58 protein-coding genes, 1 tRNA gene, 2 pseudogenes and 2 other annotated features (1 of these 63 running past the window's edge) are annotated in these 57671 nt (G+C 42.8%); of the genes and pseudogenes, 49 read left to right on the forward strand and 12 right to left on the reverse strand.

The window, feature by feature from the left end; all coding sequences use genetic code 11:
• Positions 1-68 precede the first annotated feature (68 nt).
• The gene (asnA, locus tag PGR14_RS00005; protein ID WP_008374783.1) at positions 69-1079 is read right to left on the reverse strand and encodes an aspartate--ammonia ligase; all 1011 of its coding nucleotides are present in this window, start codon (positions 1077-1079) and stop codon (positions 69-71) included.
• Positions 1080-1361: 282 nt separating this feature from the next.
• On the opposite strand from asnA, the gene PGR14_RS00010 reads away from it, so the two are divergent.
• Complete coding sequence (locus PGR14_RS00010) at positions 1362-1520, forward strand: hypothetical protein (protein ID WP_008374787.1); 159 nt, start codon at positions 1362-1364, stop codon at positions 1518-1520.
• A 4-nt stretch (positions 1521-1524) separates the two neighbouring features.
• Here PGR14_RS00010 and PGR14_RS00015 read toward each other — a convergent pair whose 3' ends face one another.
• Entirely contained in the window at positions 1525-1746 is a 222-nt protein-coding gene (locus PGR14_RS00015) for a hypothetical protein (protein WP_055260855.1), read from the reverse strand.
• A gap of 136 nt (positions 1747-1882) precedes the next feature.
• Here PGR14_RS00015 and PGR14_RS00020 point away from each other — a divergent pair, with 136 nt between their 5' ends.
• The 8 genes from PGR14_RS00020 (at position 1883) to PGR14_RS00055 (ending at position 10219) form a co-directional block, all read left to right on the forward strand.
• Positions 1883-2392, forward strand: coding sequence for an SEC-C metal-binding domain-containing protein (locus tag PGR14_RS00020; protein WP_022220547.1), 510 nt, complete (start codon positions 1883-1885; stop codon positions 2390-2392).
• A 70-nt stretch (positions 2393-2462) separates the two neighbouring features.
• Positions 2463-2672, forward strand: a binding site (T-box leader).
• 199 nt (positions 2673-2871) lie between these two features.
• A complete protein-coding gene (locus tag PGR14_RS00025) occupies positions 2872-3735 on the forward strand; it encodes an aldo/keto reductase (protein ID WP_270222811.1) in 864 nt (287 codons plus the stop codon).
• A 37-nt stretch (positions 3736-3772) separates the two neighbouring features.
• Complete coding sequence (thrS, locus tag PGR14_RS00030; RefSeq protein ID WP_055157604.1) at positions 3773-5704, forward strand: threonine--tRNA ligase; 1932 nt, start codon at positions 3773-3775, stop codon at positions 5702-5704.
• Positions 5705-5780: 76 nt separating this feature from the next.
• Positions 5781-6101 carry a DUF1540 domain-containing protein gene (locus PGR14_RS00035; protein ID WP_022220546.1) on the forward strand — a complete coding sequence of 107 codons (321 nt, stop codon included), beginning with the start codon at positions 5781-5783 and terminating at the stop codon, positions 6099-6101.
• 159 nt (positions 6102-6260) lie between these two features.
• Positions 6261-7643 (forward strand): AI-2E family transporter, encoded by a 1383-nt coding sequence (locus PGR14_RS00040; RefSeq protein ID WP_173689877.1) that lies wholly within the window; start codon positions 6261-6263, stop codon positions 7641-7643.
• A 6-nt stretch (positions 7644-7649) separates the two neighbouring features.
• Positions 7650-8576, forward strand: a complete 927-nt coding sequence (gene metA, locus PGR14_RS00045; RefSeq protein WP_008374805.1) for a homoserine O-acetyltransferase MetA — start codon at positions 7650-7652, stop codon at positions 8574-8576.
• Positions 8577-8691: 115 nt separating this feature from the next.
• Positions 8692-9321: a cyclodeaminase/cyclohydrolase family protein gene (locus PGR14_RS00050; protein WP_055260861.1), complete on the forward strand. Its 630-nt coding sequence runs from the start codon at positions 8692-8694 to the stop codon at positions 9319-9321.
• 25 nt (positions 9322-9346) lie between these two features.
• Positions 9347-10219 carry a bifunctional 5,10-methylenetetrahydrofolate dehydrogenase/5,10-methenyltetrahydrofolate cyclohydrolase gene (locus PGR14_RS00055; RefSeq protein WP_270222812.1) on the forward strand — a complete coding sequence of 291 codons (873 nt, stop codon included), beginning with the start codon at positions 9347-9349 and terminating at the stop codon, positions 10217-10219.
• A gap of 149 nt (positions 10220-10368) precedes the next feature.
• Here PGR14_RS00055 and PGR14_RS00060 read toward each other — a convergent pair whose 3' ends face one another.
• Positions 10369-10716, reverse strand: a complete 348-nt coding sequence (locus PGR14_RS00060) for a helix-turn-helix domain-containing protein (protein WP_022220545.1) — start codon at positions 10714-10716, stop codon at positions 10369-10371.
• Positions 10717-10838: 122 nt separating this feature from the next.
• On the opposite strand from PGR14_RS00060, the gene PGR14_RS00065 reads away from it, so the two are divergent.
• The 7 genes from PGR14_RS00065 to PGR14_RS00095 all read left to right on the forward strand — a co-directional run bounded on the left by PGR14_RS00065 (position 10839) and on the right by PGR14_RS00095 (position 17796).
• On the forward strand, positions 10839-11132 hold the full coding sequence (locus tag PGR14_RS00065; RefSeq protein WP_270222813.1) for a hypothetical protein: 294 nt from the start codon (positions 10839-10841) through the stop codon (positions 11130-11132).
• A 71-nt stretch (positions 11133-11203) separates the two neighbouring features.
• Positions 11204-11454 (forward strand) — a binding site (T-box leader).
• Between the two features lie 174 nt (positions 11455-11628).
• Complete coding sequence (locus tag PGR14_RS00070; RefSeq protein ID WP_270222815.1) at positions 11629-12648, forward strand: ABC transporter substrate-binding protein; 1020 nt, start codon at positions 11629-11631, stop codon at positions 12646-12648.
• Positions 12649-12678: 30 nt separating this feature from the next.
• Positions 12679-13566 (forward strand): ABC transporter permease, encoded by an 888-nt coding sequence (locus PGR14_RS00075; RefSeq protein WP_055158458.1) that lies wholly within the window; start codon positions 12679-12681, stop codon positions 13564-13566.
• Positions 13553-14326 (forward strand): ABC transporter ATP-binding protein, encoded by a 774-nt coding sequence (locus PGR14_RS00080; protein WP_008374812.1) that lies wholly within the window; start codon positions 13553-13555, stop codon positions 14324-14326. The genes PGR14_RS00075 and PGR14_RS00080 overlap by 14 nt, the downstream gene beginning before the upstream one ends.
• A gap of 340 nt (positions 14327-14666) precedes the next feature.
• Positions 14667-16799, forward strand: coding sequence for an anaerobic ribonucleoside-triphosphate reductase (gene nrdD, locus PGR14_RS00085; protein WP_195368174.1), 2133 nt, complete (start codon positions 14667-14669; stop codon positions 16797-16799).
• Positions 16800-17297, forward strand: a complete 498-nt coding sequence (gene nrdG / locus PGR14_RS00090; protein ID WP_008374816.1) for an anaerobic ribonucleoside-triphosphate reductase activating protein — start codon at positions 16800-16802, stop codon at positions 17295-17297.
• Positions 17281-17796 carry a deoxyuridine 5'-triphosphate nucleotidohydrolase gene (locus PGR14_RS00095; protein ID WP_270222816.1) on the forward strand — a complete coding sequence of 172 codons (516 nt, stop codon included), beginning with the start codon at positions 17281-17283 and terminating at the stop codon, positions 17794-17796. The genes nrdG and PGR14_RS00095 overlap by 17 nt, the downstream gene beginning before the upstream one ends.
• A gap of 345 nt (positions 17797-18141) precedes the next feature.
• Here the strand turns inward: PGR14_RS00095 and PGR14_RS00100 are convergent, their stop codons facing one another.
• Positions 18142-19500 carry a spore germination protein gene (locus tag PGR14_RS00100; RefSeq protein WP_270222817.1) on the reverse strand — a complete coding sequence of 453 codons (1359 nt, stop codon included), beginning with the start codon at positions 19498-19500 and terminating at the stop codon, positions 18142-18144.
• A 255-nt stretch (positions 19501-19755) separates the two neighbouring features.
• On the opposite strand from PGR14_RS00100, the gene PGR14_RS00105 reads away from it, so the two are divergent.
• Positions 19756-20622 (forward strand): DegV family protein, encoded by an 867-nt coding sequence (locus tag PGR14_RS00105; RefSeq protein WP_055246955.1) that lies wholly within the window; start codon positions 19756-19758, stop codon positions 20620-20622.
• 251 nt (positions 20623-20873) lie between these two features.
• On the opposite strand, the gene PGR14_RS00110 is transcribed toward PGR14_RS00105, so the two are convergent.
• Positions 20874-23042, reverse strand: coding sequence for a TaqI-like C-terminal specificity domain-containing protein (locus tag PGR14_RS00110; protein ID WP_055246953.1), 2169 nt, complete (start codon positions 23040-23042; stop codon positions 20874-20876).
• A 574-nt stretch (positions 23043-23616) separates the two neighbouring features.
• Here PGR14_RS00110 and PGR14_RS00120 point away from each other — a divergent pair.
• The 13 genes and pseudogenes from PGR14_RS00120 (at position 23617) to PGR14_RS00180 (ending at position 33080) form a co-directional block, all read left to right on the forward strand.
• The gene (locus PGR14_RS00120; RefSeq protein ID WP_008374833.1) at positions 23617-23955 is read left to right on the forward strand and encodes a winged helix-turn-helix transcriptional regulator; all 339 of its coding nucleotides are present in this window, start codon (positions 23617-23619) and stop codon (positions 23953-23955) included.
• Positions 23956-23993: 38 nt separating this feature from the next.
• On the forward strand, positions 23994-24407 hold the full coding sequence (locus PGR14_RS00125) for an EamA family transporter (protein ID WP_055158446.1): 414 nt from the start codon (positions 23994-23996) through the stop codon (positions 24405-24407).
• 69 nt (positions 24408-24476) lie between these two features.
• A pseudogene (locus tag PGR14_RS16180) lies at positions 24477-24590 on the forward strand (flavodoxin family protein); the annotation flags it as partial.
• Between the two features lie 154 nt (positions 24591-24744).
• Positions 24745-26349 (forward strand): AAA family ATPase, encoded by a 1605-nt coding sequence (locus PGR14_RS00135; RefSeq protein WP_055297085.1) that lies wholly within the window; start codon positions 24745-24747, stop codon positions 26347-26349.
• 230 nt (positions 26350-26579) lie between these two features.
• Entirely contained in the window at positions 26580-27056 is a 477-nt protein-coding gene (locus PGR14_RS00140) for an AAA family ATPase (protein WP_008374839.1), read from the forward strand.
• An 11-nt stretch (positions 27057-27067) separates the two neighbouring features.
• A pseudogene (locus tag PGR14_RS16185) lies at positions 27068-27265 on the forward strand (DUF1848 family protein).
• A 129-nt stretch (positions 27266-27394) separates the two neighbouring features.
• Positions 27395-27547, forward strand: a complete 153-nt coding sequence (locus PGR14_RS00150; RefSeq protein WP_156333115.1) for a hypothetical protein — start codon at positions 27395-27397, stop codon at positions 27545-27547.
• A gap of 249 nt (positions 27548-27796) precedes the next feature.
• Positions 27797-28105 carry a metal-sensing transcriptional repressor gene (locus PGR14_RS00155; protein ID WP_022220535.1) on the forward strand — a complete coding sequence of 103 codons (309 nt, stop codon included), beginning with the start codon at positions 27797-27799 and terminating at the stop codon, positions 28103-28105.
• Between the two features lie 90 nt (positions 28106-28195).
• Positions 28196-30718 (forward strand): heavy metal translocating P-type ATPase, encoded by a 2523-nt coding sequence (locus PGR14_RS00160; protein ID WP_270222819.1) that lies wholly within the window; start codon positions 28196-28198, stop codon positions 30716-30718.
• A 288-nt stretch (positions 30719-31006) separates the two neighbouring features.
• On the forward strand, positions 31007-31501 hold the full coding sequence (infC, locus tag PGR14_RS00165) for a translation initiation factor IF-3 (protein ID WP_008374852.1): 495 nt from the start codon (positions 31007-31009) through the stop codon (positions 31499-31501).
• Positions 31502-31534: 33 nt separating this feature from the next.
• Positions 31535-31732 (forward strand): 50S ribosomal protein L35, encoded by a 198-nt coding sequence (gene rpmI / locus PGR14_RS00170; protein WP_022220532.1) that lies wholly within the window; start codon positions 31535-31537, stop codon positions 31730-31732.
• Between the two features lie 34 nt (positions 31733-31766).
• The gene (gene rplT, locus PGR14_RS00175) at positions 31767-32123 is read left to right on the forward strand and encodes a 50S ribosomal protein L20 (protein WP_008374854.1); all 357 of its coding nucleotides are present in this window, start codon (positions 31767-31769) and stop codon (positions 32121-32123) included.
• A gap of 180 nt (positions 32124-32303) precedes the next feature.
• Positions 32304-33080, forward strand: a complete 777-nt coding sequence (locus PGR14_RS00180; RefSeq protein ID WP_270222820.1) for an ATP-binding protein — start codon at positions 32304-32306, stop codon at positions 33078-33080.
• Between the two features lie 129 nt (positions 33081-33209).
• Here the strand turns inward: PGR14_RS00180 and PGR14_RS00185 are convergent, their stop codons facing one another.
• The gene (locus tag PGR14_RS00185) at positions 33210-33575 is read right to left on the reverse strand and encodes a metal-dependent transcriptional regulator (protein ID WP_008374860.1); all 366 of its coding nucleotides are present in this window, start codon (positions 33573-33575) and stop codon (positions 33210-33212) included.
• Positions 33576-33873: 298 nt separating this feature from the next.
• Between PGR14_RS00185 and PGR14_RS00190 the strand changes: the two genes are divergently transcribed.
• The 10 genes from PGR14_RS00190 (at position 33874) to PGR14_RS00235 (ending at position 41590) form a co-directional block, all read left to right on the forward strand.
• Positions 33874-34083 (forward strand): FeoA family protein, encoded by a 210-nt coding sequence (locus PGR14_RS00190; protein ID WP_022220531.1) that lies wholly within the window; start codon positions 33874-33876, stop codon positions 34081-34083.
• Between the two features lie 72 nt (positions 34084-34155).
• The gene (locus PGR14_RS00195; protein ID WP_055260881.1) at positions 34156-34374 is read left to right on the forward strand and encodes a FeoA family protein; all 219 of its coding nucleotides are present in this window, start codon (positions 34156-34158) and stop codon (positions 34372-34374) included.
• Positions 34375-34423: 49 nt separating this feature from the next.
• On the forward strand, positions 34424-36601 hold the full coding sequence (feoB, locus tag PGR14_RS00200; protein ID WP_175305297.1) for a ferrous iron transport protein B: 2178 nt from the start codon (positions 34424-34426) through the stop codon (positions 36599-36601).
• A gap of 83 nt (positions 36602-36684) precedes the next feature.
• Positions 36685-36858, forward strand: coding sequence for a FeoB-associated Cys-rich membrane protein (locus tag PGR14_RS00205; RefSeq protein WP_022220530.1), 174 nt, complete (start codon positions 36685-36687; stop codon positions 36856-36858).
• A gap of 14 nt (positions 36859-36872) precedes the next feature.
• A complete protein-coding gene (locus PGR14_RS00210; RefSeq protein ID WP_008374867.1) occupies positions 36873-37004 on the forward strand; it encodes a hypothetical protein in 132 nt (43 codons plus the stop codon).
• Position 37005: 1 nt separating this feature from the next.
• The gene (locus PGR14_RS00215) at positions 37006-37374 is read left to right on the forward strand and encodes a heavy-metal-associated domain-containing protein (RefSeq protein ID WP_055260883.1); all 369 of its coding nucleotides are present in this window, start codon (positions 37006-37008) and stop codon (positions 37372-37374) included.
• Positions 37375-37401: 27 nt separating this feature from the next.
• On the forward strand, positions 37402-37794 hold the full coding sequence (locus tag PGR14_RS00220) for a Fur family transcriptional regulator (RefSeq protein WP_055155676.1): 393 nt from the start codon (positions 37402-37404) through the stop codon (positions 37792-37794).
• A 305-nt stretch (positions 37795-38099) separates the two neighbouring features.
• Positions 38100-38420: a DUF6110 family protein gene (locus tag PGR14_RS00225; protein WP_008374872.1), complete on the forward strand. Its 321-nt coding sequence runs from the start codon at positions 38100-38102 to the stop codon at positions 38418-38420.
• Between the two features lie 13 nt (positions 38421-38433).
• Entirely contained in the window at positions 38434-40506 is a 2073-nt protein-coding gene (locus tag PGR14_RS00230; RefSeq protein WP_330663406.1) for a heavy metal translocating P-type ATPase, read from the forward strand.
• 325 nt (positions 40507-40831) lie between these two features.
• A complete protein-coding gene (locus PGR14_RS00235; RefSeq protein WP_055297075.1) occupies positions 40832-41590 on the forward strand; it encodes a prolipoprotein diacylglyceryl transferase in 759 nt (252 codons plus the stop codon).
• Between the two features lie 146 nt (positions 41591-41736).
• Here the strand turns inward: PGR14_RS00235 and PGR14_RS00240 are convergent.
• Positions 41737-41821, reverse strand: a tRNA-Leu gene (locus PGR14_RS00240).
• Positions 41822-42098: 277 nt separating this feature from the next.
• Between PGR14_RS00240 and pap the strand changes: the two genes are divergently transcribed.
• The 7 genes from pap (at position 42099) to PGR14_RS00275 (ending at position 50858) form a co-directional block, all read left to right on the forward strand.
• Entirely contained in the window at positions 42099-43562 is a 1464-nt protein-coding gene (gene pap, locus PGR14_RS00245; protein WP_055155674.1) for a polyphosphate:AMP phosphotransferase, read from the forward strand.
• Between the two features lie 3 nt (positions 43563-43565).
• Complete coding sequence (locus PGR14_RS00250; protein ID WP_055155673.1) at positions 43566-44570, forward strand: deoxyguanosinetriphosphate triphosphohydrolase; 1005 nt, start codon at positions 43566-43568, stop codon at positions 44568-44570.
• A gap of 84 nt (positions 44571-44654) precedes the next feature.
• A complete protein-coding gene (dnaG, locus tag PGR14_RS00255; protein WP_022220526.1) occupies positions 44655-46430 on the forward strand; it encodes a DNA primase in 1776 nt (591 codons plus the stop codon).
• Positions 46431-46469: 39 nt separating this feature from the next.
• The gene (gene rpoD / locus PGR14_RS00260) at positions 46470-47585 is read left to right on the forward strand and encodes an RNA polymerase sigma factor RpoD (protein ID WP_008374891.1); all 1116 of its coding nucleotides are present in this window, start codon (positions 46470-46472) and stop codon (positions 47583-47585) included.
• Between the two features lie 4 nt (positions 47586-47589).
• The gene (locus PGR14_RS00265) at positions 47590-48306 is read left to right on the forward strand and encodes a tRNA (adenine(22)-N(1))-methyltransferase (RefSeq protein ID WP_055297074.1); all 717 of its coding nucleotides are present in this window, start codon (positions 47590-47592) and stop codon (positions 48304-48306) included.
• Positions 48307-48316: 10 nt separating this feature from the next.
• Positions 48317-49114: a Nif3-like dinuclear metal center hexameric protein gene (locus PGR14_RS00270; protein ID WP_044999230.1), complete on the forward strand. Its 798-nt coding sequence runs from the start codon at positions 48317-48319 to the stop codon at positions 49112-49114.
• 70 nt (positions 49115-49184) lie between these two features.
• Entirely contained in the window at positions 49185-50858 is a 1674-nt protein-coding gene (locus PGR14_RS00275) for a nucleoside kinase (protein WP_270222822.1), read from the forward strand.
• 248 nt (positions 50859-51106) lie between these two features.
• Here PGR14_RS00275 and PGR14_RS00280 read toward each other — a convergent pair whose 3' ends face one another.
• From PGR14_RS00280 to PGR14_RS00300, 5 genes are read right to left on the reverse strand one after another with little or no spacing between them, the layout of a single operon-like run.
• Positions 51107-51991: an RluA family pseudouridine synthase gene (locus PGR14_RS00280; RefSeq protein WP_270222823.1), complete on the reverse strand. Its 885-nt coding sequence runs from the start codon at positions 51989-51991 to the stop codon at positions 51107-51109.
• On the reverse strand, positions 51991-53874 hold the full coding sequence (locus tag PGR14_RS00285) for an extracellular solute-binding protein (protein WP_270222825.1): 1884 nt from the start codon (positions 53872-53874) through the stop codon (positions 51991-51993). The genes PGR14_RS00280 and PGR14_RS00285 overlap by 1 nt, the downstream gene beginning before the upstream one ends.
• Positions 53874-54710: an ABC transporter permease gene (locus PGR14_RS00290; protein WP_195479783.1), complete on the reverse strand. Its 837-nt coding sequence runs from the start codon at positions 54708-54710 to the stop codon at positions 53874-53876. The genes PGR14_RS00285 and PGR14_RS00290 overlap by 1 nt, the downstream gene beginning before the upstream one ends.
• A complete protein-coding gene (locus PGR14_RS00295) occupies positions 54682-55755 on the reverse strand; it encodes an ABC transporter ATP-binding protein (protein WP_022220521.1) in 1074 nt (357 codons plus the stop codon). Before PGR14_RS00295 ends, PGR14_RS00290 begins: the two co-directional genes overlap by 29 nt.
• A 21-nt stretch (positions 55756-55776) precedes the next feature.
• A complete protein-coding gene (locus PGR14_RS00300) occupies positions 55777-56316 on the reverse strand; it encodes a helix-turn-helix domain-containing protein (RefSeq protein ID WP_008374904.1) in 540 nt (179 codons plus the stop codon).
• Positions 56317-56817: 501 nt separating this feature from the next.
• Here PGR14_RS00300 and PGR14_RS00305 point away from each other — a divergent pair.
• Together PGR14_RS00305 and PGR14_RS00310 are read left to right on the forward strand one after the other, a co-directional pair.
• Positions 56818-57453 carry a hypothetical protein gene (locus tag PGR14_RS00305; protein WP_055155664.1) on the forward strand — a complete coding sequence of 212 codons (636 nt, stop codon included), beginning with the start codon at positions 56818-56820 and terminating at the stop codon, positions 57451-57453.
• Between the two features lie 36 nt (positions 57454-57489).
• Positions 57490-57671: the 5' end (the start) of a GIY-YIG nuclease family protein gene (locus tag PGR14_RS00310; RefSeq protein ID WP_270222826.1), read on the forward strand. It continues 697 nt past the right edge of the window; only the first 182 of its 879 coding nucleotides appear in the window; the start codon lies at positions 57490-57492; the stop codon falls past the right edge of the window.

Genomic DNA, 57671 nt, shown 5'->3' on the forward strand with positions numbered 1-57671 from the left:
GACTATGCTTTTTTCACAGCCCCATTTTTATGGTAAATTATCAAATTGTGATAATGGTTGGTTATGTATTACAGTAAGTACACTCCGCGGGATGCGGCTTCTTCGAGGACGTCGTCCGGCCAGATGGAGGACTGGACTTCTCCGATGTGGGCTTTGCGGAGATAGAACATACAGATTCGGGACTGTCCGATTCCGCCTCCGACTGTGTACGGAAGTTTTCCGTTCAGTAATGCTTTCTGGAAATCCATCTCGGCGCGTTCTTCGCAGCCGGCTTCCTTTAACTGACGGCGGAGTGCATCTTCATCGACACGGATACCCATGGAAGAAAGCTCCAGTGCGATATCGAGTACCGGATAGTAGACGATGATATCACCGTTCAGTTCCCAGTCATCGTAGTCCGGTGCACGTCCGTCATGACGCTGTCCGGAGGCAAGGGTCTTACCGATCTGTTTGATGAATACGGCACCTTTGGCTTTGGCAAAGTGGTATTCACGTTCCTTTGGTGTCTTGTCCGGATACATGGTTTCCAGTTCCTGGGATGTGATGAAGCTGATTTCATCCGGAAGGAATTCTTCAATATAATTGTAACGGCGTGCCATGTAGGCTTCGGTTTCTTTGAGTGCACTGTATACTTTTCCTACAGTGTATTCCAGTGTCTCCATGTTGCGTTCTTCTTTGGAAATTACTTTTTCCCAGTCCCACTGGTCAACATAGATGGAATGGATGTTGTCAGTATCTTCATCTCGGCGGATAGCGCTCATATCAGTATAAAGTCCTTCTCCTGAATGAAAGCCGTAGCGCTTTAAGGCGTAACGTTTCCATTTTGCAAGAGAGTGGACGATCTCAACTTCGCGGTCTTCCTGTTCTTTGATGCCAAATGCAACCGGGCGTTCTACTCCGTTCAGGTTATCGTTCAGTCCGGATTCCGGGCGGACGAAAAGAGGAGCGGATACACGCGTCAGATGCAGAGATTTGGCAAGTGCGCGTTCAAAGTGGTCTTTTACTTCTTTGATTGCCACTTCAGTCTCGCGGATCGTAAGTGGAGAATGGTAATTCTCCGGTATCTGCAAATTGTTCATGATGTTCTTCCTTTCTTACTACTCACTATGTCTAGTTTAGTGAATTGACGTGGTGTTGTCAATCATATTTTCTTAAGAAACAACTTATGATTTTTTTAGAGAATCTCCATAGTAAGGTCACAGAACACGGCTATACTCTTAAAATAAAACATTCATCATAAAAAAGAAAAAGTCATAAATCAGAAAATAAGAACATATATTAAAGATGTCGGGGAAATGCCGGATGAGGCTTATACCAGAAGGCAGACAGACGAAAAAACTGTAGACAGGAGGTAACAAGATATGCAGAAAGAGAAGAATATCAGCACACAGGAAGTCATTTCCATGGAAGAATATTTAAATAAGAGACAGAAGATCAGAGAACAGGAGAAAAAACGATTCGGTGGCAGATTCGGCGAAGAGAAAAGCCCTGCCTGGATGATGGCAGAGCTTTATGTATGAGATGTTAATATTCACTGTGAAAGTCGTCATCATTCCTGTGGATCAGACGATAAACCAGGATGTAGGCGTAACTCATAACCGGCACAAGAATCGTGCAGGCAACAGATGCTTTCAGAAGTCCTAATGATCTGGATTTGTCGATAAATGCAAATACCAGAGTGCTGACGTACATCAGGAACAGAAGAATTGCACAGATAAGAGCCGCAAAACGCTTGATTTTTTTCATAACAACCACCTTCGTACTGTACTTTATCTCTATTATATAGATAAAAAACAATTTCTACAAGAAAATGTTTTGCAAACAGTCGAAAAATGCTGTATGATATATGAAGTGATAAAGAACAAAAAGGAGAATTTACAGTATGAGTACATTATTAGAACAGTGGAGAGATACCGCTTACTCGAAAGAGATGGATAAAGCTTCTCTGCAGAAGTTCTGGGGAACCTATTTCCAGACTGAAAAAGAGATCTATGAAAAGCTGCTTGAGAATCCGGACGAAGAAGTAAAAGGAACTGTAAAGGAACTTGCTGAAAAATATGGCATTAATGTATTTACAATGACAGGATTCCTTGATGGAATCAATGACAGCCTGAAAGTGGCTAATCCAATTGAAACAATGGATGAGGACACTGAGGTAAGTCTTGCTTTTGATAAAGAACTGCTTTACAAGAACATGGTAGATGCAAAAGCTGACTGGCTGTATGAACTGCCACAGTGGGATAAGATTTTTACAGAAGAAAAGAAAAAAGTCCTTTACAAAGAACAGAAAAACGCACGTACAATCCACGTAGAAAAGAAAGTTTATCCAAACGATCCATGTCCGTGCGGAAGCGGTAAAAAATATAAAAAATGCTGTGGTAAGAACAAATAAGTTCTGATAGAAATTTTCAATACATTTTTTTGAACGTGTTGACAAATGAAAATCCCATGGTATAATGTTAGCAAATGCGATGAAGAGAAGAGTAGAACGCAGAAAAATCCCAGAGAGAGAGGTCTTAGGCTGAGAGCCTCTTATTACAGAAGCGTTTGAAGACCACCTCCGAGCGGCTGTAAAACAGTCCGGCTGGATACCGTTATCATCCACAAAGAGGTCCTGGAAATCAGGACAAGCGGGGTGGAACCGCGGGTATACAAAGTAACTCGTCCTCTGCAGCAGATAATCTGTTGCAGAGGTTTTTTATTTTAAAAGTTAAGTTGTCTGGAAAAGATGTACTAGAAAATTTGAAGGAGCATATTGCACAAAAGAAATTCAGCCAATTCACTTTTTGCGCAATGGAATTGGATGAAATTCTTTTGTGCAATATGCGGTCTTGAATTACAGACAGTAGCTTTTACAGAAAGGATGATCTAATGGAAAGTATTTACGATTGTTTTAAGCTGAACAATGATATGAAAATCCCATGCGTTGGTTTTGAAACTTACAAAGCAGCAGAAGGGAATAACGTAGAGGTTTTAAAGACTGCCATAGAAGCAGGATATCGCTATTTTGATACTGCATCCTTTTATCAGACCGAAGATTTTTTAGGGCAGGCGATCCGTGAAAGCAATCTTCCAAGAGAGGATTTTTTCCTTGTATCCAAGATGTGGAAAGATGAAATGGGATATCAGCAGACAAAGGATGCATTAGAAAAGAGTCTGAAAAGACTTGGTACCGATTATCTGGACATCTATCTGATCCACTGGCCAAGACCGTCGGCTGACTGTGAGAACTGGAAAGAACTGGATCTTGAGACCTGGAGGGCGATGGAAGAACTTCAGAAAGAAGGAAAAATCCGGGGACTTGGACTCAGCAATTTTCTTCCGCACCATATTAAGAACATTCTGGAGAATGGAACAGTAAAACCAGTTGTCAACCAGCTGGAACTGCATCCGGGTTATATGCAGCAGGCTGCTGTGCAGTATTGTAAAGAGCATGGTATTCAGATGCAGGCATGGAGCCCGATCGGAAGACGGCGGATTCTGGAAGATGGACTGATCCTTGAACTTGCCGGAAAGTATCAGGTTTCACCGGCGCAGCTATGTCTGAGATTCCTGCTTCAGAATGATATCATTCCGCTTCCGAAATCATCTTCGATGGAGCGGATGAAACAGAATATGGATCTGTTCCATTTTGAGATCAGCGAAGAGGATGTATCGAGACTGGCAACTATGCCACAGGCAGGATGGTCAGGAGAACATCCGGATCCGGAGCTTGCACAGAAAAATGTTGTATAATCAGAAATTATAAAATAAAGAGAGGAACAAAAAGACTATGAAAATCACATTAAAAGATGGATCAAGCAAAGAATATGCACAGAGCATGTCAGTAATTGATATTGCAAAAGATATCAGTGAAGGACTTGCAAGGGTTGCAACAGCAGGAGAAGTTGACGGAGAAGTTGTTGATTTAAGAACTGTGATCGACAAAGACTGTGAGCTGAACATTCTTACATTCAATGATGAAAAAGGAAAAGGTGCATTCCGTCACACAACATCTCACATTATGGCACAGGCAATCAAGAGACTGTATCCGGATACAAAACTTGCGATCGGACCTTCAATTGAAGACGGATTCTATTATGATATTGACCGTGAGACTCCGCTTGTAGCAGAAGACCTGGAAAAGATCGAAGCTGAGATGAAGAAAATCGTTAAAGAAGATCTTCCAATTAAACAGTATACAATGCCAAGAGCGGAAGCAATCGCATATTTTAAAGAAAAAGATGAACCATATAAAGTGGAACTGATCGAAGACCTTCCGGAAGATTCCGTAATCAGCTTCTATTCACAGGGAGAATTTACAGATCTTTGTGCAGGACCTCACCTGATGAGCACAAAACCGGTAAAAGCATTCAAACTTACAAGCCTTGCAGGAGCTTACTGGCGCGGAAGTGAAAAGAATAAGATGCTTCAGAGAGTTTATGGTACTTCCTATCCGAAGAAAGCAGAGCTTGAAGAATATCTGCATATGATGGAAGAAGCAAAGAAGCGTGATCATAGAAAACTTGGAAAAGAACTTGGACTTTTCATGATGAGAGAAGAAGGACCGGGATTTCCATTCTTCCTTCCAAAAGGAATGGAACTGAAGAACCAGCTGCTTGATTACTGGAGAGAGATCCACAAAAAAGCCGGCTATGTTGAAATTTCAACACCGATTATGTTGAGCCGCCATCTCTGGGAAACATCAGGCCACTGGGATCACTACAAAGACAATATGTATACAACTGTGATCGATGATGAAGATTTCGCTATCAAACCAATGAACTGCCCGGGAGGAATTCTTGTATATGAATCTGAACCACGTTCATACCGTGACCTTCCGCTTCGTATGGGAGAACTTGGACTGGTTCACCGTCATGAAAAATCAGGACAGCTTCATGGACTGATGCGTGTAAGATGCTTTACACAGGATGATGCACATATCTTCATGACACCAGAGCAGGTACGTGATGAGATCAAAGGCGTTGTAAAACTGATCAATGAAGTTTACAGTCTGTTTGGATTTAAATACCATGTGGAGCTTTCTACAAGACCGGAGGACAGCATGGGAAGTGATGAAGATTGGGATATGGCTACTGAAGCCCTTCGTGGCGCATTGGACGATCTGGGACTTCCATATGTAGTAAATGAAGGAGATGGAGCGTTCTACGGACCGAAGATCGACTTCCATCTGGAAGATTCTATCGGAAGAACATGGCAGTGTGGAACCATCCAGCTTGATTTCCAGCTTCCGCTCAGATTTAACCTTGAATACACAGGAGCAGATGGTGAGAAACATCGTCCGATCATGATCCACCGTGTAATCTTCGGATCGATCGAAAGATTTATCGGTATCCTGATCGAGCATTTTGCAGGGGCATTCCCGACATGGCTTGCACCGGTACAGGTTAAGGTGCTTCCGATTTCAGACAAATATATGGATTATGCACAGAAGGTTCTGGATGAACTGAACAATTCAGGTGTTCGTGCAGAAATTGATACACGTGCAGAGAAGATCGGATACAAGATACGTGAAGCACAGATGAAGAAGATCCCGTATATGCTGGTTGTCGGAGCAAAAGAAGAAGAGGACGGACTGGTATCTGTAAGAAGCCGTTTTGAAGGGGATGAAGGACAGAAGTCACTGACGGACTTCCTTGCAGCAATCAAGATGGAGATCCAGGCCAAAACAGCAAGGGAAGTAAAAAAAGAAGACGATAAATAGAGTTTTAAATAAAATCTGAATAAGAAATAAAACTTTCGGGCATAATGATACTGATTTTCAAAAAGGAGGTAACATTATGCCTGAATTAAAATGTACAGTACAGACATGTATGCACAACAAAGATTTTTATTGTGATCTGAACGCAATTACGGTGGGAGGAAAATCTGCACGGAAAGCTGCAGAGACAAGCTGTGACAGCTTTGAAGAAAGAAAAAGCGGCACCTACAGCAATGTGACTGGTGAGGCGGGTCCGACAAGCAAGATCGACTGCAAGGCCACGGAGTGCCAGTACAATAAGGAATGCCAGTGCCATGCAGGAAAGATCAGTGTGGAGGGCAGCAAGGCATGCAGCTGTGATGAGACGGAATGTGCAACTTTCAGTTGTGGATGTGCGTAGATGAAAGTGATGGGTGTGGGAGAGTTTCTCCTGCACCTGTTTGTTTGTGTGCAAGGAATGAGAGAAAAGGTGCGAAAAGGATGGTTGGGGAGGTTGACGGGGGTGTTAGAAAGAAGGTATAATAAAAATCGGACTTTTGAAGAAAGACAGGGAAATTAAATGGAAAAAAAAGACAATGTAGAGAAAGGGGTTTCGGGGAAGCCGGAAAAGAAGAAATCGGCAGCGTATTATGAAAAGCGTCCGGAATTTGGTAACAGAGGGCCGTCAAAGATTTTGCTGCATTTCAGGAAGGGGATTACCTTTTTCCTTGTTATTGCGGCTTGTGTAATCTTTTATTTTCTGTTACTCCGAATAGAGGATATATCAGTAGGTGTCAGTAAAGTAATTGATGTGTTAAAGCCGATCCTATACGGAATGGTGATCGCATATTTGCTGAATCCGATCGTAAAGCAGATTGACCGGTGGCTGATTCCACAATTAAAAAAGAAAATGTCTCAGGAAAAGGCAAAGAAGGTTTCGCGTAGTGTCGGTGTTTTTGCAGCGCTGGTTATGCTGCTTGCTTTGATCCTGGCACTGTGCAATATGCTGATTCCGGAACTTTATAAAAGTATCCGTGACATGGTTCAGACTCTGCCGGGACAGATCAGTGATATGGTTACGAAGATCATAAGTATCCAGAAAGATACCAGTCCTGCCGGAGTCATGGCACGTAACCTGTTAGAAAAGGGATCGGATGCATTACAGAACTGGATCAAACAGGATCTTTTAACCAAGGTTAATGAAGTGATGTCAAACCTGACGGTTGGGATCATCAATTTTGTCAGTGAGATCCTGAATTTTCTGATTGGTCTTATTGTATCAGTCTATATTCTGTTCAGTAAGGAAACATTTTCCGCACAGAGTAAAAAGATCGTCTATGCAGTGTTCCGTACAGATCATGCCAATATGATCCTGCATCTGACAAAGAAAAGCAATGAGATTTTTGGTGGATTTATTATTGGAAAGATTATTGATTCTATGATTATCGGAGTGCTTTGCTTCTTTGGACTTACGCTCCTGAAGATGCCGTACATACTTTTGATCAGTGTAATCGTTGGTGTGACCAATGTCATTCCTTTCTTCGGACCGTATATCGGTGCTATTCCGAGTGCCGTTCTGATTTTGCTGAATGATCCGATCAAGGGCTTGTATTTCCTGATCTTCATTCTTGTACTGCAGCAGCTTGATGGAAATGTGATCGGACCGAAGATTTTGGGCAATTCGACCGGATTATCTGCATTCTGGGTTGTATTTTCAATCCTGCTCGGAGGCGGTCTGTTTGGATTTGTAGGAATGATCATGGGCGTGCCTACATTTGCAGTAGTTTATTATATTATTACAATGCTGATCAATCATTTGCTGGAGAAGAAAAAGCTTCCGCTTCAGACTTCGGAGTATGGGGAAAAGAGTTATGTGGATGATAGCGGAAGATTTGTCAGAGAAAATCCGGAAGAAAATGATACAGCGGTAAAAAACGGGGAAAATAAAAAAGAGAGGAAGTAAGCAGAAATGCCAATTCGTGTACAGAATGACCTTCCGGTAAAAGAAATACTGGAAAAAGAAAATATATTTGTAATGGATGAGAACCGTGCGGTTCATCAGGACATTCGTCCGATCAAGATCGGACTTCTGAATCTTATGCCACTGAAAGAGGATACAGAACTTCAGCTTCTGCGCTCCCTTTCCAATACACCGCTGCAGGTTGACATTGTATTTTTGGCAGTGAAAAATCATGTTTCAAAGAATACTTCAGCGAATCACCTGAACCGGTTTTATGAGAATTTTGAAAATGTAAAAGATCAGAAATTTGACGGATTTATCATAACCGGAGCACCGGTAGAGCAGATGCCTTTTGAAGAGGTGGATTACTGGGAAGAGCTTGTAGAGATCATGGAGTGGACAAAGACGCATGTTACTTCAACGATCCATCTCTGCTGGGGAGCACAGGCAGCACTTTATTATCATTATGGGATTAATAAAGTACAGCTGGACAAAAAGCTTTTCGGTATCTTTGAACATAAGGTTATGAACCGTAAGATTCCTCTGGTACGTGGATTTGATGATGTATTTTATGCACCGCATTCGAGACATACAGATGTGCCGATTGAGAAGATCCGTGCAGATGAGAGACTGATGATTCTGGCAGAGTCGGAAAAGGCAGGAGCATACCTTATCATGGCACAGAATGGAAGACAGATTTTTGTGATGGGACATCCGGAGTACGACCGGGTGACACTGGATCAGGAGTATAAGCGGGATCTGAGCAAAGGACTTCCGATTGAAATGCCGGAGAATTATTATCCAGACAATGACAGCACACAGAAGCCACTTCTTACATGGAGAGCACATGGTAACTGTATGTATGCAAACTGGCTGAATTACTATGTTTACCAGGCAACCCCGTATGATATGGTGGGGACACCGGATTTTCATTAGGATTCAGATAGAATTTCATATACCGATATCCTGAAAGGCATATCAGAAAGTACTATGTTTCAGAAGAGAAATCCTTTGCTATAATAGGAAAGCAAAAATAAGCGGGAGGAAAAATATGTTATTGGAGCAGAAAACAACTGATTTTTTGGAACAGCTCTCATCGTCAGCACCGATTCCGGGAGGTGGCGGTGCATCGGCAGCAGTCGGAGCGTTCGCATCAGCTTTGGGACTTATGGTTACAAATCTGACTGTCGGAAAAAAGAAATATGCGGATGTTGAAGAGGAAATTCTAGAGATAAGAGAAAAACTTGAGCAGAAGAAGCAGGATCTGGTCCGGATGGTAGATGAAGATGCCGAGGCTTTTGAACCACTGGCAAAGGCTTACAGAATGCCAAAAGAGACAGAGGAAGAACAGGCAGAGAAGGAAAAAGTTATGGAGACCGCACTTAAAAATGCGGCAGAAGCACCACTGTGTATCATGAAAACAATTGTAGATACTATGGAGATGATCCGAGTGCTGGGGGAAAAAGGAAGCAGGCTTGCTGTCAGCGATGCAGGAGTTGCAATTCTCTTTGCACAGGCAGCCCTTGAAGGAGCTTCTCTTAATATTTTTATCAATACAAAGATGATGAAGGATCAGGAAGAAGCTGAAAGACTGAATTATCTGGCTGATCAACTGATTGCGACAGGCAAAGAATTGAAAGAGACAACTTATGATGCTGTACTTAAGGGTATCAGACCATAACAGATAAGACAGACAGGAGGAAGACATGAGCATACAGATGCGAGGGGCTGAAGTGGCAAAAGCCATGAAAGAAAAGCTGATCAGAGAAAGAGAAGAGTTGAATGCGGCGGGAGTAAATCCATGCCTTACGATCATTCGGGTAGGAGCGAAAGAAAATGATCTTGCCTACGAACGTGGAGCAAAAAAAAGAATGGAAATGATCGGAATCGAGTGCCGCATTGTAGAACTGCCAGAAGATATTTCACAGGAAGAATTTGAGGATGCTTTCTGTAAGATCAATAAAGATCCGGAGGTTCACGGGATTCTTTTGTTCCAGCCGCTTCCGGAGCAGCTCGATGTAGAGAAGATCAGACAGATGATCGACCCGGCAAAGGATATGGATGGAATGAGTCCTGTAAATCTTGCAAAAATATTCGAAGGTGACAGAACTGCTTATGCGCCTTGTACTTCTGAGGCAGTGATGCACATTATGAATCACTATGGAATTGAACTCCAGGGGAAAAGAGTGACCGTCATCGGAAGAAGCATGGTTGTTGGAAAACCGCTCTCCATGCTGATGCTTGGACAGAATGCAACTGTAACTATCTGCCATTCACGCACAAAAGATCTGGCGGACAGATGTCGCGAAGCAGAGATAATAGTAGCTGCGATCGGACGGGCAAAGCATATCACCGCCGATATGATCGCCGAAGGAGCGGTGGTAGCGGATGTCGGAATCAACGTACTGGAAGACGGAACCCTCTGTGGAGATGTGGACTACGAAAATGTCCGGGAAAAAGTATCCCATATCACACCGGTTCCGGGAGGAGTAGGAAACGTCACAACCTCTGTACTCGCCTCTCACGTGCTGCGTGCCGCCCGTATAGGTCAGAACGAACCCGGACAACGCAGAGGGTAACACCTCTTCTCTGTCGAACACAATACAAATGGGCGAAGAACAGTTACAACTGGTAACCCAGAGCGCCCGGGAAGAGAAAAAATCCTATAGATTCAAGTTGAATCTATAGGATTTTTTCTCCTCCGGCTCCGGGGTGGCATAGACTACATTTATTTTTCGCCCATCTCTGGTGGAATCTTTTCTAACAACTGTCGGATATTATCACGGATCAATCGTTTATAATTATCAGGAAGCGGTGTGATCATATCCAGGATCTCGGCATTGATCGGATCCTTTGAATGAATTGAATCATCCAGGTAGTCACAGATCAGATAATCAAATTTGACATCTAATGCTTCTGAAAAATTAAGCATGGTTGCAAAGGATGTTGCCTGGCTGCCATTTTCAATCCGGCTTATCGTTGTCTCATCAAGATTTAGTTTTTCTGCTAGTGCTGCCTGTGTAAGACCGGCTTTGTGACGTGCCTGCCGAACGCGTGTACCGAAATTCTTTTCCATGCTGTATCTCTCCTTCATAAAAGTAGTGTAGCATTTCAATTTGAAAAAAGAATGATATTATATGCAAGTTAACTTTACAAAAACGCCGTGATAGGATATGATTAAAAAAAGGGGGGAGAGAAATGGATTGGGAATCGTACAGAACAGATATTGAGGCGATAAAGCTTGCGGTGAATGAATGTGAAAGACTTGGAGTGGATAAAGAAGAACTCCTCATAATCAGTATTTACCGTTTGTATGAATTTTATAAAACAGAAGACGACAGAGTCTATCTTCTGGGGGCATTATTGCATCTTAAGGCTTATCTTGAGCTGGGGATGGAATATGAAAAGAACCGTAAGATTTTTTCGCTGATTTTAGATAATTACGGAGTATGTTATCAGGATATTTTTCAGGGAGCTGTGGAAACGGAGTAGAAAAATCTGAAAAATTCCAAAAATCAGGTTGACAAACAGAGAATAAAGAGGTAATATATTAACCATAAATTGTAAAACCGTTGAGAAAGAGGAGTAGGTTATCGAACGATATCACAGAGAGCAGCAGGCGGTGGGATTGCTGTATGGAGTTGATAATTGAATGGACTTTCGAGGGCAGCCTGAAATCAGATGATTGAGAGTATGGTTTGTCGGGAACCAAACCCGTTATCAATAAGGGATGTATGTTAGTACATAAAAGAGGACAGGAAACTGTTAAAGTTGAGTGGTACCGCGTTAGTAGAAGATATTAGTCGCCTCAATCCGTAGAAGGATTGGGGTGTTTTTTATTTACCAGGAAAACCTTTCCTGATAAATAAAAAGTCTCCGGCAGGATGTTACATATGTATTCCTGTTGTGGTACGGCGCGGAATCAAGAAACACCTTCTCTTGAAAGCTAACAAAGAAAATTATTTATCAAGAAGAGGAGAACAAAATTATGAAAAAGAGAACAATCGCAGTATTATTAACAATGGCAATGGCAGTAACAATGATGGTAGGATGTGGAAGCAAGTCGGATTCCAAGACAGCAGATGGAGAAAAGAGCTATACAATCGGTATTTCCCAGTTTGCAGAGCACGGATCTTTAGATAACTGCCGTGAAGGATTTTTAGAGGGACTGAAAGAAGAAGGTATCGAGGAAGGAAAGAATCTGAATGTTGAATACAAGAACTCGGCAGCAGATATGGGAACTGCATCACAGATCGCAAGCAGCTTTGTATCCGATAAAGTAGATCTGATCTGCGGAATCGCAACACCAAGTGCACAGACAGCATACAATGCTGCGATGGATACGGATATTTCGGTTATCTATACTGCAGTTACGGACCCGAAAGCAGCAGAGCTTGCAGATGATAAAGGGAACCCGGTTGGAGAAGTCACAGGAACCAGTGATAAACTTCCGATTGAAGCACAGCTGAAAATGATCCGTGAACTTCTTCCGGATGCAAAGAAGATTGGTATCCTCTATACAACAAGTGAGGCAAACAGCGTATCTGCAATTGCTGAATACAAAGAAAAAGTCGGTGACTATGGATTTGAACTTGTAGAAAAGGGAATTACAAATACATCAGAAATCGCACTTGCAACAGACGATCTTCTGTCACAGGTAGACTGCATCAGCAACCTGACAGATAACACGGTAGTAAGCTCACTTGCAACCATTCTGGATAAGGCAAATGCAGCAAATATCCCGGTATTCGGAAGTGAGATCGAACAGGTGAAGCTTGGATGCCTGGCAGCAGAAGGCCTTGATTATGTAGCACTTGGCAAACAGACAGGTAAGATGGCAGCAAAGGTTCTCAAAGGAGAAAAGAAAGCATCTGAAATGCCATTTGAGACGATCACAGAAGCAGGACTTTACCTGAATACAAAAGTAGCAGAAAATCTTGGAATCACAGTGGAAGACGATCTGAAAAACAGCGCAGTAGAGACATACGATTCTATCAGCGAAAACTAAATTTGAATTAGAAAAGTGAGGAGCAATGCAATGAGCTTTGCAGTATCGATTTTGGAGCAGGGACTGATTTACGGAATCCTTGCATTGGGAATTTATATAACATACAAAATTCTGGATTTTCCAGATCTGACCGTAGATGGCAGCTTTCCATTAGGAGCTGCCGTAACGGCGCTTATGATCACAAAAGGAGCGAACCCATATCTGACCCTTCCGGCTGCATTTGCAGCAGGTGTGGCAGCCGGTATTTGTACCGGACTGATCCATGTCAAATGCAAGGTAAGAGATCTGCTTTCAGGTATCATTATGATGACAGCGCTCTGGACGATCAACCTTCGTGTGGCAGGAACAGCCAATGTACCATTGTTTTCCCAGAAGACAATCTTTAAAAATGATACACTGGATAAGCTGCTTCCGTCAGGATTTTCCGCTTACTCTACATTGCTCATCATTCTGATCATTGCGTTAATTGTGAAAATCATTCTCGACCTTTACCTGAATACCAAGTCCGGATACCTGCTCCGTGCAGTCGGAGATAATGATAAACTGGTTACTGCAATGGCAAAGGATGAAGGAAATGTGAAAATCCTGGGACTTGCGATCGCAAACGGGCTGTGTTCGCTTGCGGGATGTATTTTCTGCCAGGAAGAACGTGTATTTGAAATTTCCAGTGGTACAGGGGCGATGGTAATCGGTCTTGCAAGTGTTATCATCGGAACCAGTATTTTCAAAAAAATCAGTTTTGTAAAAACAACGACAGCTGTATTGATCGGTTCTATCATTTACAAGGCCTGTGTGGCAATCGCACTGAAGAACTTCGAACCGCAGGATATGAAGCTGATCACAGCCGTACTATTCCTGGTAATTCTGGTGCTTAGTATGGAGAGAAAGAAGAAGGTGAAGAAGAATGCTGGAGCTTAGAAATATTCACAAATATTATAATCCGGGTACAGTCAATGAGATGTGTCTTTTTGAGGACTTCAATCTGACGATCAATCAGGGCGAATTTGTATCCGTAGTAGGAAGTAACGGTTCCGGTAAAACTTCGATGTTGAATATCATCTGCGGAAGTATTCCGGTAGAATCCGGACAGATCCTGATCGATGGAAAAGATATCACAAGGGTAAAAGAATACAAGAGAAACCAGAAGATCGGACGCGTGTACCAGAATCCATCTATGGGAACCTGTCCGTCCATGACGATCTTGGAAAATATGTCTCTTGCGGACAATAAAGGAAGGTTCTACGGACTTGGACGGGGAACGAATAAGGCACGTATTGATTATTACAGAGAACAGCTCGCCCAGCTTGGTCTTGGACTGGAAGATAAGCTTCATGTCAAAGTCGGATCACTTTCCGGAGGACAGCGCCAGGCGATGGCACTGCTGATGTCTACGATGACACCAATCGAGTTTTTGATCCTGGATGAGCATACTGCTGCGCTGGATCCAAAGACAGCAGAACTGATCATGGAGCTGACCGATAAGATTGTAAAAGAAAAAAATCTGACAACGGTTATGGTCACACACAATCTCCGCTATGCAGTAGAATACGGTAATCGTCTGATCATGATGCATCAGGGACATTGTGTGATGGATAAGGCAGGAAAAGATAAAGAGGATACCTCGATCGATGAAATCCTGACGATGTTCAATGAAATCAGTATTGAGTGTGGAAACTAAAAAATACAAGATTATGAATTAAAGAGATAAGCAGAAAAGGAAACAGTTTTGGCTTATCTCTTTTTGTGTCTCCAAAGGTTTTGGAAAAATTATTCGAGGATTTTCAAAATGAAAGGCTATTGTCTGAATACAGAAGGAGAAGCCTGTCCGGTATAAAATGTCAATGGATTTTCAGGAATATGCCTGTAGAAGATTTGGTTGTCTGGCTGCCGGAAAATTGGTTATTTTCACAGATTGACGCTCTCTCTGTGATAGTGCTAAAATAGAGGAAAACGGTCAAGATATAGTATGTCTTTTAAATAGAATACAATATATTGTAGTTATCAGAAAGGAGAAGAAGATGAGCTTAAACAATGTGAAAGTTGTAAAAAAAGATGGGACAAAAGAAGAATTTAACGTGCAAAAAGTCGTTGTGGCAGTCAATAAGTCTGCATATCGTGCACTGATCAAATTTTCACAGAAAGATATTGATTTTATCTGTCATTTTGTAGAAGAAAAGGTAGAAGAACTCGGAGTGCATGAGATCCAGATTCCGGAAATGCACAATATTGTAGAGGGAGCGCTTGAGAAAGTGAATCCGATCGTGGCAAAAAGTTACCGGGACTATCGGAATTACAAGCAGGATTTTGTGCAGATGCTTGACGAGGTTTATAAGAAAAGCCAGTCGATCATGTATATCGGGGACAAAGAGAACAGTAATACAGACAGTGCACTGGTATCGACCAAGCGAAGCCTGATCTTTAATGAGCTGAACAAAGAATTATATAAGAAATTTTTCCTGACGGTGGAAGAATTACAGGCAATCCGGGAAGGATATATTTATATCCATGATATGTCAGCCAGAAGAGATACGATGAATTGTTGTCTCTTTGATGTGAAAAGCGTACTGACCGGTGGATTTGAGATGGGAAATCTGTGGTACAATGAGCCAAAGACACTGGATACGGCATTTGATGTGATCGGAGATATCGTACTGAGTGCGGCAAGCCAGCAGTACGGAGGATTTACCGTGCCGAGCGTAGATGAGATCCTGGAGCCTTATGCGAAGCGTTCCCATGAAAATCATCTGAACAAATACAGAAGCCTTGGACTTTCGGAAGAAGTAGCACAGGAGATTGCCTGGAAGGATCTGGAAAAAGAGATGGAGCAGGGATTCCAGGGATGGGAGTATAAGTTCAACTCCGTATCCTCAAGCCGTGGAGACTATCCATTTATTACCATGACCAGCGGAACCGATATCAGCGAATACGGAAAGCTTGTCACAAAGACGATGCTGGAAGTAAGAGCAGGAGGACAGGGAAAGCCGGGACATAAAAAACCGGTACTTTTCCCGAAAATCGTGTTCCTTTATGATGAAAATTTACATGGACCTGGAAAGCCGGGAGAAGATCTTTTTGAAGCCGGAATTGAGTGCTCCAGAAAGACTATGTATCCGGACTGGCTCAGCCTTACCGGAAAAGGCTATGTGCCGAGTATTTACAAGCGCTACGGAAAGGTCATCAGTCCGATGGGATGCCGTGCATTTTTATCTCCATGGTATGAAAGAGGCGGTATGAATCCGGTGGACGAAAAGGATGAGCCGGTATTTGTCGGAAGGTTCAACATCGGTGCGGTCAGTCTCCATCTTCCGATGATCCTTGCCAAATCCAGACAGGAGAACCGGGATTTCTTTGAGGTACTGGATTATTACCTGGAACTGATTCGGAAGCTTCATATCCGTACTTACGAATACCTCGGAGAGCTGCGTGCTTCTACAAATCCGCTTGCCTACTGTGAGGGTGGTTTCTATGGCGGACATCTGAAGATCCATGACAAGATTAAACCGGTGCTGAAATCGGCAACCGCTTCCTTTGGAATTACGGCGCTCAATGAATTCCAGCAGCTTTATAATAAAAAGTCCCTGGTAGAGGATGGAGCATTTGCCATCAAGACCATGGAATATATCAACATGAAGGTCAATGAATTTAAAAAAGAAGACGGTTATCTGTATGCGATTTACGGAACACCGGCTGAGAATCTGTGTGGTGTGCAGGTACAGCAGTTCCGTAAGAAATATGGAATCGTGGAAAATGTATCGGACAGGGCGTATGTGAGCAACAGTTTTCACTGTCATGTAACCGAGGATATTACACCGATCGAAAAGCAGGATCTGGAAAACCGTTTCTGGGATCTGTGTAACGGTGGAAAGATCCAGTATGTAAAATACCCAATCAATTATAACAAAGAGGCTATCAAATCACTGGTACGCCGTGCAATGGATATGGGATTTTATGAGGGCATTAATCTTTCACTTGCCTACTGTGATGACTGTGGTCATGAAGAGCTGTCTATGGATGTGTGTCCGGTATGTGGAAGCAAGAATCTGACAAAGATTGACCGTATGAACGGATATCTGTCTTATTCGAGAGTCAAGGGAGATACCAGACTCAATGATGCCAAGATGGCAGAAATTGCGGAAAGGAAAAGTATGTAAATGCGTTACCATAATATAACAAAAGATGATATGCTCAATGGGGATGGTCTGCGGGTTGTCCTCTGGGTTGCAGGATGTGACCATTGCTGTAAGGAATGCCACAATCCGGTGACCTGGGATCCGAATGGTGGGCTTTTCTTCGATGAAAAGGCGAAGGCAGAGATTTTTGAAGAACTGGAGAAGGATTATATCAGTGGGATCACATTCAGTGGAGGCGACCCGCTACATTCGGCAAATGCCTATGAGGTCATGATGCTGGCAAAAGAGATTAAAGAAAAATTTCCGTCAAAGACGATCTGGCTTTACACCGGTTATGAATGGAAAGATATCAAGAATATGGATATTGTAAATTATCTGGACGTTCTGGTGGACGGAGAATTCGAGGTTGAGAAGAAAGAACTGGATCTGCACTGGAAAGGCAGCGCGAACCAGATGGTCATTAACGTACCGGAGACATTAGGAAAAGGAGAAATTGTATTACATGAAGAGAATTGCTAAATTTCACAAAGTAAGTCTGAAACAGTTTATGGAAGGATGGAAGGATACTTTTGGTGAGCAGTATACAGAGGATCAGATCAAGGCTTTATATGAAGAAGTCAAACTGCCGAAGCGTGCAACGGCAGGAAGTGCCGGATATGATTTTTATGCACCGGATGATTTTGTGATCGAGCCGGGAAAGACGATCAAGATCCCGACAGGGATCCGTGTGGAAATGGAAGAAAACTGGGTGCTCAAATGCTATCCGAGAAGCGGACTTGGATTCAAGTTCCGTCTGCAGCTGAATAATACGGTAGGAATTATTGACAGCGATTATTTCTATTCTGATAATGAAGGTCATATCTTTGCGAAACTGACGAATGATACCAATGAGAATAAAACGGTAGAGCTTGGAAAAGGGACAGGCTTTATGCAGGGGATTTTTGTTGAGTATGGAATTACTGTGGATGACGATGCGACAGCAGTCAGAAACGGGGGATTTGGAAGTACGACGAAGTAGGGGTGTAAAAAAGAGTGACTAAGGTATAGGTTGTGTTGGCGACCGGGATTAAAAAATGGTGTCCAATTCCATTGTGCAAGGGCATTACGATGAGCCTCTTAGGGCGGGAAGCGTGTTCAGCAAAGGCTTCCGCGCTTCCTGAGTCTCATCTCCATTGCACAATAAGTGAATTGAACACTATTTTTTTGATCCCGGTCGCCGGATTTACTGTATTAGAGAGGCGTTTTTTTACAAGGCTGGACTGATAACCGGTTGAGGAGATTTAGGTAGTGGTGGGAAGGGGTGTTGTGGAAAGGTGAAGGTTATGTAGGTGTAGCCTGCAATTTTGTTGCAGGCTACAGGGGATTAGTTTAATTTTACGTTCAGGTAACTACGGCCGGAGAGGGTTTTGTTGAAGGTGATACAGAGGATGACGATGAGGCAGCCTGTGAGGAATCCTGGGAGGTTGAAGATAGCGGTGAGGATGAGGAGCAGGAGGCGCATGAATTTTAATGCGTAGCCTAGTTCAAAGTTTGGCTGGGTGTAGTTGGCGATGGAAACGAATGCCATGTAGAGCATGATCTCGCTGTTGAACCAGCCGGATTCGACAGAAAATTCACCCATGACGATACCGGCGATGACGCTGAGTGGTGTGCTGAGCATGCTGGGGGTGTTGAGGGCGGCGAGGCGGAGTCCGTCGATGGCAAGCTCCAGGATCAGGATCTGGAAGATCAGGGGGATGTTGACCGTATCTTCGATCAGAACGAAGCGGAAGATCTCTGGTATCCATGCCGGGTTCTGCATAAAGAGCAGAAAGAGTGGAACCATGAAGACAGTGAGCAGTGTGATCAGTACACGGGATATTTTCAGGTAGATTCCGGTGATTGGCGGAAAGTAGTAATCATTTGCCTCTTCGATCATATCAAAGATGGAGGTTGGCAGGATCAGTGCAGATGGGGAGGTATCAGTAAGGAGGATCACTTTTCCTTCCATCAGGCAGGCGCAGGCTGTGTCTGGACGTTCGGTAAATTTATATTTTGGAAAGGGATTGTACCATTTGCGCTGAAAGAGAGATTCTGCAAGAGATTGCTGACTCATTTTCAGATCCTGGGATTTGCTTTCTTCCAGTTTGTTCTGGATCGTGGTCAGAAGTTCGCGGTCTACACGGTCGGACATATAGCAGAGAGCTACGTCGGTGCGTGTGGAAGTGCCGGCTTCATACATTTCCATGATCAGATGCGGATCGCGGATCCGGCGGCGCATCAAGGCAGTATTGAATACGATTGTTTCCACAAAGCCATCACGGGAACCGCGCAGGGATTTGTCTTTATCGGGTTCCTCGATGCTGCGGGACGGGTAAGTACGGCAGTCGATGGCAATAGCGGCTTCATAGCCGTCAATAAAAAGACAGGTGACACCGGACAGAAGATTTTTGAAAATGCTGTCAAAGTCACCGAGAATATCAACTTCCACATAGGGGATGCAGCTTGTAGAAAAGGAAGTTGCATCCTCTGGCATATCATCGGCGGAAATATTGAGGAAGGAGTCCATAAGTTTCAGCATGGTTTCATCCTTGGTGAAACCATCAATAAAATAAAAGGCACTATTTTGACCGCCGATGATCAGATTTCGTTCGATAATATCAAAGCTCTTTTTTACGGGAAGAGCCCGGTTCATATATTTTGTATTGTCGGTGAGAGAAGCACTGACAGTATGTTTTTCCATATTGAATCCTCCATTCAGAGATAATTTAAAGTTAAGAAAATCTGGAATCCCGGAAATATTTTACTGCCTGGATTCTGCATAGATTTAGCATTTCACAAAAAAAGGAAAATATACCGGATTATGACAAAAGTTATTAAGAAACTTAAGATTTTTTTAGCATGGGAAAAAGATTTTGCTATCTTGCGGAAAAGAGGGTATACTGTACATAATTATAAGTAATATATAAATCCCTAAAGGGATGAAGGAGGCACACTTATGAGTGAATATATGATCATGACAGACAGTACAGTAGATTTACCGAAGGAATACCTGACCGAGGAGCTTGGGGTTCCGTATATTCCTCTTACTTATCTGATCGATGGACAGTCTTATGAGGATATGATTGGACTTACCGGGGAAGAATTTTTTGCAAAAGTCAGGGCAGGGTCGATGCCGACTACTTCTCAGATCAATCCGGAGCAGGCAAGAGAAGCACTGGAACCGTATCTGAAAGAGGGAAAGGATATTTTATATATTGCTTTTTCGTCAGGACTTAGCGGAACTTATAACAGTATCCGGATGGCAGCAGAAGAATTGCAGGAAGAATATCCGGAGCGGAAGCTGATCGTGATTGATTCACTCTGCGCCTGCATGGGAGAGGGGCTTCTTGTGTACAAAGCTGTTCAGTTAAAGCGTGCAGGAAAGAGTCTGGAAGAAGTGGCTGCCTGGGTGGAGGAGAACAAGCTTCACATCATGCACAACGTTACGATTGATGATTTATTCCATTTACATAGAGGCGGAAGAGTATCAAAAGCTTCTGCTATTGTTGGAACGATGATCCAGATCAAGCCGATCATCCACATGGACGATCATGGTGAACTGAAGGTTATTGGAAAAGAACGTGGCAGAAAGAAAGCATTGACACACATCGTGGATATGGCAGTGAAGCAGTCCGAAGGTTGGGATAATGATATTGTGATGATCACACACGGTGACTGCAAAGAAGATGCGGAATTTGTGGCAAGACAGGTGGAGAAGAAGATGGGAGTCCACAATATTCTGATTAACTGCATTGGAACGGTGATTGGGTCACATACAGGTCCGGGGGTTGTGGCTGTGTTCTGTATGGGGAATAAGAGATAAGACTTTGTGAAGACGAGGCATACAAATGAAAGAATTACGGAGACAATTGAAAGAGCTACTGCAACAGGCGGGAGCAGATGTATTTGAAGGTCAGGTTTTTATGATAGAAGAGGACTAAGACCATTTTTGGTTGCTGAAAAAGATGTCCTTAATGTCGTTAAGAAGAAAGGGAGATAAGAAAAAACCAGAGCAGACCTGGCAATCCTATTGTTAAATAGGGAAAGCCAGGAATATCTCTGGTTTTATGTTTGTCAGAACAGAAATTTGTTTTCTCCATCTACTGCATGCTTAATGATATCCTGCTCTTTAGAGGTAAGATTAAATAATTTAAAAATCAATTGGTCAAGTTGCTCGTAGGCAATTTGTGCTCCCTCAGGAGGCAGTCCGTTAATTAGTGGTTCGACAGCTTGGATGATACTGTTTTGCATGTCGGCATTAACATCCAGAATCGGAATATTTTCAATATGAGAGCGCAATACCTTCACGGAGTGAAATTCCATTTTGTAAATAAACTGTGCAATTCTGGAATTAAGGATGGCAAGAATATATTTTATATGCAGTCCTTCAAGTTTGGGGATGACTAAGTTGCAGCTATTCAAAGAAAGTGTTTGTTTATCATCATAAGCAAAGACAAGCTGGCTGCTGATAAAACGATACAAAAGCTTTTCTGGCGCACGGTACATTTCTATAGGTGCTACCTGCTGAAAATTCTGTGGGTTAAACACGATATAGTTTGAGTTAGGATTAGTATGGTACTTACAGATATCGGAGCCTTTTAAAATAACTTCGTTATCTTTGTTTTTCACGGAAGAAATATATTTTTTATTATTTCCGGTTACGATTCCTAAAGCAAAATCGGCGTTTCCGGCAAGGAATTTTGTTTTAGGAATATGCCGAATTTTTTCAAGCAGCTGATATTCAGCATCCGTTGTATGAAAGCTGAAATATTCGGCTGAAATTTTACGGTTTGTCAGAATGGTTGTACAGTGACTACAGTCGGATACTTCCATTCCGACTGTCGAAAGTGGCTTTCCGGTGTGAATGAGCTGCAATATAATGCAGGGACACTGAACCTTATCAAAGGCATTTCCCAAAAAATTAAGATATCGGATGGAATTACTTTCCATAATGGCAGTACGGACCGGTGTATGTGCCTTTACATTAAGTATTGCCTCTGGAAGAATAAAAGAGAGTTGTCCGTTTATGGACAAATTACGTAGTGCTTTTTCAATAAACAAATCATAAGACTCTATATTTTTCCCGGAAGCAGTCCGATAGTTTTTGCGAAGCTTTTCCTTTTCCGACTCGGAAAATTCATATCCCCATGGCGGATTGCCGATGATATACTGATAAGAGGTTTTTGAATCGGATGCAAGATAATCGGCTTCGGTTATATGCTCGTACAGAGTTTTGACAGAAAGAATGTCATATTTTAAAACCATGTTCAACCGGGTGATTTTTACACTGATTGTATCGGTGTCATTGCCATAAATCTGGTCAAAACGAACATGTGCTGGAAGTTGCAATAAAAAATTTCCAGTTCCACAGCAGGGATCCAGAATTCTGGCATCTGATGCAATATCCAGCTTCTCAATCAGCTTTTTGACGATTTTGGTAGGCGTATAGTAGGAGCCGGTTGCCTTGCGGCTGTCGATATTTTTACAAGAAATGTAAATGAGACCAAGAATATCTTCAGCAGGTTCGTATACATAATCAAAATCAAAAAGCGGAGAATATTTTTCACAGAAAAGCAGAGCCTGCTCGGAATCTGCAATCAAAGCATAGATCAGTTCGTCGTATAGAGACAGGGTGATTTCTTTTTTTAAAAATCTGCTCAGCAACGCTTTTTCATGCTTGAAAGAAAGATCATATTTTTGGGCGAGCAAATGCAGGGCACAGTCAGCAATGAAATATTGAATCACATCCGATGAAAGAGCAATGGATTCATCGGTTACAATTCGGAGAATCTGCTGCAGTGGTTCGATATTCTGACAATTTTCAGAAATATAGGCGCTGTAAAGAGAATTTCCACAGACAAATTTCTTGTTACGTCTGCTTTTCAGCGATTGATTTTTGCCTGATTGCAGTTCGGCTTTCAACTTTTCGGTATATTGTTTTGTAAAATAAGGCTTTCTTTTATCCGTATATTCAGGAATAAGTTTGCCAAGCTTGATCCAGTTGCGCCCGGTTGCGGTCGAAATGGAAAGTATATCACATAATTCTTTTAAAGAGAGATAATCGGAATCTTTCGGGAAATTCGTCATTCGCTCATCGGAAGGTTTAGTGGCCGAGGCAGGGATCAACCAGATGCCGCTGACCATTTTGCAACCCTCAATCCGGTTGGTTTCGCAGAGTTTTTGTATGCGGCGTTCAGATAAATGGAATTTCTTCGAAGTTTCTTTTACAGAAATATAATCCATAGTCGTGCAGACTCCTTTTTTTGTATAATAATGATGTGAGTGTCAAAAGTAAATTTTGCCGCTCACTGGTGTAATCAGATTGCTCCATTGCGAAGCGATTCCCGCAATCCTTGAACACCTCAAACTCCCATAAAATGGCGTATTCATATCATTTTATTTCGTTTTCAGTGTTCGGCGTGTCAATAAGTATCAATTGCTTATTTGCGCGAGCACAAACGCAATTGATACTTTTGACACTTACATCATATAATAAAGATTATATACGGCAATACGAATGAAAACAATATTAATTTAAAGGATTCAAATTTGGACTGGACGATTGTTTGACTCATGCTGATTATTGGAAGGTGAATTGAGCGTTACTATCAATTTATATAGTTGAAAAAGGGAAATTCCTTTTCTGATAAGAAATTTTCCTAAGTAAATGTCATTTACTGTGAACAGTAACTAGTTTTGCTCTCATAACTTGAAATTCATTTGACAGTATGATTTATCCTGCTTATAATTATATACAGGCAATTTATAAATTCAAGTACTAACAAAAAAGACAGGTACTATCTAAGGAGAAAGCGTTATGATAAAGAACTATATCGAAAATGCAAATTTTGAAGATACAGGCTTTGCCTACACATTGTCCCTGATTTCCGGCAAACATAAGATGGTTATTCTATACTGTCTGATGGAGTTTGAAACGGTACGGTTCAATGAATTAAAACGGTATCTGAAAACTATTTCCGACAAAACACTCAGTACCAATCTCAAAGAGCTGGAGAAAGACCGACTGATTATCAGGACGGAATATCCGCAGATCCCGCCGAAGGTGGAGTACAGCCTTTCAGAAAGAGGGAAGTCATTGATGACTGTACTGGATCAACTTTGCATTTGGGGAGAAGAGAACAGATTGGTGAAATGATCAGTTCTTATTTTTTTATGTGAAAAGAAGGTGTTATTATGTGGATGATATTTGCTGTCTTATCAGCGGTATTTGCTGCGTTAACCTCAATTCTTGCCAAGATAGGTATAGAAGGAGTGAATTCCAACCTGGCAACTGCAATCCGAACCATTGTTGTAGTAATCATGGCATGGGGCATGGTCTTTCTTACTCATGCGCAGAATGGACTGGCAGAAATCAGTAAGAAAAGCTGGATTTTTTTAATCTTATCTGGATTAGCAACAGGAGCTTCGTGGCTGTGCTATTATAAAGCTTTACAAATGGGGGATGCATCAAAGGTTGTACCAATAGATAAACTGAGTGTGGTAATCACACTTATATTGGCATTTGTGTTTTTACATGAACAGTTTACTGCAAAATCACTCATTGGCTGTATTTTGATAGGAGCAGGTACATTGATAATGGTGTTATAAATTTTTAATTAAATCGGAAAGATTTGGTGAAATAAAAAGAGTATATAATTCGATGGTTGGAGGGGATATATGAACATTGTAATTATTAACGGAAGTGCCAGAAAAGGAAACACGCTGACCACAATTGATGCATTTATAAAAGGGGCATCAGAAAAGAATGAAATTGAAATCATTAAACCGGAAAATCATTGTACATCGTATGAGAGCGGTAGAAAATGCAGATGGAGTCAGCGGACTGGAAGCTGAATGCGAAATAGATTTACATTTTTATAATTCTTGCACCACCGGAGAAAAAAGGCTATACTCATATTATAGGCATAGAGGGAGGGCACATAAAATGGGACAGTTTTTGAATAATAAAGAACCATATGATAAATACAGAACCGTCAAGAATGGGCCCTATTTTGTTGATAAGTCGGAGATACTTGAAGAATTGATTCCGGCATTGCAGCAGGAACAGCGCTTTTTCTGTATTACCCGTCCAAGGCGTTTTGGGAAGACGATTATGGCAAATATGATCGCGGCTTTTTTTGAAAATACAGAGGAAGAATCCTTATTTGATGATCTTTATATTTCAAGGTATAAGCACTATAAAGAACAGGCTGGCAGGCATGATGTGATCTATATTGATTTCAGTGAAATGCCGAGGGGATGCAGAAATTATCAGGAATATATCCTCAGAATCCAGGATGGTCTGATCCGGGATATTGAAGAAGCGTATCCAGAGCTTGAGATAAAATCTGATGCAGCAGTATGGGATATTTTATCGCATGTTTTTGACAAGACAGGAGATAAGTTTGTTTTTGTAATGGATGAATGGGATGCTGTTTTTCATATGTCTTTTATTACAGAGCGGGACAGAGAAAATTTTCTTCTTTTTCTGAAGCTTTTACTGAAAGGAAAAAGCTATGTAGAACTGGCATATATGACTGGTGTTCTTCCGATTGCAAAGTATTCGGATGGATCAGAATTGAATATGTTTCTGGAATATAATATGGCAACAAGAGTAAGGTTCAGTGAGTATTTTGGATTTTCAGATGAAGAAGTTGACGTGTTGTATGACCGTTATCTGAAAAATACGAAAAAACCACAGATTACCAGAGAAAGCCTGAGAGAGTGGTATGATGGATATCATACAGCCTCCGGAGAACGACTGTATAATCCACGTTCTGTAGTATGTGCGCTTACCGACAATCAATTATCGAATTACTGGGTAAGCTCTGGCAAATATGATTCGGTGTTTACTTATATCCGATATAATGTGGATCAGATTCAAAATGATCTGACACTGATGTTTGCGGGAGAAAAAATACCTTCCGGGATACAGGAGTATGCTGCGACAGCACAGGAATTAAAGACAAAAGAAGAGATTTATTCAGCAATGGTTGTGTATGGACTTCTGACATATGATAACGGGATGGTGTTTATCCCGAATAAGGAGCTTATGGGCAGTTATGCAGCAATGATGAAAAAAGAAGAATCTTTGGGATATGTGTATCGTTTGGCAAATGCGTCCTCGCAAATGTTGCAGGCGACTCTTGCGGGCGATACGGAAACAATGGCAAAGATTATTCAGTATGCACATAATACGGAAGTACCGATTTTATCGTACAATAATGAGACAGAATTATCAGCAATTATCAATCTTGTATATCTGGCTGCGAGAGACCAGTACAGAGTGGAGCGGGAAGATAAAGCGGGGAAAGGATATGTTGATTTTATTTTTTATCCAATCAGACATGATCAGGATTGTATGATACTGGAACTGAAAGTAGATCATAAGCCGGAAGAGGCAATTGCACAGATAAAAGAAAAAGAATATGCTTTGCGGTTTAAAGGAAAAACAGCAGAAAGAAAGGAATATACAGGACGCATTCTTGCTGTTGGAATCAGTTATAACAGCAAGACAAAGGAACATGAATGTAAGATTGAACAACTCTAAAAAAAGTGCAGTTTTATTACAGGATTCTAAAATCATTCATTCATCAGATTGCTATAATATTTCGTTTTGCTCGCTTATTTTATGGTATAGTGGCGGATATATGTACGGAATGAAGGAAATGGTTCATATGTCCAGAGTAGATATGTGTGGGAATGTTGCTGGAGGTTTGTGATATACTGAGGTTGGCTTCTTTAACTATAATTAGGAAAAGGATCAGGAGATAAATAAATATGAAAAAAGTTCTGATACTTGGGTGTCCTGGTGCGGGGAAAAGTACATTTGCAAGAAAACTCAGAGACAAAACAGGACTTCCATTGTATTATCTTGATATGATCTGGCATAAGCCGGACAGGACAACGATAACAAAGCAGGAATTTGATGCAAAATTATCTGAGATTATAAAGCAGGAAGAATGGATTATCGATGGTAATTATGGAAGAACACTTGAAATGCGTTTTAAAGAATGTGATACGGTATTCTTTTTAGATCTGCCAACAAATGTGTGTCTTGCGGGCGTAGAGGGGCGTATTGGAAGTGAAAGAGAAGATATGCCATGGCAGGAAGAAGAACTGTCAGCAGAATTCAGAAATTTTATTATCAATTTTTCAAGGGATGAAATCCCTGAGATTAATGAGATGCTAAGAAAATATAAGAATAAAAATATTATTATATTCAAATCGCGGGAAGAGATAGATGCATGGAAATGAGGAAGAGATAAATGATCCTACACACAGGAATGCGAACGGACATCCCGGCGTTCTATTCAGAATGGTTTCATAATCGAATAAAGTAAGGTTACGCGCTGACCCGCAACCCATATAATCCAAGTCAGGTAACAAGATACAGTCTGTCACCGGAAGTTGTGGATCTGCTTGCATTCTGCACAAAAATTGAAAAGATTTTCGTCTATAATTGAAGATATGAAAATATTTCTTTTAAAGAAAGTGCGAAGGAACAAGATGAGACAAGCTATGAGTGATATGTTGAAAATAATCCGCAGGAAGGAGATCTGGTAGGAGCCATTTATGAAGGAATCGCAGAATTCTTGAATGGACTGGATGATGCGGAGCGTGCAGAAGTTTTGTATGATGTTTATGCAGCAAATGTTTATCAGAATGGAAACGGAGAAGATGAACAGGGCAGAGTACTTCATACGATGTTTGATCAGGTGATTATTGAGAATGTTTCTTTTAAATAAACAGTAAGAAGGAATAAGAGAATCTGTGGGTTGAAAAACCTGCAGGTTCTTTTTGCGTGTAAAAAAGTTTCTGCTAAATAAAAGATACAATGAGCCAAAGACGCGTGCCCGGTACAAGAATGTGTCATTGTGCAACCATCATTCATTGCTGTATATAAAAATTTTAAAATCGAGAAAATTTCCCTTGCAATATACCCCAATGGGGTATATAATAGCCATCGTAGAGAGAAAAAATAAGAGGTGAGACGCATGGAAGAAAAGAAAGAATGTTGTCACTGTCATAAGACGAAAGAGCGTTCTGAAAAGGAATACAAGGACATGATCAACCGCCTGAGCCGGATCGAAGGGCAGGTCAGAGGTGTGAAGCGCATGGTAGAAGAAGATGCGTACTGTCCGGATATTCTGATTCAGGTATCGGCAATCAATGCGGCGCTCAACAGCTTCAATAAAGTCCTTTTGGCGAATCATATCCGTACCTGTGTGGCAGAGGATATCCGCGAGGGAAAAGATGAGACGATCGATGAGCTGGTTGTAACGCTTCAGAAACTGATGAAATAACAGGATTGTTATAGATTTTTATGCAACAGGCGCAGGAGGATCTTTACAATATAAAAAGGCAGATAAAGCCAAAGAGTGAGGTGGATTTTTGTGGAACAATATACAGTAACAGGAATGAGCTGTGCGGCGTGCAGCAGCAGAGTGGAAAAGGCAGTATCGAAGGTATCGGGAGTTACCAGCTGTTCGGTCAGTCTTCTGACGAATTCCATGGGAGTAGAAGGAACCGCATCCCAGTTGGAGATCATTGCGGCTGTTGAGGCAGCAGGATACGGTGCTTCGGTAAAAGGAGCAGATGCAGGAGCCAAAAAGGGCGCAGCAATGGATGAGGATGCCCTGAAAGACAGGGAGACACCGATTATGAAGCGTCGTCTGATCGCATCACTGTGTTTTCTGATTCCACTGATGTACATTTCCATGGGTCATATGATGTGGAACTGTCCACTGCCGGGATTTCTGGCTGGCAATCATGTAGCAATGGGACTGATCCAGCTGTTATTTACCGGAATTATCATGGTGATCAACCAGAAGTTCTTCATCAATGGATTTAAGGGACTCCTTCATGGTGCGCCGAACATGGATACCCTGGTTGCACTGGGATCAGGGGCATCCTTTGTATACAGCACCTATGCATTGTTTGCAATGACCGATGCACAGGTGAAGATGGATATGGAAGGCGTCATGTCTTATATGCATGAGTTCTATTTTGAATCAGCAGCCATGATCCTGACGCTTATCACAGTCGGAAAGATGCTGGAAGCGCATTCCAAAGGAAAGACAACAGATGCATTAAAGAGTCTGATGAAGCTGGCTCCGAAGACAGCTGTTGTCTTGAAAAATGGTGTGGAGACAGAGGTTTCCATCGACCAGGTGAAAAAAGGCGATATCTTTGTAGTAAGACCGGGGGAAAATATACCGGTAGACGGTATCGTGCTGGAAGGAACCAGTGCAGTCAATGAAGCAGCACTTACCGGAGAGAGTATTCCGGTTGACAAAGCAGAAGGTGACAAGGTATCTGCTGCAACCATGAATCAGTCCGGTTTCCTCAAATGCGAGGCAACCAGAGTTGGGGAAGATACCACACTTTCACAGATCATTCAGATGGTCAGTGATGCGGCGGCAACCAAAGCACCGATCGCAAAGATTGCAGACCGTGTATCCGGGATATTTGTGCCGGCGGTTATTACGATTGCAGTGATTACAATTATCGTATGGTTGATCGCAGGTCAGAGTGTTGGATTCGCACTGGCAAGAGGTATTTCCGTACTCGTTATCAGTTGCCCTTGTGCACTGGGACTTGCCACACCGGTTGCCATTATGGTTGGTAACGGAATGGGCGCAAAGAACGGAATCATGTTCAAGACGGCGGTATCTCTGGAAGAGACCGGTAAAATGCAGATCGTAGCTTTGGACAAGACCGGAACCATCACAAGCGGGGAACCGAAAGTAACGGATATGATACCGGCAGAGGGTATCTCGGAGGAAGGACTTTTGGGATTTGCTTATGCACTCGAAAGAAAGAGCGAGCACCCACTGGCACATGCAATTTTACAGGAAGCCCAAGAGCGCAGACTGGATGCGGAGGAAGTAGAAGACTTCCAGGCAGTACCTGGAAACGGACTTTCCGCAGTTCTTGCAGGAAAGACGATTTATGGTGGAAATAAGAAATTTATCCAGACAAAGACTTCTGTGGATGCAGGAATGCTGAAAAAGGCAGAAGATCTGGCGGCAGAAGGAAAGACACCTTTGTTCTTTACGAAAGAAGATCAGCTGATCGGAATCATTGCGGTAGCAGACGTCATCAAAGAGGACAGTCCAAAGGCAGTCAAAGAACTGCAGAATATGGGAATCCAAGTGGTAATGCTGACCGGCGACAATGAGAGAACCGCAAAAGCGATCGGACGTCAGGCGGGTGTAGATGAAGTCATCGCAGACGTTCTTCCGGACGGAAAAGAAGCCGTTATCCGGAAATTAAAGAAAAAAGGAAAAGTTGCCATGGTTGGTGACGGAATCAATGACGCGCCGGCACTTACCAGAGCCGATATGGGAATTGCGATTGGTGCAGGAACCGATATCGCGATCGACGCAGCAGACGTTGTTCTGATGAAAAGCCGTTTAAGTGATGTACCGGCAGCCATTCGTATGAGTAAAGCAACTTTAAGAAATATCCATGAGAACCTGTTCTGGGCATTCTTCTACAATGTGATCGGAATCCCGCTTGCAGCAGGTATCTGGTATCCAATCTTCGGATGGAAATTAAATCCGATGTTTGGCGCAGCAGCTATGAGTCTTTCAAGCTTCTGTGTCGTAACCAATGCACTTCGTCTGAACTGGTTTAAAATGTATGATGCCAGCAAAGATAAGAAGATAAAGTCAAAAGTCAAAGAAATAGAGGAGGAAAAGACAATGACAAAAACAATGAAAATCGAAGGTATGATGTGTGGACACTGTGAGGCAACCGTAAAGAAAACTCTGGAAGCAATCGAAGGAGTAGAGGCGGCAGAAGTAAGCCATGAAAATGGAACAGCGGTAGTAACACTTGCGGCAGAAGTAGCCGATGAGGTACTGAAAAAAGCTGTTGAAGACAAAGATTACAAAGTGACAGGGATTGAGTAGGTTTAAGTCCGAAAAATAAAGATTGTTAGAAATTAAGTGAAGATTGGCTGGTTCATAAAAAAATAAAAAAAGTGTTGACACCATATAAAATTTGTGGTAAATTATAACTTGCGTAAAGCGAACAACAAAGAAGAGTATCCACTCTCACCTTAGCGCAATCAGGCGACTAACGGTTTGATATTGAATTTATAATACCGGATATAAGTATTGTATGCAATAGATAGTGGATAGTCTGCAGCTATTCACTATTTTTTTATTTATTGGAGGTGCACAACAATTAGCGATTTAATGATTAACGAACAAATCCGCGACAGAGAGGTACGCGTGGTTAGCGAGAGTGGGGAACAGTTAGGAATAATGTCAGCAAGAGAGGCTATGAAGCTGGCACAGGAAGCGGAACTGGATCTGGTTAAAATCGCTCCGACAGCGAAACCGCCGGTTTGTAAGATTATCGATTATGGTAAGTACAGATACGAACAGGCAAGAAAAGAAAAAGAAGCAAAGAAAAAACAGAGAACTGTCGAGGTTAAGGAAGTGCGTCTTTCGCCAAATATTGACACCAACGACCTGAACACGAAGATGAATAATGCTAGAAAATTTATCTCAAAAGGAAATAAAGTAAAGGTTACACTTCGTTTCCGTGGTAGAGAGATGGCTCATATGCAGCAGAGTAAACATATTCTTGACGATTTTGCTGAGAAGATGAAAGATGTTGCTGTCATTGAAAAGCCGGCAAAACTTGAAGGCAGAAGCCTGAGCATGGTTTTAACTGAAAAACGTTAAAAATAAATTATCTATATTAAGGAGGAAAACATCATGCCAAAAATTAAAACAAATAGAGCTGCTGCAAAGCGCTTCAAAACAACAGCTACAGGTAAACTTAAAAGAAACAAAGCTTACAAGAGCCATATCTTAACAAAGAAGTCTACTAAGAGAAAAAGAAATCTTAGACAGTCAACTATCACAGATTCTACAAATGTAAAGAACATGAAGAAAGTTTTACCATATCTCTAAGATTTGGCAGGAAAGATAGAAGGAGGATTAAGTAATGGCAAGAATTAAAGGCGGAATGAACGCTAAGAAGAAACACAATAGAACTTTAAAACTGGCTAAAGGATACAGAGGAGCTCGCTCTAAACAGTACAGAATTGCAAAACAGTCTGTAATGAGAGCCCTTACATCAGCATACGCAGGAAGAAAGCAGAAAAAACGTCAGATGCGTCAGCTTTGGATCGCTCGTATCAACGCAGCTGCAAGAATGAATGGTCTTTCTTACAGCAAGCTTATGCACGGACTTAAAGTTGCCGGTGTAGATATGAACAGAAAGATGCTCGCTGAAATGGCAGTTAATGATGCAGCTGGCTTCGCAGCTGTAGCTGAAGTTGCTAAAAAGGCACTTGCATAATTAAATCAGACGATTTCGTATAGAGTTTGAGAGAAGAGGGAAAACCTTGTGGAGAGAATCCGCAAGGTTTTTTTATGTGGATTGTTGTTATAACAACAGAATAGAATGCGGTTGTAAGCTAAAATAAGCTGGTAAAGTTAAAGGAATACAAATTTTTCGAATAGGAGGATATAAAGGAATATGATTCGTAGAATTATTCAGATAGATGAGGAGAAGTGTAATGGGTGTGGAGCTTGTGCAAAGGCCTGCCATGAGGGGGCTATTTCTATGGTAAATGGGAAAGCAAAGCTGATGAGAGATGATTATTGCGACGGACTGGGAGACTGTTTGCCGAATTGTCCGGTGGATGCCATTCATTTTGTAGAGCGTGAGGCGGCGGCTTATGATGCGGAGGCTGTGAAGCAGAATATGCTTAAAAAGCAGCAGGAAGAGGCTACAAAGCAGAATGCGGGAGAAGGACCTAAAGCACCGGTAAAATCATTTGCAGGGGGATGTCCTGGAACCCGCATGCGTATGATGAACAGAGAGGAGAGTATGCAGAATGCAGAGAGCGAAGAGGAAGGAAGGGAGACGGCGAAAAGCGTGAATAAGAGTATGCTTTCCCAGTGGCCGGTACAGATTAAGCTTGCACCGGTGAATGCACCATATTTTGACGGGGCGAAGCTTCTGGTCGCTGCAGATTGCAGTGCCTATGCTTATGGAGATTTTCACAATCGTTTTATCAAAGGGCATGTGACTTTGATTGGATGTCCAAAACTGGATAATGTGGATTATTCGGAGAAGCTGACGGAGATTATTAAGAACAATAATATTAAGAGTGTGACGATTGTGCGGATGGAAGTACCTTGTTGTGGCGGACTTGAGCTGGCGGCTAAGAAAGCTCTTCAGGAAAGCGGTAAATTTATTCCGTGGCAGGTCGTGACCTTATCGCTTGACGGACAGATCCTTGATGAATAGTATCAGTAAAGTAATTTCATTACGGAAAACAGCATATGAAATATGTTGCGGTAAATCTGTAGAGTCTGCAAAAGGGCAAAGAAAAAGGCTGAAAAGTTATAAACTTTTCGGCCTTTTTTGACGCATTTACTAATGTGTTCGTACATATTCTTTGATTGCGTTAAAGCTTTCTCTACTGATTACGTGCTCCATCTGGCAGGCATCATCTGTAGCGATTTCTTCTGGGACACCGAGTTCGATCAGCCATTTTGAAATAAATTCATGCCGTTCATAGATCATGTTCGCGATCTCTTTTCCTGAATCGGTAAGATAGATAAAACCTGCATCTGTTACGGTAATATGATTCTCCTGACGAAGTTTCTTCATGGCGATGCTGACGCTTGATTTTTTGAAACCAAGTTCGTTGGCAATATCTACGGAACGTACGACAGGTAATTTTTTACTTAACATCAATATTGCTTCAAGATAATTTTCGGAAGATTCATTTTTAGCCATTTATTCCGGTCACCTCACTATTTATTCTTATATCTAATAGGATACCATGGATTATATTTTTTTTCAAATAATATTGTTCTGTAAATGCTCTTTTTGTGCAAAAAGTAGAAGCTATAACTATTAGAAGTAAGTGATAAATGGCAAAAATGAGTAACAGAAAACAATGGTTTAATAAAACTTAAAAAAATACTTGACAACACACAAATGTTAGCATATACTAACGAATGAACAAAAGTTGGTAATGAAAAAAATTATCATTCAAAATTCCAAATACGCAAAAGAACAGGAGGTAGGGATTATGCCTTTAACGATGGCGAATATTGGTGAAGTAAATGAGATCAAGAGAATTGGTGGAAATGAAGAAACAAGGCGATTCCTTGCGAATCTCGGATTTGTAGCAGGTGCAGAAATTACAGTTGTTTCTGCAATCGGTGGTAATGTGATCGTGAACATCAAGGATTCACGTGTTGCGGTTAATTCTGATATGGCGCGGCATATCATGATCTAGCCTCTGGCTGGTCGATGGATCCGCTGCATATATATTCTGTATTACGAAGCTTAAAGGAAAGGAGATACGACAATGACTTTAGGTGATGCAAAGGTTGGAAGCACTGTTGTTGTGACCAAGATTGAAGGAGACGGAGCTTACAAACGCCGTATTATGGACATGGGCATAACAAAAGGAAGCGAGCTGTACATCAGAAAAGTTGCGCCTCTCGGTGATCCTGTTGAGATTACTGTAAGAGGATATGAACTTACAGTAAGAAAAGATGATGCACAGTGTGTGCAGGTAAAATAGCATATACATAATTATGCATGAGAGTAGTACAACAAGGAGGTAAAAAGGAATGGCAATTAAAATTGCACTTGCCGGAAACCCGAACTGCGGTAAAACTACCATGTTTAACGCGCTCACAGGAGCCAACCAGTATGTTGGTAACTGGCCAGGGGTTACTGTAGAGAAAAAAGAGGGTAAATTAAAAAGTAAGAAGACAAAGGAAGAAGTTATCGTAACTGACCTTCCGGGTATCTATTCAATGTCTCCATATACACTGGAAGAGGTCGTCAGCCGTGACTATGTGCTGAAAGAAAATCCGGATGTGATCATTGATTTGGTGGATGCAACCAATATTGAACGTAACCTGTATCTGACAACTCAGCTGATCGAGACAGGCGTTCCGGTTGTTATTGCACTGAACATGGCAGATCTTCTTGCGAAGAGAGGAATCAAGATTGATGTGAAGAGACTTTCAATGCTGCTTGACTGTCCGATTATCGAGACATCTGCGCTGAAAGGTGAAGGACTTGACAAACTGATCGATGAAGCAGTAAAAGTTGCTAAGAAGTCAGAAATCGATCTTCCGAAAGATATCTTCTCAGCAGAGCTGGAAGGTGCTGTAGCAGAAGTTAAGAGCGTTCTTCCGAGTTCTGTTTCAGAAGAGAAGAAGAGATGGTACGCTATAAAATTCCTTGAGAACGACAGCAAGGTAGTAGAGAGCATGAAACTTTCCGGTGCGGCAGCCCAGACGGTGGAAGCACAGAGAAAAGCTCTTGAAAAGAAACATGACGATGATATGGAAAGTATTGTAACAGACGAACGTTACAAATTCATCCAGAAGATTGTTTCAACAACTGTTCAGAAGGGAAAAGAAAAACTTACAACTTCTGATAAGATCGACCGTATCGTTACCAACCGGTTCCTTGGAATCCCGATCTTTATGCTGGTAATGTGGATCGTATATTATGTTTCTGTAACGACAGTCGGTACCTTTGTAACAGATTGGACAAATGATGTATTTGTAGTAGCAATTCAGGATGCAGCAACAAGCGCACTTTCAGCGATCGGTGCCGGTGACATGGTTATGGGACTTGTTGTTGATGGTATCATCGGTGGTCTTGGAGCCGTTCTTGGTTTCGTTCCACAGATGGCGATTCTGTTCCTTTTCTTGTCTATCCTTGAAGACTGTGGATACATGGTTCGTATCGCATTCGTCATGGACCGTGTGTTCAGACATTTCGGACTTTCGGGAAAGAGCTTTATCCCGCTTCTGATTTCATCAGGCTGCGGTATTCCTGGAATCATGGCTTCTAAGACTATTGAACAGGATAATGACAGACGTCTTACAATTATGACAGCAACTTTTATCCCGTGTGGAGCTAAGCTTCCGGTTATCGCTCTGATGGGTGGTGTTATTTCCGGTGAAGTAGCAGGATATCAGGAAAGTTCATTTATCGCACCGCTTATGTATTTCATTGGAATCGTTGCAGTACTTGTGGCTGCGATCATCCTGAAGAAGACAAAACCGTTCTCAGGAAAACCGGCACCGTTCGTAATGGAACTTCCACAGTACCATATTCCACAGGCTAAGACAGTTCTCCTTCATGTATGGGAAAGACTGAAAGGCTTCATCATCAAAGCCGGAACAATCCTGTTCCTTGCCTGCGTCGTAATGTGGTTCCTTGGCGGATTCGGATTTGTAGACGGAAGCTTTGGCATGGTAGAAGACAGCGCAGACAGTCTTATGGCAATGATTGGTGGCGTGATCGCACCGCTCTTTGCACCACTTGGATTTGGCGAGTGGCAGCCGGTAGCAGCTTCTATCTCTGGATTTACAGCAAAAGAAGCAATTGTTTCAACAATGGGTGTACTTGCAAATGTATCTGGTGATACAGAAGATGCAGTCAACGTAGCAGCTGGTGTTGCATCTTGGTTCCCAAGCTCAATTGCAGCATTTACATTCCTGATGTTCAACCTTCTTGATTCTCCTTGCCTTGCAGCAATTGCTACAATGGCACAGCAGATGCAGTCAAGAAAATGGTTCTGGTTCGCAATTCTCTTCCAGAACATCTTCGCTTACATTGTATGCCTCTGTGTATATCAGATCGGTTCATTCGTAACAGGCGGAGCATTCGGAGTTGGTACAGCAGTTGGATTCCTTTTCCTTATCGCAATCCTTTTCATGCTGTTCAGACCAGATCCGTATAAAAATCAGAAAGTTTATTCAAAACGTTCTGTAAACGCATAAGATTTATAAGAACTTTAAGGCGGAAGCCGGATGCAGAAGCCTGTGTCCGGCTTCCAGTGTAAAAGAAAGACAAGGTGAAGGTTATGATCGCAAATATTGTGATAGTGGCACTGATCGCAGCATATTGTATTTATCTGATTTACAAAGGTTATAAAAACCATAAAGAAGGAAAACCGGTCGGTTGTGCTGGATGCAGCGGTAACTGCAGTTCGTGTAGCGGATGTAGTGGAAAAACCGCACCAAAGAAGAAAGACTGAAAGGCGGAAGGCATATGGGAAGTTCAACAGGCTCTATGTTCTATGCATTCGGAGCATTCTTGATCATTTATCTTGTAGGAGTCAGCATATATCAGTTGGTTTTATGGATAAAGAAATGGCGTGAACGCCGGAAGGATGAGGAATAAGATGGTTGATGCAATTATTGTTCTGATCGTGATCGTACTTCTTATTTTTGCATTAAAGGGTACGCTTAAGCATTTTAAAGGGGAAAGCCCTTGCTGTGGTGGTGGATCTGGACTGATCAAGACAGAGATTGAAGAAAAGGTTCTGGAGCATCCGGCAATCGGTAAAAAGACGGTGATGGTTTCCGGTATGCACTGTGATCATTGCGTGAAAAGTGTAACGGAAGCAATCGACAAAATCGAAGGTGCATCTGCAAAGGTGAATCTCAAAAAAGAAGAAGCAGTTGTAAGCTATGACAGAGAAATCGATGATGATGATCTGAAAAAAGCTGTCGAGGAAGCAGGATTTAAGGTAGTTGATATCAGAGCCTAACAGGCGACAGCATGGAAAGGGGCTATCATGGACGCGAAAGAAAGAATAATCGAGCAGCTGAAAAGGAGTGGCTGTAGGGTTACGAAGCAGCGGCTCATGCTGATCGATGTTATTTTGGAAGGAAAATGTAATTGCTGCAAGGAAATTTATTATCAGGCGTCTCTGAAGGATCCGAGTATCGGACCGGCGACGGTATACCGTATGGTCAATACGCTGGAACAGATCGGAGCGATCAGCCGCAAGAATATGTATCGTATTTCGGATGATGGCAATAAGATGGAATGCATGGTCGAATTGGAGGATGGAACGGTTCTTGATCTTCCGGAAGATAAATGGACAGCAGTAATTAAATCTGGTCTGGATGCCTGTGGATTTTCGGGTGGACAGAATGTGAGAAACATCACACTCAAAGAAGCATAACATTGTAAAAAAACGTTCTGAAACGGAATGGTTCGGATATGGAGGCAGGTACCGTGGTTGTATCTGTCTCTTTAAGATACCGGGAAATGAGTTTCTTCTATATAAATATGGATATAGATAACTGTGAAAAGTTGTGTAAAAATTAAGGCGAAAATAGCGAATTTGTGTTAGATATAATGAAAAAAGTTTGACAAAACTGATTTTACGCAAAAGTGAGAAAATTTATCAGAAGCAAAAAAAGACTGGAAATTTTCAGATTCGTGTCATATAATAGGCGTTAATGAAAAAACAGGAGGTACGTAGATATGTTTGATATTACTAAAGTAAATTGGAAAAAGGTTGGAATTTTTGCGTCAGGAGTTCTTTTTGGAACAGCTGGAATCAAAGCGCTTTCAAGCAAGGATGCTAAGAACGTGTACACAAATTGTACAGCAGCAGTTCTTCGCGCAAAAGACTGTGTTATGAAAACAGCTACAAATATCCAGGAAAATGCAGAGGATATTTACGCTGAAGCTAAGAACATCAACGAAGAAAGAGCTGCTGAAATGGAAGAATTTTCTGATGCAGATACAGCAGCAGAGGCTGAAGAAGCTGAAAATACAGAGTTCAACGAAGTAACAGAGTAAGAGGCGCCTGAACGTGAAGTTTATAATTAAACATGAGATGAAAGGCCGGATGAGAGTCCGGCTTTTTCAAAAAAGAATGACATATGAACAGGCTGATATGTTACAGTATTATCTGCTCTGCAATGAATCAGTCAAATTAGCAAAGGTATATGACAGAACCTGTGATGCAGTCATTAATTATACCGGCGACAGAGAAGATGTAATCCGTCTTCTGCAGGAATTTCACTATCAGACAGTGGAAGTTCCGGCAGACGTACTTGCAACTTCCGGTCGTGAAGTGAATGCGCAGTATCAGGAAAAGCTGTTCAATAAAGTAGTATTTCATTATGCAAGAAAATGGTTCCTTCCGTATCCACTGAATGCATGCTATACATCGGTCATGTCACTGAAGTATATCTGGAAGGGAATCAAGTGTCTGTGGGCACGCAAAATTGAGGTTCCGGTGCTGGATGCGACTGCAATCGGTGTATCCGTTGCACGTGGGGATTTCAGTACAGCCGGATCCGTCATGTTCCTGCTTGGAATCGGTGAGATTCTGGAAGAGTGGACACATAAGAAATCCGTAGATGACCTGGCAAGGACCATGTCTCTGAACGTAAGTAAGGTATGGCTGAAGACAGAAGATCAGGAAGTTCTGGTTCCTGCATCCAAGATAAAAGCAGGAGACCGGATTGTGATTCGTATGGGAACTGTGATTCCGTTTGACGGCGATATCGTGGATGGTGAAGCGATGATCAATCAGGCATCTCTTACCGGAGAGTCAGTGTCTGTCCGCAAGACGGTTGGAAGCTATGCATATGCAGGAACGGTGGTTGAAGAAGGTGAGATCACAGTCGGAGTCAAACAGGTAAGCGGAAACAGCCGCTTTGATAAGATCGTTACGATGATTGAAGAATCTGAGAAGTTAAAATCAGGAGTAGAAAGCAAGGCAGAACATCTTGCAGACAGGCTTGTACCGTATTCACTTGGTGGAACAGCTCTTACCTATCTGCTGACGAGAAATGTCACAAAGGCCCTTTCAATCCTGATGGTAGATTTTTCGTGTGCCCTTAAGCTTTCAATGCCGATTTCGGTGCTGTCTGCAATCCGTGAAGCAAACCTTTACAATATTACCGTAAAGGGCGGAAAGTATCTGGAAGCCGTGGCAGAGGCAGATACGATCGTATTTGACAAGACTGGTACACTTACAAAAGCAACACCTACCGTGGTGGATGTGGTTCCCTTTGATGGAAGAACACCGGATGAACTGCTCCGTATTGCAGCGTGTCTGGAAGAACATTTTCCACATTCTATGGCGAAAGCAGTAGTAAATGCAGCAAAAGAGAAAAATCTGGATCATGAGGAAATGCATTCCAAGGTAGAGTATGTGGTTGCACATGGCATTTCTACAACGATTGATGATAAAAATGTAATTATCGGAAGCTCTCATTTTGTATTTGAAGATGAAAAATGTACAATTCCGGAAGGAAAACAGGAGTTATTTGACAGTCTTTCGGAAGAATATTCACATCTGTATCTTGCAATCGAGAATCAGCTTGCAGGAGTGATCTGTATTGAAGATCCATTGAGAGAAGAGGCGAAGACAGTAGTTGCCGAGCTCAAGAAAACAGGATTTGGAAAGATTGTTATGATGACAGGTGACAGCGACCGTACAGCTTCGGCGATCGCAAAGCGTGTCGGTGTGGATGAATATTATTCAGAAGTACTGCCAGAAGATAAGGCTGCATTTGTAGAAAAAGAAAAAGCAGCCGGAAGAAAAGTTATTATGATCGGCGATGGTATCAATGATTCTCCGGCGCTTTCAGCGGCAGATGTGGGAATTGCGATCAGCAATGGCGCAGAGATTGCACGTGAGATTGCAGATATTACGGTAGGCGCAGATGATCTTGGACAGATCGTAACCTTAAGACGTCTCAGCAATAGGCTGATGAAGAGGATTCAAAGTAATTACCGTTTTATCGTTGGATTCAATTCCGGTCTGATCGTACTTGGAGTAACCGGTGTGATCCAGCCGACGACATCAGCACTTTTACACAATACTTCAACTCTGGCAATTGGGCTGAAGAGTATGAAGAATCTTCTGTAAGGCAGAACAATTTAATGATAGCTCTAAACGTGGGGGATGATTCTCTGAATCATGCCCCATTGCTGGATTAATAAGAGGCAAAATAGCGTTACTGTTCACTCCCGTGTCAATCTCTACGCTGATTGGCACGGTGGGTGCACGTTTTATCTTGAATGGTATCTCGCCCATCGCCAAAGGCGATTTAAAATGGCGAGATGCGTTGCTGGTCACAGGTACTGTGAACAGTAACAAAATAGCAGATAGTATCCAAAAGGATAAGATTGACAAATGAAGGGATAATCCATACAATGATAAATAGATTGATAAAAGGGAGGAAGAAAAAAGCGTGAAAATTGATCTGTTTTCAATAGGAAAGTTTACGATACATGGATATGGACTGATGATCGCAATCGGTATCCTTTGTTGTGTGGCAATGGCTTCTTATCGGGCAAAAAAGAATGGCCTGGATCAGGAAGCAATTGTGGATATTGGAATTTACGGTGTAATCGGCGGTTTTTTAGGTGCAAAAATTCTATATGTGATCGTGGAGTTTAAGACGTTTATCAAGGATCCGAAGACGGTACTCGGTTCAGAAGGGTTTGTCGTATATGGTGGAATTATTGCCGGTTTTCTGACAGCAATTGTATATTGCAGAATCAAGAAGCTTTATTTTCTGGAATATTTTGATCTCGCTGTGGCAAGTATTTCGATGGCACAGGGATTTGGAAGAATCGGATGTTTTCTTGCAGGATGCTGCTATGGAAGGGAGACAACCTTCAGATTTGGTGTGGTCTTCCCGGAAGGTGGGCTTGCTCCGGCAGGTGTAAAACTGATTCCGACACAGCTTATTTCGTCGGCGGGTGATTTCCTGATCATGATCGTGTTACTTCTATATTATAGAAAGAATAAAAAAGACGGTACACCGGGAAACGTAGGTTTTTTGTATATGCTGCTGTATGGTGTGGGAAGATTTCTTGTTGAGTTTTTGAGAAATGATAACAGAGGGGGAGCTTGGATGTTCTCAACCTCCCAGTGGATCTCCATGGTGATCGTAGCAGGTGGAATTGTATTGTATCTTGTAAATAAAAAAAGGCATAAATGGTAAGGAAGCGGAAGATGGGGCCAGGTTCGTCCGGTGGACGAATGCACTGCGCCGACCGTAGCGGAGCGAAGACCTGAACCATGGGTTCAGGTCACGCTTCGGTACTATAAAAAGGAACCTCTGATAAAATCAGAGATTCCTTTTTATAATGCGGAAGATGGGACTTGAACCCACACAGGCGCAATGCCTACAAGATCCTTAGTCTTGCTCGTCTGCCAGTTCCGACACTTCCGCATATCACTCAGTGAGCTTTGTTTTTAACTGCTCGCCGCTGACAAAAGCTATAATACTATATTCCAAACGCAAAGTCAACAAAAAATTAAAAGAAATTTTAATTCGCAATATATTACAAAAAATATCGAAAAGATAAATAATTCAATGATTTTACAAATTTACTTTCTTATTATGAGAAAATATAGTAATATGATATATAATTGTATGCGTTAAATGCGCGTTTTATCAATGAATTTGGGGATAATAAGAGCAGAAACTGGTGAAATGGAGGCATTTTATGGAGAAAAATATAAAAATGAAGGATATAAAAGAACTGGGAGAGCAGCTTGGAGAACTGCAAAGAGTGTGCAGGGAGAAAAAAATCCCGGTGATGATCGCGTTTGAGGGTTATGGAGCAGCAGGAAAAGGGCTTCAGATTGGTAATCTGATCCAGGCACTCGATCCAAGAGGCTTTAAAGTATATGCGGTAAAAAATGAAACGGAAGAGGAATGGATGCATCCTTTTATGTGGCGTTTCTGGACGAAGATCCCGGAAAAGGGAAGAATTGCGATTTTTGATACCAGCTGGTACCGGAGAGTTATGATTGAACGTTTTGAAGGAAAAACACCGGAAAAAGAGCTGGAAAAGGATTTTGCATCGATCCGTGCGTTTGAAAAACAGCTGACAGATGATGGAATGGTGATCATCAAACTGTTTTTAAAGATTGACCGGAAAGAACAGAAAAAGCGCTTTGAGAAACTGCTTGCTTCCAAGGATACTGCATGGCGGGTAAGCAAAGGCGATCTGAAGCGGAACCATGATTTTAAAGAGTATAAAGCAATCAATGAAGAGATGCTGCGGAAAACGGATGCAGATTACGCACCGTGGACAGTGATCAATGCTACAAAGAAGAAAGAAGCCAAAGTGGCTGTTTATCAGGCGGTGATCCAGGCAATGGAAGAAGCAGTCGCAAGAAAGGAACTGGAAGAAAAAGGCAGTCTGGAAAAGAAAACGGAAATGAAAAGGGAAACAGCAGAATCCATTCTGGCAGAGACGGATCTTTCCAAATCCATGCCAAAAGAGGTTTATGAGGAACGCTTAAAAGCGCTTCAGAAAAAGATGGAACATCTGCATGGAGAGCTTTATCGCAGGAGAATCCCGGTTGTCCTTGGCTTTGAGGGGTGGGATGCCGGAGGAAAAGGTGGTGCGATCAAACGTCTGACTTCACATATGGATCCGAGGGGATATGTGGTGAATCCGACAGCGTCACCGAGTGATACAGAGAAAGCACATCATTATCTGTGGCGTTTCTGGCGTGCAATGCCGAAAGCCGGTCATATTGCGATATTTGACAGAACCTGGTACGGAAGAGTGATGGTAGAGAGGATTGAAGGATTTTGCACCGAAAAAGAATGGAAGAGAGCTTATGGGGAAATCAATGCCATGGAGCAGGATCTGGTAAATGCAGGAGCAATCGTGCTGAAATTCTGGATGCAGATTGACAAGGATGAGCAGGCGAGAAGGTTTAAAGCCAGACAGGAAAATCCGAAAAAACAGTGGAAGATCACCGATGAAGACTGGAGAAACCGGGAAAAATGGGATCAGTATGAGGTGGCGGTAGAAGAAATGCTGGAAAAGACTTCTATGCCACATGCACCGTGGATCGTAGTGGAAGGAAATGATAAATACTATGCACGTATTAAAGTTCTGGAATGCGTGACAGAAGCAATCGAGAAACGACTGAAAGAAGAGAGAAAATAAAAAATGACAATCAGGGAACAGATGGAAGAAAGAGAAAAGGAATATCTAAGCCCCTGTGCCACATTAAGCATGGCTTCCCGGGGGAGAAAGAGAAATGAGCCACAGTGTGACATCCGACCGGTTTTTCAGAGGGACAGAGATCGGATCCTGCACAGTAAGGCATTCCGGCGCATGAAGCAGAAGACGCAGGTGTTTCTCCTACCAATCGGAGACCATTACAGGACACGGCTGACGCATACGCTGGAAGTATCGCAAAACGCCCGGACGATCGGAAAGGCGCTCAGGCTGAATGAAGATCTGGTGGAGGCAATTGCACTGGGGCATGATCTTGGGCATACTCCGTTTGGACATGCAGGAGAGAGAGCTCTGAATAATGTGTGTCCGTGTGGATTTAAACACAATGAACAAAGTGTCCGTGTAGTAGAGGTGTTGGAGAAACAGGGGGAGGGACTGAACCTGACCTGGGAAGTGATCGATGGAATCCGAAACCACAAAAGTGCGGGAATGCCTGCGACACTGGAAGGGCAGATCGTCAGACTGTCTGATAAGATTGCTTATGTGAACCATGATATTGATGACGCAGTAAGGGCGGGGATCATGAATGAAGAGGAACTGCCCAAAGAGCTGCGAAAAGTTCTGGGCAACAGTAAAAGAGAGCGTTTGAACACACTTACCCATGATGTGATCGTAAACAGCATGGACAAACCGAAGATCTGCATGTCAGAGGAAGTCCGTGAAGCATTGATGGAGCTGCGGGCATATATGTTTACCCATGTTTATGAGAATCCACTTGCAAAGGGCGAAGAGGACAAAGCAATCCGAATGGTCGAAGATCTGTATTCTTATTATGAAACGCACATGGAAAAGATGCCGGAGCAGTATCTGAAACAGCTGCAGAAGGGGGAAATGCCGGAGATCGCAGTGTGTGATTACATAGCAGGAATGACGGATAATTTTGCCGTGAAAAAGTTTGAAGAAATTTTTATTCCACAATCTTGGAAATTTTAAAGGAAATAAAAAAGTTTTGTCGAATATATATTATGTAGGGGTTGCGCAAGGTGCGCGAACCCTGCCAGGAAGGTGTAGGACATAATGTATTATTCAGATGAGATTATAGAAGAAGTAAGATCGAAAAATGATATCGTAGATGTGATTTCCGGATATGTGAAGCTGAAGAAGCAGGGGAGTTCGTATTTCGGACTTTGCCCGTTTCACAGTGAGAAATCTCCTTCTTTTTCTGTGAGCAGGGATAAGCAGATGTATTACTGCTTTGGCTGCGGAGCGGGAGGGAATGTATTTACCTTCATTATGGAGTATGAGAATTATTCTTTTGTAGAAGCACTCAAGTTTCTGGCACAGCGTGCCGGTGTGGAGCTTCCGCAAGAGGAATATTCAAAAGAAGCGAAAGAAAGAGCAGATACGAGAAGTGCGCTGCTTGAGATGAACAAGCTGGCGGCCAAGTATTATTATGCGCAGCTGAAGACGGAGGGCGGAAGGCAGGCAAGAGAATATCTGCAGAACCGTCAGTTGAGCCAGGAGACGATCACCGCATTTGGACTTGGATATTCCAGCAAATACAGTGATGATCTGTTTCGATACCTGAAGATGAAGGGTTATAGTGAAGAGATGATCATCAAAGCCGGTCTGGTAAATGTCGATGAAAAGCACGGAGTTTACGACAAATTCTGGAACCGTGTCATGTTTCCGATTATGGATGTGAATAACCGTGTGATCGGATTCGGCGGGCGTGTGATGGGCGACGGGAAGCCAAAGTACCTGAACTCACCGGAGACTCTGATCTTTGATAAGAGCCGGAATCTGTACGGACTTCACCGGGCGAGAACATCAAGAAAGCCGTATTTTATTGTATGTGAAGGCTATATGGATGTAATTTCGCTCCATCAGGCGGGATTTACCAATGCAGTTGCGTCACTTGGAACTGCACTTACAGCAGGACATGCAGCATTGATCAAACGGTATGTGAATGAAGTCTATCTGACCTATGACAGTGATGAAGCCGGAACTAAAGCGGCACTCCGGGCAGCTCCGATCCTTCGGGAGGCCGGTGTGACGACCCGCGTGATCCGGATGGAACCGTACAAGGATCCGGATGAATTCATCAAGAATCTTGGAGCTGAGGCATTTGAAGAGCGGATCAGGAAAGCAAGGAACAGCTTTATGTTCGGTCTTGAGATGCTGGAAAAAGGTTATGACCTGAATGCACCGGAAGGAAAGACGGAATTCCTCAGAGAGGCGGCGAGAAGGCTGGCACGTTTTGAAGAAGAAATTGAACGTGATAATTACATAGAAGCGGTGGCAAAGACTTATCACGTCGGCTACGAAGAACTTAAGAAGCTGGTTGTCAAGGTAGCAGTCCAGAGCGGAATGGCAGCTCCGGCCACAAAGCCAAGACAGACGATCCGCCAGGAAACGCCAAAAGAGGATGGTCATATCCGGTCACAGAAGATTCTGCTTACCTGGCTGATCGACAGGGAAGAGCTGTTTGATCAGGTAAGCCGTTATGTTACGCCGGAGGATTTTACGGTGGAGCTGTACCGGAAAGTTGCTGAACTTCTGTATGAACAGCATGCAAAAGGAGAACTGAATCCTGCGCAGATCATGAATTATTTTACAGAGGAAGAGGAACACCGCGCGGTGGCAGCACTTTTCAATACGAGAATCAAAGAGCTGACGACTGCGGGAGAGCAGGAAAAAGCGATCAAGGAGACGATTCTCCGGGTAAAGGAGTACAGTATCGAAACCGCAACCCGGAATCTGGATCCGACAGACATTCAGGGGCTGCAAAGGCTTATGAATGCGAAGAAGGCAGTGCAGGACCTTCATAAACTGCATATTTCCATTAATTAGGGATAGAATATAAACAAGCGATGAGAGGAAGGACACTACATGGAAGAGAACGTAGTAAAGTTTCAGGAAAAATTAAAAAATCTGGTTGCCCTTGCGAAGAAAAAGAAGAACATTCTTGAAATCCAGGAAATCAATGATGCATTCCGGGATATGGAGCTGGAACCGACACAGATGGACAAGGTATTTGAGTACCTGGAGGCCAATGGGATCGATGTGCTTCAGATGAATGATGACTCCAATGTGGATGATGATGATCTGGAGATCATGCTTTCGGATGAAGACGAAGTGGATATGGAGAAGATCGACCTGTCTGTTCCGGACGGAATCAGCATCGAAGATCCGGTCCGTATGTATCTGAAGGAGATCGGTAAGGTTCCGCTTCTTTCAGCAGAAGAAGAGATTGAGCTGGCAAAGAGAATGGCAGATGGTGATGAAGAAGCGAAAAAGCGTCTTGCAGAAGCCAACCTGCGACTGGTAGTCAGCATTGCAAAGCGTTACGTGGGACGTGGTATGCTGTTTCTGGATCTTATACAGGAAGGAAACCTTGGACTTATCAAAGCGGTAGAGAAGTTTGATTATCAGAAGGGATTTAAGTTCAGTACCTATGCAACATGGTGGATCCGTCAGGCAATCACACGTGCGATTGCTGACCAGGCGAGAACCATCCGTATACCGGTTCATATGGTAGAGACGATCAACAAACTGATCCGTGTATCCAGACAGTTACTGCAGGAGCTTGGACGTGAACCTACGCCGGAAGAGATCGCTGCAGAGTTGGACATGCCGGTAGACCGTGTGCGTGAAATCTTAAAGATTTCCCAGGAACCGGTTTCTCTTGAGACTCCGATCGGTGAGGAAGAGGACAGCCACCTGGGCGACTTTATCCAGGATGACAATGTACCTGTTCCGGCAGAAGCAGCAGCGCAGACACTTCTGAAAGAACAGCTGGATGAAGTTTTAAGTACACTGACAGAGAGAGAGCAGAAGGTTCTCCGCCTGCGTTTTGGCATGAGTGATGGAAGAGCACGTACACTGGAAGAGGTCGGAAAAGAGTTCGATGTCACCCGTGAGCGTATCCGTCAGATTGAAGCAAAAGCACTCCGCAAGCTTCGTCATCCAAGCCGCAGCAGAAAATTAAGAGATTATTTGGATTAAGAAGATGGCTGAATTATCAAAAAGATTACAGGCAGTGGCGGATCTTGTCACACCGGGAATGCGTCTTGCGGATGTGGGAACAGATCACGCTTACATCCCAATCTATCTGACACAGAACGGGCTGGTTCCATCCGCAATTGCCATGGATATTAACAAAGGACCATTAGAGAGAGCGGATACACATATCCTTGAACATGGACTGGATGGGAAGATCGTTACCCGTCTTTCTGATGGTCTGGTGAATTTGAAAATGGAAGAAGCTGACACAATGATCGCCGCCGGAATGGGCGGCGGTCTTGTCATACACATTTTGAATGAGGATCCGGCAAAAACCAGAAGCTTAAAGGAACTGATCCTGCAGCCGCAGTCAGAGCTTGCGAAAGTCCGCCGTTATCTGGAAGAACATAGATTTCGTATCGTTGCAGAGGACATGGTGGAAGAGGATGGCAAATACTATCCGATGATGAAGGTGATCCCGACAGAGCAGAAAGGTCTTTATGCGGAAGGTGTTCCGGCAGCAGAAGAAGAGCTTGAATATGGAAAATATTTATTAGAGAAGGGTCACCCGGTGATGGGAGAATATCTGAAAAAGGAACTGTCTGTGAATCAGGGCGTGTATGAAAAGCTTCGGGTGCAGGAGAGTGAACGCACGAAGGAGAGAAGTGCAGAGGTTCTGCATATGATAAAGAGAGCAGAAGACCTGCTTGACCGGTATTTTTAGGAGGAAAATGATGATTTGCAGAGAAATTATAAAAGAAATAGAAGCACGTTTTCCAAAGCACTATGCTATGGAGTGGGATAATGTAGGACTGCAGGTCGGAAGAAGCGATAAAGAAGTAAAGCGGATCTATCTTGCACTGGATGCGACGGATGAAGTGATCGAAGAAGCAGCAGACTGGGGCGCAGATATGCTGATCACACATCATCCGATGATCTTTAAAGCAATGAAAAAGATCAATGACGAGGATTTTATTGGCAGAAGAGTACTGAAGTTGATCCGGGATGACATTTCTTACTATGCGATGCATACCAATTATGATGTAATGGGAATGGCAGAGCTTGCTGGGAAGGTACTTGAACTGAGTGAACCGGAGGTTCTGGAAGTGACGGGAAGCATGCATTCAGAATCCGGCGAAGTTCCGGTTGGGATCGGAAGAGTTGCTGATCTGGCACAGCCGATGGATTTAAAATCCTGTGCGGAAATGGTAAAAAAAGCATTTGATCTTCCGAATGTGAAAATTTTTGGAGAGCCGGATATGCAGGTACATCGCCTTGGTGTTTTTCCGGGCTCCGGGAAGAGCGCAATTTCCGTATCTTTGGAAAAAGGTGTGGATGTACTGGTGACAGGTGACATTGATCACCATGAGGGGATTGATGCGGTTGCGCAAAAAATGGCAGTAATTGATGCCGGACACTATGGCGTGGAGCATATCTTTATTGCAGATATGGAACATTTTTGCCGGGAGAAATTTCCAGAGGCAGAGATCCGGACAGCAAAGATCCGGCAGCCATTCTGGGTTTTGACGTAAGGTGTTTGGGAGCGGGGAGAAAACAGACAGATTTGTCAAAGCGCCGTAAGGCAGAAAGAAGGCGGTAAATATGGAACAGCAGATTTACAAAGTACAGATTGACGGGGAAGAGAGAAGTTTTCCGGCAGGAACCACATATCTGCAGATTGCCGGGGAATATCAGGAAAGATACCCACATGATATTGTTCTTGTATATGTAAATGGAAAGCTTCAGGAGCTTGGAAAGAAGCTGAAAAAGGACTGTGCGCTCCATTTTGTGACGACAGGCGAGACAATTGGAAATCTTACCTATCGCCGTGGTGTAAGTTTTCTGCTGGTGAAGGCAGTATATGATACAATCGGACACGATAAGATAGAACAGGTGAGAATCCATTTTTCTGTAGATAAAGGGTATTATTGTACAATAAAAGGAGATCAGAAGCTGGATCAGGAACTGCTTGCAAGGATTGAAGAACGGATGCATGAAATTGCAGATATGGATCTTTCAATCCGGAAGAGATCGGTTCATACCGATGAAGCGGTTGAAATGTTCCGAAAGTACGGTATGAAGGATAAAGAGCGTTTGTTCCGGTATCGCAGAGTGTCTACAGTCAATATTTACAGTATCAATGAATTTGAGGACTACTATTACGGCTATATGGTTCCATCAACCGGCTATCTGAAATATTTTAAATTATATTTATATGATGAGGGATTTGTAGTGCAGATGCCGGAGGCAGCTGAACCGGAAAAGATACCTCCGTTTCAGCCTCAGAATAAGCTGTTCCATGTGCTGAAGGAATCTACGCGTGGCGGTGATATGCTTGGAATTGAGACGGTAGGGGCACTGAATGATTATGTGACAGGCGGCAGCGCCAATCCAAAGGAACTGCTTCTGGTACAGGAGGCAATGCAGGAGAAGAAGATTGCGCAGATCGCAGAGCAGATTGCAGGAAATCCGCAGAAAAAGTTTGTCTTGATTGCCGGTCCTTCTTCGTCAGGAAAGACTACATTTTCCAGACGGCTTTCCATCCAGCTCCGGGTAAGCGGTCTGGTCCCGCATCCGATTTCGGTGGATGATTACTTTAAGAACCGTGTGGATACACCGCTGGACGCAGAAGGAAAGCCGAATTATGAGTGTTTGAAAGCACTGGATGTGGAACTTTTTAATCACGATCTGAAAAAGCTGCTTGCAGGAGAACGGATTGAGCTTCCGACGTTCAATTTCAAGACCGGAAAACGGGAATATAACGGACATTATATGCAGCTTGGTGAGCAGGATATTCTGGTGATCGAAGGCATTCATTGTCTGAATGATGCGTTGACCCATGATCTGCCAAAAGAAAATAAATTCAAGATCTATATCAGTGCACTGACCCAGCTGAATATCGATGAGCATAACCGGATCGCATCAACAGATGGACGTCTGATCCGCCGGATGGTGCGTGATGCAAGAACCAGAGGTACTTCGGCAAAGCAGACGATCGCTATGTGGCAGTCGGTGCGAAGAGGGGAAGAGAACAATATTTTCCCGTATCAGGAAGACGCGGATGTGATGTTCAATTCAGCTCTTCTTTATGAGCTGGCAGTTCTGAAAGCTTATGCAGAACCGATCCTGTTCGGAATTGAGAAGGACTGCGCTGAATATCAGGAGGCGAAGAGACTGCTCAAATTCCTGGATTATTTTGTGGGGATCGGAAGTGAGTATGTTCCGCAGAATTCGATTTTGAGGGAATTTATTGGAGGCGGATGTTTCGATTTGTAGAATGTTGAAGCTGGTCGCATGGTAAGAGAGCGATATAGATTATAGAGGCAGTTTGAATCCGTTCCGCTGTTTTTTTAGTGTGATTCATCGTCAGAAATAAGAAATAAACAGAAGAAGAGCTTCTGGGAGAATGAATATCTTTGTTCTCTCAGAAGCTCTTCTTCTGTTTGACCGGAAAATACATATGGAAAATTCTTCCATAAAAAGAGTATTATGTGCCGGGGAAGGGGATCACTTAAATATATTTATCAGAGTAACATATCTTCAGGCACAGGCGCTGTGAAATGCATTTCTTCTCCTGTGATTGGATGCCGGAAACGCAGATGATGTGAGTGCAGTGCCTGACGGCTGATATGGCTGTAATCCGGATTATAGAGAAAATCTCCCGGAAGCGGATGACCGATGTAATTCATATGCACCCGGATCTGATGAGTGCGTCCGGTATCCAGCTTTAAGGCAACCAGAGAGTAGACCGGATCTGTATTTGTGATGGAAAGCCTGCGGTAATGGGTGCAGGCGTATTCACCATGTTTAAAATCGACCATGCGCTCGATGGTAGAATCCTCTTTTCTGGCAATTGGAGCAGTGATGATTCCGTCTTCCGGGACGATTCCCGTGGCAAGTGCCAGATATTCCCGGTGGATTTCCCGGCGTGCCATCATGGCAGAGAGGAGAGAGGCACTGTAAAGATGCCGGGCAATAATCAGAAGACCGGTGGTGTCCCGGTCAAGCCGGTTAATGCAGCGGTAGACAAAAGGCTCGCCTTTCTCTTTGAAATACCAGGCACAGGCATTGGCAAGTGTGTTGTCATAATTTCCCTGGGAAGGGTGAATTGGCATTCCGGCAGGTTTATTGATGACCAGCAGGTCCGGATCTTCATATACGATCGAAAGAGGCAGATCTGACGGAACAATATTTTCGGAGAATTTTGTTTCGGTAATCCGGATGGCAAGCTGGTCGCCGGGAGTAAGAAGAGTGCGCGCCAGTACCGGTTCCCCGTTCAGACGGATTCCTTCCGTATCCTCTTTGATTGCCCGGATCAGAGAAGAAGAATATCCATGAGCTTTTAAAAACTCATGGATATTGGAAGTTTTCTGTTCGGTTATTGTATAATTCAGAATTCTTTCCCACATTACTTTGATTTCACTTCCCGCCATAATTCATTGTAGACAGCATCGTTTTTATCTCCAAGGAATTTGAAGGTCTCACATCCGGAGAGCTCGCTTGCATCCGGGAATGCAATCTTGCTGTTGCGGATGGACTCGTCTTCAATCAGTTCCCGTGCTGCTTCATTTGGAGTCGAGTAGGTGATGTACTCAAAGTTCTTCAGTGCGATGTCCGGACGGCAGAGGAAGTTGATGAACTTTTCTGCATTTTCCTTATGCTCTGCATTCTTCGGAATTACCCAGGAGTCGATCCAGATATTGGATCCTTCTTTCGGGATCACGTATTCCAGGTTTGGATTTTCTTTCTGTGTGTAAATGGCTTCACCGGAGTAAATAACACCGATGGCTGCTTCGTTTCCGATCATCTTGTCACGCACCTGGTCAACGACGTATGCCTGAACCAGTGGTTTCTGTTTGATCAGAAGATTCTTCGCTTCGTTCAGCTCGTCCAGGTCGGTTGAGTTCAGGGAATATCCAAGATATTTTAAGGTAACACCGAATGCATCGCGGACGCTGTCCTGCATCAGAATGCTGTCCTTGTACTTTGGATCCCAGAGAACAGACCAGGAATCAATTGGTTCGTCTACCATGGTTTTGTTGTAAAGGATCCCGACAGTTCCCCAGCAATAAGGAACAGAGTATTTATTTTCCGGATCAAATGCTTTGGACTGATCCATGTAAGTCTGTCCAATATTTTTGATATTCGGAATATTATCCCAGTTGATCTCGGCGAGGAGATCATTCTCAATCATACGCTGGATCATATAGTCAGAAGGGCAGACCACATCGTAGGAAATGGCGCCGGACTGCACCTTCGGGTACATGATCTCATTGGTTTCGTATTCTTCATAAACTACCTGGATACCGGTTTCTTCTTCAAAGATATCCAGGACATCCGGGTCCAGATATTCGCCCCAGTTGTAGACAATTACCTTTTCGGCGCCGGAAATCTTTGTCTTTGAATTGTAGAAAAATCCTCCGGCTGTAATGACGATCACGAGCAGTGCCGGTACGACACGTGTTACGACGAGACGCATCGTGTGGCGTGCACGGGATGGCTTGCGGATCGTGCCGTCTTTTTCGTGAACTTCTTTTTCCGGTTTTAAATTGATCAGGAAGAGAAGGAAGAGCACCGTTACAAACATGATCGTTGAGAGTGCGTAAATTTCCGGACGGATTCCTTTTCGTACTTCACTGTAAATTTTGGTGGACAGGGTATCGATTCCAGGTCCTTTGGTAAAGTGGGTGATCACAAAATCATCCAGCGACATGGTAAATGCAAGCAGGAAACCGGAAAGAATTCCTGGAAGGATATCCGGAAATACGACTTTGAAAAAAGCGTAGATCGGGGAGGCACCCAGATCCAGTGCGGCTTCATAGGTCCGCCGGTTGGTCTGCTTTAGTTTTGGCATGACGCTTAAAATGACGTATGGGATATTAAAGGTAATATGTGCGATCAGGATTGTCGTAAATCCCATGGTCATACGGAATGCGATGAACAGCAGCATCATAGATACACCAGTCACAATATCTGCGTTCAGCATCGGAATGTTGGTGACACCCAGCATAAAGGTACGGAACTTGCGGTTCATACTCTGGATTCCAATGGAAGCCAAAGTTCCGATCACGGTTGCAATCAGCGCAGAAAGAAGTGCGATGATCAGGGTGTTGTATAAGGTGCTCATGATCGCTTCATCCTGGAAAAGGGATACATACCATTTTCCGGTAAATCCGCCCCATTTGGCACGGGTTCTGGAACTGTTAAAGGACAGAACCATCAGTGTCATGATCGGAGCATAGAGGAAGATCACGATCAGCAGTAAATATAAATTCTGTAATTTCTTTTTCATTAGAATGCTGTGCCCTCCCCGTCTTTATCGTATTTGGCGATCAGAGCCATACTTGCGATGATGAAGATCATCAGGACAAGTGAAAGTCCACTTCCTACATGCCAGTTGCTTCCCTGCTGGAATTCCTGTTCGATGACATTTCCGATCAGAAGGATCTTGCTTCCACCGAGGAGGTTGGAAATGACGAAGGTTGTAAGTGCAGGTACAAATACCATAGTGATTCCACTGATGATACCCGGAACACTAAGCGGAAGGATGATCTTGGTAAATGTCTGGATATTTCCGGCACCGAGATCTCTGGCTGCGGAAATAACATCTTTGTCAATCTTTACAAGTACATTGTAAATCGGCAGCACCATGAACGGCAGGAAGTTGTAGACCATACCGAGGATGATCGCTGTCGGTGTGTTGATAATGTTCCATGAAGGCAGCCCGAAGAAATGGAGAACGGAGTTGATGACACCGTTTTTCTCCAGGAGGTTCTGCCATGCAAGAGTTCTGAGCAGAAAGTTCATCCACATCGGAAGGATGAAAACAAGTACTACGAAGCTGGACTGGTTTACATTTCTTCCGACAAGGATCATTGCCAGAGGATAGGCAAGGATCAGGCAGATCACTGTGCTGACAAATGCAAGCAGAAGTGCAAGCCCCAGAGCCTTTATATTCTCAGGTGTTGTGATTTTGGCAAGGTTCATCCAGGTGAATTTTCCGTCATTGTCAGTCAGACCATAATAGAAGATCATGATCAGAGGAATGATAATGAAAGAAACTGCCCAGAAAAGGTATGGCCCTGCCAGGAGACGTTTGCTATTCTTCAATTCCTGCAGCCTCCTCATCTTCAGATTCCGGTTTTTTCATGATCTGAATATCAAACGGGTCAACATGGATTCCAACCTCAGTGCCAACCGGGAACATATCGGTGCTGTGCACAAGCCATTCATAGTTGTTGGCAAGGACTTCCATTTCATAGTGGACTCCTTTGAAAATCAGATGGGTAACGACACCCTTTAATGTGCCTTCTTCTGGTTTTACAAGATCGATGTCCTCCGGACGGATGACCGCATCGACCGGTTTGTTGGTTCCGAATCCGGTATCCACACACGGGAATTCGGCACCGACAATATTGACCAGCTTATCGCGTACCATGATGGCATTGAAAATGTTGCTATCGCCAATGAAGTCGGCTACGAAAGCATTTTCCGGCTCGTTGTAGATATCTTCCGGTGTACCGATCTGCTGGATGTATCCCTGATTCATGACAACAATCGTGTCAGACATGGTGAGGGCTTCTTCCTGATCGTGGGTAACGTAGATAAATGTAATTCCCAGCTCATTTTTTAAACGGATCAGTTCATACTGCATGTCCTGGCGGAGCTTTAAATCCAGGGCACCGAGAGGTTCATCCAGAAGAAGAACTTTTGGTTCATTTACAATGGCGCGGGCGATGGCAATACGCTGCTGCTGCCCCCCACTTAAAGAATCCGGATAACGGTTCTGGTAACCTTCCAGATTGACCAGTTTTAATGCATAATGAATCTTATCATCGATGTAAGATTTTGATTTCCCTTTGATCTTCAGACCAAAAGCAATATTTTCAGCAATGGTCATATGGGTGAAAAGCGCATATTTCTGGAAAACAGTGTTGAGCTGCCGTTTATTCGGTGCAAGGGATGTAATGTCCTTTCCATCGAAAATTACTTTTCCGGAGTCCGGATTTTCGAATCCGCCGAGGATACGCAGAAGCGTTGTCTTTCCGCAGCCGCTAGGTCCTAAAAGTGTGAGAAATTCATTTTCTCTGATATAAAGGTTCAGGTCGTCCAGAACCAGATTGTCTCCATATGATTTGGAAACACCAACAATGTCAATCAGTTTGTTTGGCATATGTATAATCCTCCTGTGTACTTAAAAACTTGGGGGAGTGCTGACCCAGATCAGGCGTGCCCCGGAAGAAGACGATGCTTCTATATAATGCTTTGCGTGGGGAGTAAAATAAAAGGATTCTCCCTTTTTAGCTTTGTAGACCTTATTGCCTACGTGGATTTTGACGGAACCCTGAAGCACGTATCCGAATTCCTCACCTTCGTGTGGAAGATCCGGGTAGGTTGCACCGCCCGGAGCCAGGGTAAGACGGATCGGTTCCATCATATTGCGCTGGGCATTCGGAATGATCCATTCAATCGTATTCTTCAGATCAGTATCCTTTTTTTCAAAATAATCCTCATCACCGAAGACAACCTGTTCTTCCTCGTCATCGCTGAAAAATTCATTCAGATTGGTGCCGAGACACTGCAGAATATCAACCAGTGTGGCGATAGAAGGAGAAGTAAGATCCCGTTCCAGCTGGGAAATGAATCCCTTCGAAAGCTCACTCCGGTCTGCAAGTTCTTCCTGGGTAAGATTTTTCGCAATACGGAGCTCCCTTACTTTCTGTCCGATGTTCATAAATAGCTCCTTTCTGTAAATTGTTTGTAAAAATAAAAATAAACCTAGAGTTTAGTATTTCTATACACACGACAAGGTTTATTATACTATAGTTTAGAGAAAAAGCAACCGTTTTATAAGGAAAATGAGGTTTTTTTGAAAAATAAAAAACGGGTAAGAATTGACTAATTTTAGTTTAGATTATCTTCAGATCGCTTTTGAAAAATTGAATGAAAAAATCCTCCGAATCGAAAGGAAATTCGAGGGATTTTAGCTGATTACCGGAAAGTTTTGATTTGTCGATTCCATATGTTTGGAAGCGACAAATGATAGGATACTAATGAGAGTGTGGGAAGTTGATTCCTACATCCTTTTTTAGTGCGTAAAAAATGATTGAATGGTATAATAGAAGGCAGGAAGATCTTCTGGAATATTTATTCAAGGAATTCAAGGACACAAGCGGATTGAAGAAACTGTTTATCGACTTGAGTCCATTTTCAAAGGGAAAAGAAGGTTGATGTGATGAGAATACTTTTTTGTAACATAGCGTGGATGAAGGAGTATCGAGGAAATGAAGATGGAAAGGATACTCCGTTAAATGGTGGAAGCTATGTTGATGAGACAGGAGATGCACATGAAAAATATAATTTTACACCGGTGAATATGGAGGGCAGGGAAGGTTTATATTGTCTGGGATTTTTCGAAACAAAATCACATAATGGGAAAGATGTTAATCAAATGCGAATTGAGAATATTGCGGGGTGTGAGCTATTAAAAAAAGAAGAATCAGTAGATGATGTGCTTGTTGTGTATTGTGCAAAACATCCGGCACATAAGTTTACAACAGTTATTGGCTGGTACAAGCATGCTACTGTTTACAGGCATTATCAAGAGGCAGTGTTTGCTCCTGAAGATATACAATATTACAATGCAATAGCCAAATCGTCAGATTGTGTTTTGCTCCCTACAGGTACCAGAGCAAGAAAAGTTCAATGGGAAGTTCCAAGAAAATCAAGTGGTTGGGCTTATGGTTTTGGACGAGCGAATGTCTGGTATGCCAGTGAAGAGGATAGCAGGTTGCAAGATTATCTTGCAAGATTAGAAAAACAGATTAACGAATATGATGGTGAAAATTGGATTGAAAAGTATGCTGAGTAGGTGTTAAACAAAGGATAGAACGAGGGAGGAATAGCAATGGCGTATGGAAAGTCTATAGAGCTGTTTTTGGTTAATGGAACAGCGGATAGCTTGACTATAGCGGAGCTGTCAAATTGGAATGGAAAAGCAATTAAGATACCAAGAATTGAAGTGTCTTCGTGCTATAGAGAGGATATTGCTCAAGCGGGAGTATATTTCCTCTTTTGCAAAGAAGATGA

The sequence above is a fragment of the Coprococcus sp. AF99-45 genome, from assembly GCF_027663865.1.
GTDB classification, from domain to species: Bacteria; Bacillota; Clostridia; order Lachnospirales; family Lachnospiraceae; genus Allocoprococcus; species Allocoprococcus comes.

Bases quoted from the DNA above. Each gene is read 5' to 3' on its own strand.
- PGR14_RS00035 (WP_022220546.1), top strand. From the start codon at position 5,781: ATGCCTGAATTAAAATGTACAGTACAGACATGTATGCACAACAAAGAT.
- PGR14_RS00300 (WP_008374904.1), bottom strand. From the start codon at position 56,316: ATGAACATCGGACAGAAAGTAAGGGAGCTCCGTATTGCGAAAAATCTT.
- PGR14_RS00110 (WP_055246953.1), bottom strand. From the start codon at position 23,042: ATGGATTATATTTCTGTAAAAGAAACTTCGAAGAAATTCCATTTATCT.
- PGR14_RS00120 (WP_008374833.1), top strand. From the start codon at position 23,617: ATGATAAAGAACTATATCGAAAATGCAAATTTTGAAGATACAGGCTTT.
- PGR14_RS00225 (WP_008374872.1), top strand. From the start codon at position 38,100: ATGTTTGATATTACTAAAGTAAATTGGAAAAAGGTTGGAATTTTTGCG.
- PGR14_RS00015 (WP_055260855.1), bottom strand. From the start codon at position 1,746: ATGAAAAAAATCAAGCGTTTTGCGGCTCTTATCTGTGCAATTCTTCTG.
- PGR14_RS00070 (WP_270222815.1), top strand. From the start codon at position 11,629: ATGAAAAAGAGAACAATCGCAGTATTATTAACAATGGCAATGGCAGTA.
- PGR14_RS00060 (WP_022220545.1), bottom strand. From the start codon at position 10,716: ATGGAAAAGAATTTCGGTACACGCGTTCGGCAGGCACGTCACAAAGCC.
- PGR14_RS00250 (WP_055155673.1), top strand. From the start codon at position 43,566: ATGACAATCAGGGAACAGATGGAAGAAAGAGAAAAGGAATATCTAAGC.
- PGR14_RS00190 (WP_022220531.1), top strand. From the start codon at position 33,874: ATGCCTTTAACGATGGCGAATATTGGTGAAGTAAATGAGATCAAGAGA.
- PGR14_RS00095 (WP_270222816.1), top strand. From the start codon at position 17,281: ATGAAGAGAATTGCTAAATTTCACAAAGTAAGTCTGAAACAGTTTATG.
- PGR14_RS00080 (WP_008374812.1), top strand. From the start codon at position 13,553: ATGCTGGAGCTTAGAAATATTCACAAATATTATAATCCGGGTACAGTC.
- PGR14_RS00265 (WP_055297074.1), top strand. From the start codon at position 47,590: ATGGCTGAATTATCAAAAAGATTACAGGCAGTGGCGGATCTTGTCACA.
- PGR14_RS00140 (WP_008374839.1), top strand. From the start codon at position 26,580: ATGAAAAAAGTTCTGATACTTGGGTGTCCTGGTGCGGGGAAAAGTACA.
- PGR14_RS00055 (WP_270222812.1), top strand. From the start codon at position 9,347: ATGAGCATACAGATGCGAGGGGCTGAAGTGGCAAAAGCCATGAAAGAA.
- PGR14_RS00025 (WP_270222811.1), top strand. From the start codon at position 2,872: ATGGAAAGTATTTACGATTGTTTTAAGCTGAACAATGATATGAAAATC.
- metA (WP_008374805.1), top strand. From the start codon at position 7,650: ATGCCAATTCGTGTACAGAATGACCTTCCGGTAAAAGAAATACTGGAA.
- PGR14_RS00180 (WP_270222820.1), top strand. From the start codon at position 32,304: ATGATTCGTAGAATTATTCAGATAGATGAGGAGAAGTGTAATGGGTGT.
- PGR14_RS00270 (WP_044999230.1), top strand. From the start codon at position 48,317: ATGATTTGCAGAGAAATTATAAAAGAAATAGAAGCACGTTTTCCAAAG.
- PGR14_RS00195 (WP_055260881.1), top strand. From the start codon at position 34,156: ATGACTTTAGGTGATGCAAAGGTTGGAAGCACTGTTGTTGTGACCAAG.
- rpoD (WP_008374891.1), top strand. From the start codon at position 46,470: ATGGAAGAGAACGTAGTAAAGTTTCAGGAAAAATTAAAAAATCTGGTT.
- PGR14_RS00285 (WP_270222825.1), bottom strand. From the start codon at position 53,874: ATGAAAAAGAAATTACAGAATTTATATTTACTGCTGATCGTGATCTTC.
- PGR14_RS00185 (WP_008374860.1), bottom strand. From the start codon at position 33,575: ATGGCTAAAAATGAATCTTCCGAAAATTATCTTGAAGCAATATTGATG.
- nrdD (WP_195368174.1), top strand. From the start codon at position 14,667: ATGAGCTTAAACAATGTGAAAGTTGTAAAAAAAGATGGGACAAAAGAA.
- PGR14_RS00050 (WP_055260861.1), top strand. From the start codon at position 8,692: ATGTTATTGGAGCAGAAAACAACTGATTTTTTGGAACAGCTCTCATCG.
- pap (WP_055155674.1), top strand. From the start codon at position 42,099: ATGGAGAAAAATATAAAAATGAAGGATATAAAAGAACTGGGAGAGCAG.
- rplT (WP_008374854.1), top strand. From the start codon at position 31,767: ATGGCAAGAATTAAAGGCGGAATGAACGCTAAGAAGAAACACAATAGA.
- feoB (WP_175305297.1), top strand. From the start codon at position 34,424: ATGGCAATTAAAATTGCACTTGCCGGAAACCCGAACTGCGGTAAAACT.
- PGR14_RS00155 (WP_022220535.1), top strand. From the start codon at position 27,797: ATGGAAGAAAAGAAAGAATGTTGTCACTGTCATAAGACGAAAGAGCGT.
- rpmI (WP_022220532.1), top strand. From the start codon at position 31,535: ATGCCAAAAATTAAAACAAATAGAGCTGCTGCAAAGCGCTTCAAAACA.
- PGR14_RS00105 (WP_055246955.1), top strand. From the start codon at position 19,756: ATGAGTGAATATATGATCATGACAGACAGTACAGTAGATTTACCGAAG.
- nrdG (WP_008374816.1), top strand. From the start codon at position 16,800: ATGCGTTACCATAATATAACAAAAGATGATATGCTCAATGGGGATGGT.
- PGR14_RS00210 (WP_008374867.1), top strand. From the start codon at position 36,873: ATGGGAAGTTCAACAGGCTCTATGTTCTATGCATTCGGAGCATTCTTG.
- PGR14_RS00205 (WP_022220530.1), top strand. From the start codon at position 36,685: ATGATCGCAAATATTGTGATAGTGGCACTGATCGCAGCATATTGTATT.
- asnA (WP_008374783.1), bottom strand. From the start codon at position 1,079: ATGAACAATTTGCAGATACCGGAGAATTACCATTCTCCACTTACGATC.
- PGR14_RS00040 (WP_173689877.1), top strand. From the start codon at position 6,261: ATGGAAAAAAAAGACAATGTAGAGAAAGGGGTTTCGGGGAAGCCGGAA.
- thrS (WP_055157604.1), top strand. From the start codon at position 3,773: ATGAAAATCACATTAAAAGATGGATCAAGCAAAGAATATGCACAGAGC.
- PGR14_RS00075 (WP_055158458.1), top strand. From the start codon at position 12,679: ATGAGCTTTGCAGTATCGATTTTGGAGCAGGGACTGATTTACGGAATC.
- PGR14_RS00290 (WP_195479783.1), bottom strand. From the start codon at position 54,710: ATGAGGAGGCTGCAGGAATTGAAGAATAGCAAACGTCTCCTGGCAGGG.
- infC (WP_008374852.1), top strand. From the start codon at position 31,007: ATGATTAACGAACAAATCCGCGACAGAGAGGTACGCGTGGTTAGCGAG.
- PGR14_RS00215 (WP_055260883.1), top strand. From the start codon at position 37,006: ATGGTTGATGCAATTATTGTTCTGATCGTGATCGTACTTCTTATTTTT.
- PGR14_RS00100 (WP_270222817.1), bottom strand. From the start codon at position 19,500: ATGGAAAAACATACTGTCAGTGCTTCTCTCACCGACAATACAAAATAT.
- PGR14_RS00065 (WP_270222813.1), top strand. From the start codon at position 10,839: ATGGATTGGGAATCGTACAGAACAGATATTGAGGCGATAAAGCTTGCG.
- PGR14_RS00135 (WP_055297085.1), top strand. From the start codon at position 24,745: ATGGGACAGTTTTTGAATAATAAAGAACCATATGATAAATACAGAACC.
- PGR14_RS00010 (WP_008374787.1), top strand. From the start codon at position 1,362: ATGCAGAAAGAGAAGAATATCAGCACACAGGAAGTCATTTCCATGGAA.
- PGR14_RS00305 (WP_055155664.1), top strand. From the start codon at position 56,818: ATGAGAATACTTTTTTGTAACATAGCGTGGATGAAGGAGTATCGAGGA.
- PGR14_RS00275 (WP_270222822.1), top strand. From the start codon at position 49,185: ATGGAACAGCAGATTTACAAAGTACAGATTGACGGGGAAGAGAGAAGT.
- PGR14_RS00220 (WP_055155676.1), top strand. From the start codon at position 37,402: ATGGACGCGAAAGAAAGAATAATCGAGCAGCTGAAAAGGAGTGGCTGT.
- dnaG (WP_022220526.1), top strand. From the start codon at position 44,655: ATGTATTATTCAGATGAGATTATAGAAGAAGTAAGATCGAAAAATGAT.
- PGR14_RS00020 (WP_022220547.1), top strand. From the start codon at position 1,883: ATGAGTACATTATTAGAACAGTGGAGAGATACCGCTTACTCGAAAGAG.
- PGR14_RS00280 (WP_270222823.1), bottom strand. From the start codon at position 51,991: ATGTGGGAAAGAATTCTGAATTATACAATAACCGAACAGAAAACTTCC.
- PGR14_RS00295 (WP_022220521.1), bottom strand. From the start codon at position 55,755: ATGCCAAACAAACTGATTGACATTGTTGGTGTTTCCAAATCATATGGA.
- PGR14_RS00125 (WP_055158446.1), top strand. From the start codon at position 23,994: ATGTGGATGATATTTGCTGTCTTATCAGCGGTATTTGCTGCGTTAACC.